This window comes from Aeromonas sp. DNP9 (assembly GCF_001728955.1).
GTDB classification, from domain to species: Bacteria; Pseudomonadota; Gammaproteobacteria; order Enterobacterales; family Aeromonadaceae; genus Aeromonas; species Aeromonas veronii.
Genome location: NZ_LYSQ01000026.1, coordinates 1 through 57293, shown reverse-complemented (window position 1 = coordinate 57293; position 57293 = coordinate 1). Strand labels below are relative to the sequence as shown.

At 53.3% G+C, this 57293-nt stretch carries 51 protein-coding genes and 5 pseudogenes (1 of these 56 running past the window's edge); 26 read left to right on the top strand and 30 right to left on the bottom strand.

What is annotated here, in order from left to right:
- On the bottom strand, positions 1-327 hold the 5' end (the start) of the coding sequence (locus A9G06_RS17475) for an anthranilate synthase component 1 (protein ID WP_069556030.1). It extends 1305 nt beyond the left edge of the window; 327 of the gene's 1632 nt are visible here — the first part of the coding sequence; the start codon lies at positions 325-327; its stop codon lies beyond the left edge, outside the window.
- 436 nt (positions 328-763) lie between these two features.
- On the opposite strand from A9G06_RS17475, the gene A9G06_RS17470 reads away from it, so the two are divergent.
- The 5 genes from A9G06_RS17470 (at position 764) to rluB (ending at position 4848) form a co-directional block, all read left to right on the top strand.
- A complete protein-coding gene (locus A9G06_RS17470) occupies positions 764-1645 on the top strand; it encodes a PHP domain-containing protein (protein ID WP_069556029.1) in 882 nt (293 codons plus the stop codon).
- 106 nt (positions 1646-1751) lie between these two features.
- On the top strand, positions 1752-2372 hold the full coding sequence (locus A9G06_RS17465) for an L-threonylcarbamoyladenylate synthase (RefSeq protein WP_069556028.1): 621 nt from the start codon (positions 1752-1754) through the stop codon (positions 2370-2372).
- Positions 2365-3234 carry a ScpA family protein gene (locus A9G06_RS17460; protein WP_069556027.1) on the top strand — a complete coding sequence of 290 codons (870 nt, stop codon included), beginning with the start codon at positions 2365-2367 and terminating at the stop codon, positions 3232-3234. The genes A9G06_RS17465 and A9G06_RS17460 overlap by 8 nt, the downstream gene beginning before the upstream one ends.
- Positions 3218-3790: an SMC-Scp complex subunit ScpB gene (gene scpB, locus A9G06_RS17455; protein WP_069556026.1), complete on the top strand. Its 573-nt coding sequence runs from the start codon at positions 3218-3220 to the stop codon at positions 3788-3790. The genes A9G06_RS17460 and scpB overlap by 17 nt, the downstream gene beginning before the upstream one ends.
- A 134-nt stretch (positions 3791-3924) precedes the next feature.
- On the top strand, positions 3925-4848 hold the full coding sequence (rluB, locus tag A9G06_RS17450; RefSeq protein ID WP_005347347.1) for a 23S rRNA pseudouridine(2605) synthase RluB: 924 nt from the start codon (positions 3925-3927) through the stop codon (positions 4846-4848).
- A 156-nt stretch (positions 4849-5004) separates the two neighbouring features.
- On the opposite strand, the gene A9G06_RS17445 is transcribed toward rluB, so the two are convergent.
- The gene (locus tag A9G06_RS17445) at positions 5005-5733 is read right to left on the bottom strand and encodes a transporter substrate-binding domain-containing protein (RefSeq protein ID WP_069556025.1); all 729 of its coding nucleotides are present in this window, start codon (positions 5731-5733) and stop codon (positions 5005-5007) included.
- Between the two features lie 190 nt (positions 5734-5923).
- Here A9G06_RS17445 and tesB point away from each other — a divergent pair, with 190 nt between their 5' ends.
- Complete coding sequence (tesB, locus tag A9G06_RS17440) at positions 5924-6790, top strand: acyl-CoA thioesterase II (protein ID WP_069556024.1); 867 nt, start codon at positions 5924-5926, stop codon at positions 6788-6790.
- Between the two features lie 79 nt (positions 6791-6869).
- Here tesB and aceK read toward each other — a convergent pair whose 3' ends face one another.
- Positions 6870-8597: a bifunctional isocitrate dehydrogenase kinase/phosphatase gene (gene aceK, locus A9G06_RS17435; RefSeq protein ID WP_069556023.1), complete on the bottom strand. Its 1728-nt coding sequence runs from the start codon at positions 8595-8597 to the stop codon at positions 6870-6872.
- 206 nt (positions 8598-8803) lie between these two features.
- Here aceK and A9G06_RS17430 point away from each other — a divergent pair, with 206 nt between their 5' ends.
- The 4 genes from A9G06_RS17430 (at position 8804) to thrC (ending at position 14490) form a co-directional block, all read left to right on the top strand.
- Positions 8804-9511, top strand: coding sequence for a tRNA/rRNA methyltransferase (locus A9G06_RS17430; RefSeq protein ID WP_021231205.1), 708 nt, complete (start codon positions 8804-8806; stop codon positions 9509-9511).
- A 250-nt stretch (positions 9512-9761) separates the two neighbouring features.
- Entirely contained in the window at positions 9762-12221 is a 2460-nt protein-coding gene (gene thrA, locus A9G06_RS17425; protein ID WP_069556022.1) for a bifunctional aspartate kinase/homoserine dehydrogenase I, read from the top strand.
- Positions 12222-12223: 2 nt separating this feature from the next.
- On the top strand, positions 12224-13219 hold the full coding sequence (gene thrB / locus A9G06_RS17420; RefSeq protein ID WP_069556021.1) for a homoserine kinase: 996 nt from the start codon (positions 12224-12226) through the stop codon (positions 13217-13219).
- Positions 13216-14490 carry a threonine synthase gene (gene thrC / locus A9G06_RS17415; RefSeq protein ID WP_069556020.1) on the top strand — a complete coding sequence of 425 codons (1275 nt, stop codon included), beginning with the start codon at positions 13216-13218 and terminating at the stop codon, positions 14488-14490. The genes thrB and thrC overlap by 4 nt, the downstream gene beginning before the upstream one ends.
- Positions 14491-14628: 138 nt before the next feature.
- On the opposite strand, the gene A9G06_RS17410 is transcribed toward thrC, so the two are convergent.
- Positions 14629-16161: a hypothetical protein gene (locus tag A9G06_RS17410; protein ID WP_139126274.1), complete on the bottom strand. Its 1533-nt coding sequence runs from the start codon at positions 16159-16161 to the stop codon at positions 14629-14631.
- A 591-nt stretch (positions 16162-16752) separates the two neighbouring features.
- Between A9G06_RS17410 and A9G06_RS17400 the strand changes: the two genes are divergently transcribed.
- Positions 16753-17130, top strand: a complete 378-nt coding sequence (locus A9G06_RS17400) for a hypothetical protein (protein ID WP_069556017.1) — start codon at positions 16753-16755, stop codon at positions 17128-17130.
- A gap of 225 nt (positions 17131-17355) precedes the next feature.
- Complete coding sequence (locus A9G06_RS17395) at positions 17356-17937, top strand: DUF1349 domain-containing protein (protein ID WP_069556016.1); 582 nt, start codon at positions 17356-17358, stop codon at positions 17935-17937.
- Positions 17938-18017: 80 nt separating this feature from the next.
- On the opposite strand, the gene rimO is transcribed toward A9G06_RS17395, so the two are convergent.
- Positions 18018-19445: a 30S ribosomal protein S12 methylthiotransferase RimO gene (gene rimO, locus A9G06_RS17390; protein ID WP_253182346.1), complete on the bottom strand. Its 1428-nt coding sequence runs from the start codon at positions 19443-19445 to the stop codon at positions 18018-18020.
- 1473 nt (positions 19446-20918) lie between these two features.
- Between rimO and A9G06_RS21650 the strand changes: the two genes are divergently transcribed.
- The 3 genes from A9G06_RS21650 to A9G06_RS17375 all read left to right on the top strand — a co-directional run bounded on the left by A9G06_RS21650 (position 20919) and on the right by A9G06_RS17375 (position 24993).
- Positions 20919-22739 carry a recombinase family protein gene (locus tag A9G06_RS21650; protein ID WP_083243820.1) on the top strand — a complete coding sequence of 607 codons (1821 nt, stop codon included), beginning with the start codon at positions 20919-20921 and terminating at the stop codon, positions 22737-22739.
- Between the two features lie 462 nt (positions 22740-23201).
- Positions 23202-24341 (top strand): Fic family protein, encoded by a 1140-nt coding sequence (locus A9G06_RS17380; RefSeq protein ID WP_069556045.1) that lies wholly within the window; start codon positions 23202-23204, stop codon positions 24339-24341.
- Positions 24342-24642: 301 nt separating this feature from the next.
- Complete coding sequence (locus A9G06_RS17375; protein ID WP_069556014.1) at positions 24643-24993, top strand: NIPSNAP family protein; 351 nt, start codon at positions 24643-24645, stop codon at positions 24991-24993.
- 105 nt (positions 24994-25098) lie between these two features.
- Here the strand turns inward: A9G06_RS17375 and A9G06_RS21640 are convergent, their stop codons facing one another.
- The 3 genes from A9G06_RS21640 to A9G06_RS17365 form a co-directional block, all read right to left on the bottom strand.
- Positions 25099-25359, bottom strand: a complete 261-nt coding sequence (locus tag A9G06_RS21640; protein WP_083243818.1) for a hypothetical protein — start codon at positions 25357-25359, stop codon at positions 25099-25101.
- A 61-nt stretch (positions 25360-25420) separates the two neighbouring features.
- The gene (locus A9G06_RS17370; RefSeq protein WP_069556013.1) at positions 25421-25828 is read right to left on the bottom strand and encodes an H-NS family nucleoid-associated regulatory protein; all 408 of its coding nucleotides are present in this window, start codon (positions 25826-25828) and stop codon (positions 25421-25423) included.
- A gap of 354 nt (positions 25829-26182) precedes the next feature.
- The gene (locus A9G06_RS17365) at positions 26183-26482 is read right to left on the bottom strand and encodes a hypothetical protein (RefSeq protein ID WP_069556012.1); all 300 of its coding nucleotides are present in this window, start codon (positions 26480-26482) and stop codon (positions 26183-26185) included.
- A 487-nt stretch (positions 26483-26969) separates the two neighbouring features.
- Here A9G06_RS17365 and A9G06_RS17360 point away from each other — a divergent pair, with 487 nt between their 5' ends.
- The gene (locus tag A9G06_RS17360) at positions 26970-27452 is read left to right on the top strand and encodes an antitoxin Xre/MbcA/ParS toxin-binding domain-containing protein (protein WP_322112606.1); all 483 of its coding nucleotides are present in this window, start codon (positions 26970-26972) and stop codon (positions 27450-27452) included.
- A gap of 372 nt (positions 27453-27824) precedes the next feature.
- Here the strand turns inward: A9G06_RS17360 and A9G06_RS17355 are convergent, their stop codons facing one another.
- Entirely contained in the window at positions 27825-29390 is a 1566-nt protein-coding gene (locus tag A9G06_RS17355; protein ID WP_069556011.1) for a sensor domain-containing diguanylate cyclase, read from the bottom strand.
- 224 nt (positions 29391-29614) lie between these two features.
- Complete coding sequence (locus A9G06_RS17350) at positions 29615-30037, bottom strand: hypothetical protein (RefSeq protein WP_069556010.1); 423 nt, start codon at positions 30035-30037, stop codon at positions 29615-29617.
- Between the two features lie 168 nt (positions 30038-30205).
- Between A9G06_RS17350 and A9G06_RS21635 the strand changes: the two are divergent.
- Positions 30206-30376 (top strand): annotated as a pseudogene (locus tag A9G06_RS21635) (GGDEF domain-containing protein); the annotation flags it as partial.
- Positions 30377-30446: 70 nt separating this feature from the next.
- Here A9G06_RS21635 and A9G06_RS17345 read toward each other — a convergent pair.
- On the bottom strand, positions 30447-31427 hold the full coding sequence (locus A9G06_RS17345) for a bile acid:sodium symporter (protein WP_069529893.1): 981 nt from the start codon (positions 31425-31427) through the stop codon (positions 30447-30449).
- 151 nt (positions 31428-31578) lie between these two features.
- Between A9G06_RS17345 and A9G06_RS17340 the strand changes: the two genes are divergently transcribed.
- The 3 genes and pseudogenes from A9G06_RS17340 to A9G06_RS21630 form a co-directional block, all read left to right on the top strand.
- Positions 31579-32136 (top strand): recombinase family protein, encoded by a 558-nt coding sequence (locus tag A9G06_RS17340; RefSeq protein WP_069529895.1) that lies wholly within the window; start codon positions 31579-31581, stop codon positions 32134-32136.
- A gap of 2 nt (positions 32137-32138) precedes the next feature.
- Positions 32139-34046 (top strand): annotated as a pseudogene (locus A9G06_RS17335) (Tn3 family transposase); the annotation flags it as partial.
- Positions 34016-34245 (top strand): annotated as a pseudogene (locus A9G06_RS21630) (transposase); the annotation flags it as partial. The pseudogenes A9G06_RS17335 and A9G06_RS21630, both read left to right, overlap by 31 nt.
- 84 nt (positions 34246-34329) lie before the next feature.
- Here A9G06_RS21630 and A9G06_RS17330 read toward each other — a convergent pair.
- Positions 34330-35247, bottom strand: coding sequence for an IS5 family transposase (locus A9G06_RS17330; RefSeq protein ID WP_069556009.1), 918 nt, complete (start codon positions 35245-35247; stop codon positions 34330-34332).
- An 867-nt stretch (positions 35248-36114) separates the two neighbouring features.
- Here A9G06_RS17330 and A9G06_RS17325 point away from each other — a divergent pair.
- Together A9G06_RS17325 and A9G06_RS17320 are read left to right on the top strand one after the other, a co-directional pair.
- A complete protein-coding gene (locus A9G06_RS17325) occupies positions 36115-37605 on the top strand; it encodes a SulP family inorganic anion transporter (protein ID WP_069556008.1) in 1491 nt (496 codons plus the stop codon).
- Between the two features lie 19 nt (positions 37606-37624).
- A complete protein-coding gene (locus tag A9G06_RS17320) occupies positions 37625-38470 on the top strand; it encodes a universal stress protein (RefSeq protein ID WP_069556007.1) in 846 nt (281 codons plus the stop codon).
- 38 nt (positions 38471-38508) lie between these two features.
- Here A9G06_RS17320 and A9G06_RS17315 read toward each other — a convergent pair whose 3' ends face one another.
- From A9G06_RS17315 to A9G06_RS17305, 3 genes are all read right to left on the bottom strand, one after another.
- A complete protein-coding gene (locus tag A9G06_RS17315; RefSeq protein WP_069530066.1) occupies positions 38509-38739 on the bottom strand; it encodes a thioredoxin family protein in 231 nt (76 codons plus the stop codon).
- 13 nt (positions 38740-38752) lie between these two features.
- Complete coding sequence (locus A9G06_RS17310) at positions 38753-39754, bottom strand: permease (RefSeq protein ID WP_069530065.1); 1002 nt, start codon at positions 39752-39754, stop codon at positions 38753-38755.
- Between the two features lie 122 nt (positions 39755-39876).
- Positions 39877-41313 (bottom strand): glutathione synthase, encoded by a 1437-nt coding sequence (locus tag A9G06_RS17305; protein WP_069556006.1) that lies wholly within the window; start codon positions 41311-41313, stop codon positions 39877-39879.
- 244 nt (positions 41314-41557) lie between these two features.
- Here A9G06_RS17305 and A9G06_RS17300 point away from each other — a divergent pair, with 244 nt between their 5' ends.
- Entirely contained in the window at positions 41558-41836 is a 279-nt protein-coding gene (locus tag A9G06_RS17300; RefSeq protein ID WP_069530063.1) for a DUF4179 domain-containing protein, read from the top strand.
- Between the two features lie 52 nt (positions 41837-41888).
- On the opposite strand, the gene A9G06_RS17295 is transcribed toward A9G06_RS17300, so the two are convergent.
- From A9G06_RS17295 to A9G06_RS17240, 12 genes are all read right to left on the bottom strand, one after another.
- On the bottom strand, positions 41889-42437 hold the full coding sequence (locus A9G06_RS17295) for a sigma-70 family RNA polymerase sigma factor (RefSeq protein WP_253182344.1): 549 nt from the start codon (positions 42435-42437) through the stop codon (positions 41889-41891).
- On the bottom strand, positions 42434-42865 hold the full coding sequence (arsC, locus tag A9G06_RS17290; protein WP_069526793.1) for a glutaredoxin-dependent arsenate reductase: 432 nt from the start codon (positions 42863-42865) through the stop codon (positions 42434-42436). The genes A9G06_RS17295 and arsC overlap by 4 nt, the downstream gene beginning before the upstream one ends.
- Positions 42862-43941 carry an ACR3 family arsenite efflux transporter gene (gene arsB / locus A9G06_RS17285; RefSeq protein WP_069526792.1) on the bottom strand — a complete coding sequence of 360 codons (1080 nt, stop codon included), beginning with the start codon at positions 43939-43941 and terminating at the stop codon, positions 42862-42864. Before arsB ends, arsC begins: the two co-directional genes overlap by 4 nt.
- Entirely contained in the window at positions 43934-45181 is a 1248-nt protein-coding gene (gene arsJ / locus A9G06_RS17280; RefSeq protein WP_069556005.1) for an organoarsenical effux MFS transporter ArsJ, read from the bottom strand. Before arsJ ends, arsB begins: the two co-directional genes overlap by 8 nt.
- Before the next feature lie 7 nt (positions 45182-45188).
- Positions 45189-46205: an ArsJ-associated glyceraldehyde-3-phosphate dehydrogenase gene (locus A9G06_RS17275; RefSeq protein ID WP_069556004.1), complete on the bottom strand. Its 1017-nt coding sequence runs from the start codon at positions 46203-46205 to the stop codon at positions 45189-45191.
- A gap of 10 nt (positions 46206-46215) precedes the next feature.
- Positions 46216-46713 carry a tyrosine-protein phosphatase gene (locus tag A9G06_RS17270; protein WP_253182343.1) on the bottom strand — a complete coding sequence of 166 codons (498 nt, stop codon included), beginning with the start codon at positions 46711-46713 and terminating at the stop codon, positions 46216-46218.
- A 33-nt stretch (positions 46714-46746) separates the two neighbouring features.
- Positions 46747-47247: an arsenate reductase ArsC gene (locus tag A9G06_RS17265; protein WP_069556002.1), complete on the bottom strand. Its 501-nt coding sequence runs from the start codon at positions 47245-47247 to the stop codon at positions 46747-46749.
- Position 47248: 1 nt separating this feature from the next.
- Positions 47249-49036, bottom strand: coding sequence for an arsenical pump-driving ATPase (arsA, locus tag A9G06_RS17260; protein WP_069556001.1), 1788 nt, complete (start codon positions 49034-49036; stop codon positions 47249-47251).
- Between the two features lie 68 nt (positions 49037-49104).
- Positions 49105-49533: an arsenite efflux transporter metallochaperone ArsD gene (arsD, locus tag A9G06_RS17255; RefSeq protein WP_069556000.1), complete on the bottom strand. Its 429-nt coding sequence runs from the start codon at positions 49531-49533 to the stop codon at positions 49105-49107.
- A gap of 10 nt (positions 49534-49543) precedes the next feature.
- A complete protein-coding gene (locus tag A9G06_RS17250) occupies positions 49544-50023 on the bottom strand; it encodes an arsenate reductase ArsC (protein WP_069555999.1) in 480 nt (159 codons plus the stop codon).
- Positions 50020-50403 (bottom strand): helix-turn-helix domain-containing protein, encoded by a 384-nt coding sequence (locus tag A9G06_RS17245; protein WP_069555998.1) that lies wholly within the window; start codon positions 50401-50403, stop codon positions 50020-50022. The genes A9G06_RS17250 and A9G06_RS17245 overlap by 4 nt, the downstream gene beginning before the upstream one ends.
- A gap of 85 nt (positions 50404-50488) precedes the next feature.
- Entirely contained in the window at positions 50489-50785 is a 297-nt protein-coding gene (locus A9G06_RS17240) for a helix-turn-helix transcriptional regulator (protein ID WP_042657746.1), read from the bottom strand.
- Positions 50786-50891: 106 nt separating this feature from the next.
- Between A9G06_RS17240 and A9G06_RS17235 the strand changes: the two genes are divergently transcribed.
- Entirely contained in the window at positions 50892-51968 is a 1077-nt protein-coding gene (locus tag A9G06_RS17235; protein ID WP_069555997.1) for a permease, read from the top strand.
- Between the two features lie 46 nt (positions 51969-52014).
- On the opposite strand, the gene A9G06_RS17230 is transcribed toward A9G06_RS17235, so the two are convergent.
- Entirely contained in the window at positions 52015-52806 is a 792-nt protein-coding gene (locus A9G06_RS17230; RefSeq protein WP_253182341.1) for a hypothetical protein, read from the bottom strand.
- A 76-nt stretch (positions 52807-52882) separates the two neighbouring features.
- Between A9G06_RS17230 and A9G06_RS22065 the strand changes: the two are divergent.
- Positions 52883-53068, top strand: a pseudogene (locus A9G06_RS22065) (IS481 family transposase); the annotation flags it as partial.
- Between the two features lie 447 nt (positions 53069-53515).
- Here A9G06_RS22065 and A9G06_RS17225 read toward each other — a convergent pair.
- Together A9G06_RS17225 and A9G06_RS21625 are read right to left on the bottom strand one after the other, a co-directional pair.
- Positions 53516-54208 carry a hypothetical protein gene (locus A9G06_RS17225; protein WP_069555996.1) on the bottom strand — a complete coding sequence of 231 codons (693 nt, stop codon included), beginning with the start codon at positions 54206-54208 and terminating at the stop codon, positions 53516-53518.
- A gap of 29 nt (positions 54209-54237) precedes the next feature.
- A complete protein-coding gene (locus A9G06_RS21625; RefSeq protein WP_171903401.1) occupies positions 54238-55722 on the bottom strand; it encodes a relaxase/mobilization nuclease domain-containing protein in 1485 nt (494 codons plus the stop codon).
- Positions 55723-56679: 957 nt separating this feature from the next.
- On the opposite strand from A9G06_RS21625, the pseudogene A9G06_RS22445 reads away from it, so the two are divergent.
- A pseudogene (locus A9G06_RS22445) lies at positions 56680-56805 on the top strand (IS30 family transposase); the annotation flags it as partial.
- Positions 56806-57293 lie beyond the last annotated feature (488 nt).

The window sequence follows — 57293 nt, the reverse complement described above, 5'->3', positions numbered from 1 at the left end:
GAAATCGAGCTGCAATTCGCCATCTACCAGCGAACGAGCAACCACCGCAGGCAGCCGCTCGGCCAGCAGGCTCTGCAACTGGGCGCCGTTGTCGTTCAGGCTGCGCACCCGCACGGTGCGACCACGGCACTCGATGCGCAGGCAGGCATCCACCAGCAGCAGGCTCTGTTTGCCTGCCTTGGAGTCGATCTCCACCGATTCCAGCAGCAGGTTGTTGGGGCGGCCCTGACAGAGGCGGGTATAGAGCGCCAGCGGGTCGGCCACATAGGGGGCGTTGAGCTTGAGGGTATCGAATTCACCCAGAGGAAGGCGATGTGTGGCTGTCATAGTGCGTTCCCTTGCGTGTGATGCGTTTTACCGATGTTCATGACGTTGAATTCCTTGAAAATTTAATTGGTCCGGGGTGGCTGGCTCAGGGGCGCCATCGCCAGGTCAGCTTGCTTGTCTGAATTCTCGGTTTCATCACAGGTCCATTTGCCGGATAATAAAAAAGCCCGCTGGGGTCAGCGGGCTTTTTCTTTGGGTTCTTAATTTGCTGTCAGATTACAGGTACAGCAACGACCACACGCCCGCATGTCAGGGAGTGTGCCACCACCAGATGGTCAGGATGGAAGTCGTTTGCATGATAAAGTCCTGTAAAAAGATGTTTGCAATGAAGTGCCTACAGAAAACGATAAAGCCGCGGCCAAGTCAAGTCGCTTTTTAGCCTTCTTTCACCGATTTGCCATGAATGGTGACCTGACCACGAGAGCGGAATAACCTGATGAGATTCGATCTTCACTGCCATACCACTGCCTCCGACGGGGTGCTGAGCCCAGCCGAACTGGTACGCCGCGCTGCCGAAAATCAGGTCGAGGTGTTAGCAGTTACTGACCACGATACCCTTTCCGGGCTTGATGAGGTGCGCCGCACCATCGACGCCGAGCAACTGCCGCTGCGACTGGTGAGCGGGGTCGAGATCTCCACCGGCTGGGAGCATCACGAAATTCATATCGTGGCGCTGGGGGTGGATGAAAAAAATCCGCAGCTGACCGAATTTCTGGCCGGTCAGTTGGCTCGTCGTGAGGCGCGTGCGCTGGAAATCGGGCGTCGTCTGGAGAAGTGCCTCATCCCCGGCACCTATGAAGAGGCCAAGGCGCTGGCCGGTGATGCTGCCGTGACCCGCGCCCACTTTGCCCGGGTGCTGGTGGCGCGAGGGGTGGCCGACAATATGCAGAAGGTATTCAAAAAGTACCTGAGCCGTGGCAATAAAGGCTATGCCCCGGCCGAGTGGCCAGAGATGAGCGAAGCCATCGCGGCCATTCACGCCGCCGGTGGGCTGGCGGTGCTGGCCCACCCCAGCCGTTACGATCTCACCGCCAAGTGGATCAAGCGGCTGCTGGTGGCCTTCAAGGCGGCCGGTGGCGATGCCATGGAAGTCTCATTGCCCCAGCAGAGCCCGCAGGAGCGTGCCAATCTGGGCCAGTGGGCCAAGGATCACGACCTCTATATCTCGGTGGGATCGGATTTTCACTTCCCCTCCAACTGGACCGAGCTGGGCCGCCACCTCTGGCTGCCCAAAGAGGGAATGCCCGTCTGGTTGGCCTATCCCGGTCACTTTGGGCTCACCACCGAACAGCATGCCGAGCTGCTGGCGAGTCGCTAACGGCGCCAGCGAAGCAGCCACAAACAGGTTAAGGTAGTGTCATGGGTCTTTGGCCCGTGACCATACGAGCGGGCAGGTATTGCTGCCCCCATTGCGAGAACAAGCTATGAGTCAGCATTTTTACGTACATCCGGAAAACCCCCAGGCCCGTCTGATCGGTCAGGCGGTACAGATCATCCAGAACGGCGGCGTCATCGTCTATCCGACCGACTCCGGTTATGCGCTGGGTTGCCAGATGGGGGACAAAGGGGCGCTGGAGCGCATCTGCCGCATCCGTCGTCTCGACGCCAGCCACGACTTCACCCTGGTGTGCCGCGATCTCTCCGAGATCTCCACCTACGCCAAGGTCGACAACAGCGCGTTTCGCCTGATCAAGAACAATACCCCGGGCGCCTACACCTTCATCTTCAAGGCGACCAAAGAGGTGCCGCGCCGCCTGATGAACGAGAAGAAGAAGAGCATCGGCATCCGGGTGCCGGACAACAAGATTGCTCAGGCGCTCTTGGAAGCCCTCGGCGAGCCGCTGCTCTCCACCACATTGATCCTGCCGGACTCCGAGATGGCCGAGTTCGATCCGGAAGAGATCTTCGACAAGCTGGGCAAGCAGATCGATCTGGTGGTCAACGGTGGCTATCTGGGCGAGCAGCCCACCACTGTGGTCGATTTCTCTGACGACGAGCCGGTATTGCGTCGTCGCGGCGCCGGGGACCCGACCCCGTTTGAGTGATGTCGCTGAACCGGTGACAGTCCCCGCTGCCGAGATGGGGGCTGGCTCCGCGCTACCCATCGCGAAAGTCCTGGGGCAGCCCTATCACGAGCTGCCTCAGGACCTGTTCATCCCGCCCGATGCGCTGGAGGTGTTCCTCGATACCTTCGAGGGGCCGCTCGATCTGTTGCTCTACCTCATCCGGCGTCAGCAGCTCGATATCCTCAACCTGCCGATCCTGCAGATCACCGCCCAGTACATGGAGTACGTGGAGCTGATGCAGGGGCTCAACCTTGAACTGGCGGCGGAGTATCTGCTGATGGCGGCCTGGCTGGCGGAGATCAAATCCCGTCTGTTGTTGCCCAAGGCGCCGGAGCTGGAGGATGAAGAGGAGGGGGAAGACCCGCGGGTGACGCTTATTCGCCGCCTGCAGGAGTACGAGCGCTACAAGGTAGGAGCAGAGAGGGTCAATGAGCTGCCACGAGTGGAGCGGGAGATTTATATCGCCACTGCCTTGCCCCCCGATTTTGGTGCCCTCAAGCCACTGGCGCCCGATGTTTCGCTGGTTGAGCTCGCCCTTTACATGCAAAGTGTGGTAAAACGCGCGACTCATTTCGAACATCACCAGATCCGCCGCGAACAGATCCCGACCCGGGTGCGCATGGCGGAGATCCTCGCCATGCTCACGCTGGGGCAGACCCTGCGCCTTGAGCAGGTGCTGCGCGCCGAAGAGGGGCGGATGGGGGTACTGGTGACGTTTCTGGCCCTGCTGGAGCTTTGCAAGGAGCAACTGATCTGGATTCTGCAGGCAGAACCACTCGGCCCAATCCATTTCGCATTGGCCGAGCAGAGCGAGGAGGGCAACCGTGGCGCTGCCCACTGACCGACTCAAGACCCTGATCGAAGCTGCGCTGTTTGTGGCCGGTCGTCCGCTCAATGTCAGCGAGCTGAAAAGCAGCGTGCTGGCCGATTATCCGGTGACCAGTCGCTATGTTCAGCTGCTGTTGGCCGAGATCAGGCAAGATTACAGCTCGCGAGGCGTCGAGCTCAAGGAGGTCGCCTCCGGCTGGCGCTTTCAGGCGCGTCAGGAGTATGCCGAGGAGCTCTCGCGGCTCTGGAGCGAGCGGGCGCCGCGCTATTCGCGCGCCGTGATGGAGACGCTGACCCTGATCGCCTATCGCCAACCCATCACCCGGGCCGAGATAGAAGCGATCCGCGGGGTGGCGGTGTCGAGCCAGATAGTGAATACCCTGAAAGAGCGTGGCTGGGTGCGCAGCATCGGCCACAAAGAGGTGGCGGGTCGCCCCGAGCTGCTCGCCACCACCAGAGAGTTTCTGGATTACTTTAATCTGCAGAGTCTGGAGCAGCTTCCCGAGCTGGATCCGGAGCTGCAACCCCTGTTGCCCTCTGCGGTGGACGGGGAGAACGATGCCCGGTGAATGGCGTCCAAGCGTGCCGATGTCACCGAGATATACATTTTTCAACTGTGACGAAGGCTCCAACCGGCGTTTGTTACAGTTAACCCCGTTGCCCCTTTTACCAGTGGGCAGCGATCAACAATCAGGTAACCCCGATGAGTGAAAAACTGCAAAAAGTGTTGGCCCGCGCGGGTCACGGCTCCCGTCGTGAGATGGAGGCCCTGATCACCGCAGGTCGGGTCAGTGTGGATGGCAAGGTCGCCACACTGGGGGATCGCGTCGAAGTGAACGCCGTGATCCGGGTGGATGGTCACCAGGTCAAGACCCGTGCCGCAGAGGAAGTGATCTGCCGCGTACTGGCTTATCACAAGCCGGAAGGGGAGATGTGTACCCGTCACGATCCGGAAGGTCGTCCCACCGTGTTTGATCGTCTGCCCAAGATGGAAGGTGCCCGCTGGATCGCGGTCGGCCGCCTCGACGTCAACACCTCCGGTCTGTTGCTGTTCACCACCGACGGTGAGCTGGCCAACCGTCTGATGCACCCGAGCCACGAAGTGGAGCGGGAATACGCGGTACGTGTCTTTGGCGAGATCACCGAAGCCATGCTGCAGCGTCTGCGCAAGGGCGTGCAGCTGGAAGATGGCACCGCCAAGTTCAACAAGATCAAACCGGCTGGCGGTGAGGGTCTGAACCAGTGGTTCAACGTCACCCTGACCGAAGGTCGCAACCGTGAAGTGCGCCGCCTGTGGGAATCCCAGGAAGTGCAGGTTAGCCGCCTGATGCGGATCCGCTACGGTGACGTCAAGCTGGACCGCGGCATCCCGCGCGGCGGCTGGCAAGAGCTGAAACTGCCGGAAGTGAACTACCTGCGCGGTCTGGTCAACCTGCCGCCGGAGACCGAATCCAAGGTCGATCTGCAGCAAGATGGCAAAACCAGCCGTCACAAGCAGGCCGCCCAGATCCGTCGCGCCGTGCAGCGTCACAAAGAGATGCAGGGCAAAGAGCCGCGCGCTCGCGCCACCACCGCCCGTCGCAAGCCGCAAGCCTCTACCCGCAACTCCGGCACCGGCAGCAAGTAAGCCGACAATCCGCTGCGAACTGCGCGCCGTCAAATAGCGCGCAGTCGGCCAATAGAAAGGCCCGCACCAGATGGTGCGGGCCTTTTTCATCTCTAGCGGGTGACCTCCAGCTGCTGGCTGGCTCTGGTCATGTGGCAATGATTGCTCTCACACTCCTCAGTTGGCCGGTGTCATCCACTCTTTGTTGAAGTCGCGGATAAACATCTCTCCCTCTTTGTTGCGGGCGGTGACCAGATAGAAGGTGACGTTCTGGCGAAACAGCGAGAGGCGGTAGAGGGCGGCGTTGTCCTCCTCCGAGAGGTTCCTTTTCGAGGTGTCGTTGATGGGCACCAGATCGACTTTGCCCTTTTTCAGCAGTTCGACGCACTGGTTGAGGCGGTTGGTGGTTCTGACGATCAGATTCTGCTCGATGGTCACCCGCTCGATGGCATCGGAGAACCAACCCTTGGGCACGCAGGCGGTTTTCTGCTGCCAGGGCGGGGATTCCAGCCCTTTCTTGTCGGGCGTGGTGTACCAGGACTGGATATCGAAGGCGATGGGGGTACTGAACAACAGGGTGTTGCTGCGCTCGTTGGTCCAGGTAAAGGGGAAGGCGGCGATGGCGTTGCCCAGCTCGATGTTTTTAAGCCCCCTCGGCCAGGGCTGGTAGGAGACCTGCAGATCCGGGTGGCCCGCCGCTTTGAGGGTGGTGAGCACCTTGTTCGCCAGCTCGCCGCCATTGGCCAGCGTCGCCGAAGAGTAGGGGGGCAATTCGCCGGTGATAATTACCGCACTCTGCACCGTGGCGGCCGGGAGCAGCGAGAGAGCAAACAGGGTGGCAAGAAGGCGAAGGGACGAGCGGAGGCGATAAGTGGCAGAGGGCGTGACCGGATAACGGATGTGCATGGCGGGTGATCTCACCTCTATCGATTGCTGACAGCGTAGCGGTTCTGGCAGGGAAAAAACAGACTCGATAAATGCTGCTTGTCGCGGTGTATGGCCCTTGGCGTTCCCTTTGGCGGGCGGAAGGGGTTGTGGTGGTTGCTCTGCTCCGGTGAGCTTGTTAGCCTGTGCGGCTCTGACAGAGGAGTGAACGATGAGCAAGGTACTTGATGAGCTGCTGGCGTTGCTGGCGCTGGAAAAAATCGAGGAGGGCCTGTTTCGGGGCCAGAGCCAGGATCTCGGTCTGCGGGCCGTGTTTGGCGGACAGGTAATGGGGCAGGCCTTGTCAGCTGCCAAGCAGACGGTCGAGACCGGCCGTCAGGTTCACAGTTTTCACTCCTACTTCCTGCGTCCGGGGGATGTGACCCGTCCCATCGTCTATGACGTGGAGAATATCCGTGACGGCCAGACCGTCTCCACCCGCAGGGTCAAGGCGATTCAGGGCGGCAAGCCCATCTTCTATCTCAACGCCTCGTTTCAGGTGCCGGCCGACGGCTTCGAGCATCAGGCGCAGATGCCGACCGGCATCACCCCGCCGGAGGAGCTCAAGAGCGAGCTGGAGCTGGTGCGCCCCTACGAGAACCTGATCCCGGTCTCCCTGCGGGACAAGATCCTCTGCGAGCAGCCCATCGAGATGCGTCCGGTGACCTTGGTCGACCCTATTCGGCCGACGGTGCAGGATCCGGTGCGTCACGTCTGGTTCAAGGCCAACGGTCAGATGCCGGACGATCTGCGGGTGCACAAATACCTGCTGGCCTACGCCTCCGACTTCAACTTCCTGCTCACCTCGCTGCAGCCCCACGGGGTGTCGTACTGGGAGCCGGATATGCAGGTGGCCACCATCGATCACTCCATGTGGTTCCACCGGGATTTCCGCTTCGACGACTGGCTGCTCTACGTGGTAGACAGCCCGAGCGCCAGCAGCGGCCGCGGTCTGGTGCGCGGTCAGTTCTTCACCCGCGACGGGGTGCTGGTGGCGAGCACCATGCAGGAGGGGGTGATCCGCCGTCGCGGCAGTTAAGGCCTCAAAGCGGATAGCAAAACGGGGTGGCTTTGGCCACCCCGTTTTCGTTGCTGCGATGTGCGCGGGTGCTGCGGGATCAGCCACCGCGCTGGTACTTGAAGCGCTTCTTGCGCCGGTAGGGATAGACATCCTCGAACACCCCCACCTTGATGTTGCTCTGCAGCATCTTCCAGTAGTTGGCGTCGAACATCTCCTTGTGCAGCTGCAACATGATCTCCCGCACTTGCGGCTTTTGCAGCAGGAAGGTGGCGAACTCCTCGGGGAAGATGTCGTTGGGGGCCACCGAATACCAGGGCTCGGCGCTCCACTCATCCTCGGGGTAGCGGGGCGGCGGGATCTGGCGGAAGTTGCACTCCGTCATGTAGCAGATCTCGTCGTAGTCGTAGAAGACCACCCGGCCGTGGCGGGTGACGCCGAAGTTCTTGAACAGCATGTCCCCCGGGAAGATGTTGGCCGCCGCCAGCTGCTTGATGGCGTTGCCGTACTCCTCCAGCGCGAGCCGGGTCTGCTGCTCGTCCGCCTTGTCCAGATAGAGGTTGAGGGGGATCATCTTGCGCTCGGTATAGAGGTGCTTGATCACCAGCTTGTCGTCGCTGATGGTGAGTGCAGACGGCGCCACCGTCTTGAGTTCGGCAAGGAGCTCCGGCGAGATGCGATCGAGTGGAAACTCGAAGTTGGTGAACTCCTGGGTATCGGCCATCCGGCCAACCCTATCGTGCTGTTTTACCAGCCGGTATTTTGCCTTCACCTGCTCGTGGCTCACATCCTTGGGCGGGGTGAACTCGTCTTTTATCACCTTGAACACCACATCGTAGGAGGGGAGGGTAAACACGCTCATCACCATCCCCTTGATGCCCGGCGCAATGATGAACTGATCCCGACTCTGTGCCAGATGGTGGCGGTAGTGGCGATAGAGCTCGGTCTTGCCATGCTTCTGGCAGCCGATGGCGTTGTAGATCTCGTAATCGGGCTTGTGGGGCATGATCTGGCGCAGGAAGGCGACAAACAGTGCCGGTTCGCGGGCATAAACCATGAAATAGGCGCGGGCGAAGCCAAACACGATGGAGGCGAGATCCGGCTCGAAGATGACGGTATCCACATAGATGCTATGGCCTGTGCTGAGCAGGGGCAGGATAAACGGGAACACCTGATCCCGGGCCCGGATCAGCCCCACCAGATAGGCCCCTTTATTGCGGTAGAACACCTCTTTGAGCAGCTCGATGGCAAAGGGTTCGTCATGGATGATTTGCGGGCCGTTCTCCGCAAGATAGCGGTGGATGTCGACAATATCCCGCTGCTTGTCCTCGTAGGGGAGGGTGAAGCTGTAATCCCCCAAAAGCTGGCTCAGGGTCTGCGGCAGATGGGCCAGATCGGTGCGATAGATGCGCAGCAGGGCGCTCAGGTCCGGTTTTTCGCCACGGCTGACAAAGGGGTGGATATAGAGGTTCTCGTCGCGGATATTGCGATGGCGAAAGATCCGGCGATAGACGGAGTTGAAGAAGGACTCCGCCACCTCGAAGTTGTCACAACGGGGCAGCAGATCGCTGAAGGCGCTTTTGACCCGCTTGAGCAGCTCCTGGGTGGCGTGGTGCTCCCCCATCATCTGGCGAATGGAGCTGGCGGTGGCCCCCACATGGTGGTCATAGAGGCGAATACGCTCGCGCCCGGCGAGCTGCACCCCCAGCCAGTCACTGTTCTCGAAGCGGCTCTTGCTGCCCTGGGTTATCTCGAGAAACCGGCTGTAAAACGACTCGAAGCGTTGCAAGATAGTCTCGGCGACGGCCTGTTCCAATGGCTGCTGCATCTCTCTCTTCCTTGTGATCTGTCGGGCCGATAGCGCTAAGGATTGGGTGTAATTTGTTCACACGTCAGGCCACTATCGCAACATTCAAACGTCTGTTCAAGTGGCAATTTTCGGGGATAAACGGTAGATTGCGCCCCTGTTTTGGTGATGGTTTAGCGACTGTTTACTGTCTGTTTGAGAGGCCGTCCGGCCTGTGAGGAAACCCGATGAAGCTCTATTTTGTCCTGGTGGCACCTGCCCGACCTGCGAACGTGGGGGCGGCTGCCCGCGCCATGAAAACCATGGGATTCGATGCCATGCGACTGGTGGCGAGCCGGGTACACGAAGAGGAGGAGGCGAGCTGGGTGGCCCACGGCGCCCAGGAGATCCTGACTCAGGCCGAGGCGTTCGATACCCTGCCCGAGGCGCTGGCGGACATGGATCTGGTGATCGCCACCACTGCCCGTGAGCGCGGTCGCTACCAGCACTACCTCACCCCGGGGGAGATCCGCGAGCAGATCCGCAGCAAGCCTTCCCTCAACAAGGTGGCCATCGTTTTTGGCTGCGAGGAGTCGGGGCTTTCCAACGAGCAGCTGGCCGAGGTCGACCTCATCAGCTATCTGCCCCTCAAGGTGAGCTACCCCTCCCTCAATCTGGGGCAGGCGATCATGCTCTACGCCTACGAGATGAGTCAGCTGATGGATGAGCTGAACGCCGACGGCGCCGCTGCGGTAGCAGAAAATTTTGATAACGCTGGGCAGGTTCGGGTGCTGAAAAGCAAAACAGCAGAATTGCTGGGTGAACTCGGAGTTTCGCAGGATGAAAAACTGCATCAATGGGTAATGGACCGGGTGCCCATGCTGCCGCAGCGGGATTTGAACATGCTCCACCTGCTCTGCAAAGACCTTGCGCGCAAACTTGGCAAAGAGGTTTAAGTTGACAGCCCATCGCCCGCCGCGGTATTGCTAAAAGCCAGCTTCGTCAACGAGTGTTCGTCATGCAGTTATTCACCAACGTCATCACCACCACCATTATTACCGGTACCACCACAGGTGGCACTGGGGCCGGTTGATGCGCTGACGAACAAGCACAGAAATCAAAAAAGGCCCGTACCCACCCAGTACGGGCCTTTTTGTTGGATTGGTTTTTAGATTGAATTTCATAGATTTACAGGGAGAGAAAGCGATGAGAGTGTTGAAATTTGGCGGGTCTTCACTGGCCGATGCAGAGCGTTTTTTACGGGTGGCCGATATCGCGGTCAACACCCACGGCCAATCTCAGGTAGCCCTGGTGCTGTCTGCACCTGCCAAGGTGACCAATCATCTGGTGGCGCTGGTGGAGCAGACCAGCCGCGGCATGGATGCCAGTTCCACCCTGTTTGAAGTGAATGGCATCTTCTCCCGCCTGCTGGCCGGGTTGAAGGCGGCCTATCCGGCGCTCGATGACAAGGCGCTGCTGGCCCGTCTCACCGCCGAGCTGGATCAGGTGGAGCGGCTGATGCAGGGCATTCGTCTGCTGGGCCTCTGCCCGGACAACGTGCAGGCACGCATTCTGAGCCGTGGCGAGAACCTCTCCATCGCCTTTATGCACGAGCTGCTGCGGGTGCGCGGTCTGGAGCTGGAGCTGATCGTACCGGAAGAGCTGCTGGTCACCGACGGCGGCTATCTGGAAGCCCATGTCGATATCGAAGCCTCCCGCCTGCGTTTTGCCGCCAAGGGGCTGCGTAGCGACTGTCTTTATCTGATGCCGGGCTTTACCGGTGGCAGCGACAAGGGAGAAACCGTGCTGCTGGGCCGCAACGGCTCCGACTACTCCGCAGCCGTATTGGCTGCCTGCGTCGATGCCGAGTGCTGCGAGATCTGGACTGACGTCGAAGGCTGCTACAGCTGTGACCCCCGTCTGGTGCCGGATGCCTATCTGCTGAAAACCCTCTCCTACAAGGAGGCGATGGAGCTCTCCTACTTCGGCGCCAAGGTGCTGCACCCGAAAACCATCGCGCCGGTGGCCCAGTTCCATATTCCCTGCCTCATCAAGAACAGCTTCAACCCGCAGGGGCCGGGCACCCTGATCGGCCCCGAGAGCGGCGACGATGACCTGAAAGTGAAGGCCATCTCGGATCTCTCCGGCATGTGCATGTTCAACGTCTCCGGCCCCGGCATGAAGGGGATGGTCGGCATGGCCGGTCGCATCTTCTCCGCCGTCTCCCGCGCCGGGGTCAGTATCGTGCTGATCACCCAGTCATCTTCCGAGTACAGCGTCAGCTTCTGTATCCACAGCTACGACAGCGACAAAACCCGCAAGGTGCTGGAGCGCGAGTTCGAGCTCGAATTCAAAAACCAGCTGCTGGAGCCGCTGGATATCATCAGCGATCTGGCGATCATCTCCCTGATCGGTGACGGCATGCGCACCAGCAAGGGGATGGCGGCCCGCTTCTTCACCTCGCTGGCGCAAGCCTCCATCAATATCGTCGCCATTGCGCAGGGCTCCAGCGAGCGCTCCATCTCGGCGGTGGTGCGGGATCGCAAGGTGGCGGAAGCCATCAAGGCGTGTCACCAGAACTTCTTTGGCAGTCAGCAGTTTATCGATCTGTTTGTGGTCGGTGTCGGTGGCGTCGGTGCCGCGCTGGTGGATCAGATCGCCCGCCAGCAACCGGTACTGGCCGAGCAGGGCACTGGCCTTCGCGTGGTCGGCATCGCCAACAGCCGCCAGATGGCGGTCAACAAGGATGGCCTGAACCTCGCCAACTGGCGTGAACAGCTGGTGGAAGCCCGCGATAGCTTCTCGCTGGAAGGGGTGAAAAAGCTGGTGGAAGATAGCCACATCATCAACCCGGTGATCGTTGACTGCACCTCCTCCGAGGCGGTGGCCGTCCAGTATGCCGACTTCCTCGCCGCCGGTTTCCATGTGGTCACTCCGAACAAGAAGGCCAACACCGGCTCGCTCGATTACTACAAGGCGCTGCGCCGCACCGCCCGCCAGACTCGCCGCAAGTTCCTCTATGAAACCAACGTCGGCGCCGGTCTGCCGGTTATCGAGAACCTGCAGAACCTTATCAAGGCCGGTGACAAGCTGCGAGCCTTCGATGGCATTCTGTCCGGCTCCCTCTCCTTTATCTTTGGCAAGCTGGATGAGGGGATGGCCTTCTCCGAGGCGACTCAAATCGCTCGCAGCAACGGCTTTACCGAGCCGGATCCCCGCGACGACCTCAACGGCATGGATGTGGCGCGCAAGCTGCTCATTCTGGCTCGCGAAGCCGGTATGGCGCTGGAGCTCTCCGATGTCGAGGTGGAGCAGGCGCTGCCACCCGGCTTTGACGTCAGTGGCGACGTGGAAGCCTTTATGGCCCGCCTGCCCGAAGCTGACGGCTGGTTCCGCGACCAGTTCGCCGCGGCCCAGCGTGAAGGCAAGGTGCTGCGCTATGTGGGCTCCATCGAGGGGGGCAAGTGCAAGGTCGCCATCAAGGCGGTCGGTGGCGACGAGCCGCTGTTCAAGGTCAAAGACGGGGAGAACGCGCTCGCCTTCTTCTCCACCTACTACCAGCCGATCCCGCTGGTGCTGCGCGGCTATGGCGCCGGTACCGAAGTGACTGCCGCTGGCGTCTTTGCCGACGTGCTGCGCACCCAGAACTGGAAGCAGGAGCTATAAGCATGAGTTCAGACATGTACCCCTCTTATATGACTGAAGGTGGCAGCGTCGTCGCCTATGCGCCCGCCTCCAGCGCCAACCTGAGCGTGGGATTCGATGTACTGGGGGCGGCGCTCGCCCCCGTGGATGGCTCTCTGCTCGGCGATCGGGTGCAGGTAAAATCGGCTGACGTGCCTTTTGCCCTCTCATCCGTGGGCCGCTACGCCCACAAGCTGCCGGACGATCCGAAAAAGAATATCCTCCATGACTGCTGGGTCGCCTATGGCGAGGCGCTGGAGAAGCGCGGCCTTAAACTCAAGCCGCTCGAAATGGTGCTGGAGAAGAACTTGCCGGTGGGCTCGGGGCTGGGTTCCAGCGCCTGCAGCGTGGTGGCGGCCCTTGAGGGGCTCAACGCCTTTCACGGTGCGCCGCTCGACGAGCACGACATGCTGCTGCTGATGGGGGAGATGGAAGGCAAGATCTCCGGCTCCGTCCACTACGACAACGTGGCCCCCTGTTATCTGGGCGGCATGCAGCTGGTGCTGGAAGAGCACGGCGTTATCAGTCAGGGTATTCCGGTGTTCGATCAGTGGTACTGGGTGGTCTGCTATCCGGGCACAGTGGTCTCTACCGCCGCGGCCCGCGCCATTCTGCCGGCCCAATATCGCCGTCAGGATTGCCTCACCTATGGCCGCCGCCTGGCTGCCTTTGTCCACGCCAGCTACACCGGGCAGGAGGGGCTGGCGGCGAGCGTCTTGAAAGACGTGATTGCCGAGCCCTACCGCGCGGCGCTGATCGAAGGCTTTGCCGAGGTGCGGGCGCAGGCGGCCCAGAACGGGGCGCTGGCCACCGGCATCTCCGGCTCCGGCCCCACCGTGTTTGTGGTGATGAAGGAGCTGGCGCAGGCCGAGCGGATGAAGGATTGGATGGAAGCACATTTCGTGCAGAACGAAGATGGATTTGCCCGGGTCTGCAAATTGGACATGGCCGGGGCACGGGTAACAGGAAGCGAGCTATGAATCTCTACAACATCAAGGACAACAGCGAACAGGTGAGCTTTGCGCAGGCGGTGCGTCAGGGCTTGGGTCGCGAACAGGGGCTCTTCTTCCCCGAACAACTCGAACCGCTCGCCGATGTGGATGCCCTGCTGGATCTGCCGCTGGCCGAACGTTCCGCCCGCATCCTGAGCCACCTGCTGGGGGACGAAGTGCCCGCCGCCAAGGTCAGCGAGCTTATCAACGCCGCCTTCACCTTCCCGGCGCCGCTGGTGAAGCTCAAAGATGGCACTTATGCCCTTGAGCTGTTCCACGGCCCGACCCTGGCGTTCAAGGATTTCGGCGGCCGCTTTATGGCCCAGTGTCTCGCGGCCTTTAGAACCAACGACAAGATCACTATCCTCACCGCCACTTCCGGCGACACCGGCGCCGCCGTGGCCCACGCCTTCTACGGTCTGGAGGGGATCGAGGTAGTGATCCTCTATCCCAAGGGCAAGATCAGCCCCTTGCAGGAGAAGCTCTTCTGCACCCTCGGCGGCAATATTCGCACCATCGCCATCGACGGCGACTTCGATGCCTGTCAGGCGCTGGTAAAACAGGCTTTTGACGACGAAGCGCTGAAAAAGGCCATTGGCCTCAACTCCGCCAACTCCATCAATATCAGCCGCTTGCTGGCGCAGGTTTGCTACTACTTCGAAGCGGTAGCCCAGCTGCCCAAAGCCGATCGCGCCAAGGCGGTGATCAGCGTGCCGTCCGGCAACTTTGGCAACCTCACTGCGGGTCTCATCGCCAAGGCGTTGGGGCTGCCGGTGAAGCGCTTTATCGCCGCCACCAACGCCAACGACACCGTGCCGCGCTACCTGAAAACCGGTCAGTGGGAGCCGCACCAGACAGTGGCCACCCTGTCGAACGCCATGGATGTCAGCCGCCCCAACAACTGGCCACGAGTGGAAGAGCTCTGCCGTCGCAAAGGCTGGGCGCTGGAGACCCTGGGTTCTGGCATGCGTGACGATGCCCAGACTCGCGATGCCCTGAAACGGCTGCACCAGCTGGATTACCTCTGCGAGCCCCACGGCGCCATTGCCTGGGATCTGCTGGGGGAACAGCTGGCCGAGGACGAAGTGGGGGTGTTCCTCTGCACCGCCCATCCCGCCAAGTTCAAGGAGTCGGTGGACGAGATCCTGCATCTCGATGTGCCGCTGCCCGGCCCGCTCGCCAAGCACGCCGAGCTGCCGCTGCTCTCCGTTAATTTGCCTGCGGAGTTTGCACGGTTAAGGGCGTTTTTGGTGGGTTAAGCCGCTTAGCTGAGATAACCGATAGAAATAAAAATCCCCCGTTAGCGGGGGATTTGTATTTTCTAGATTGGAAATAGTGAATAAAGCCAGAGCAGCTGGTGGTGTTAGCGCTATAACGCGACCGACGGCATAACAAGCCTATCTATTTTGAAGGTGCACCTTTAGCCCAGAATGAACTATTAGATAAGAGTCTTTATTAAACACATATTCATTAAAGTCTTTTTTAGACATTCTATGTTTGAATCGCACGTAATGACTTTCTTTATCAATTAATCCTATGTAAGAACGAGTAAATAAATCCTCTAATACATTATCTGCACTTACATCTTTGCAGTGGGCGTTTAAAGTGAATTTTGCGAAACCGTAAGTACAGTCATGTTTATTACTGATGGATTTTAATGCATCAAAAATACTTTGAATTTGTGAGTGGCTATAAAATGACGAAAGTTCATTACTTAACTCCTTTGCGAGCTCAGATGAATATATGCCAAGCAGACTGTTAATATAATATTTGCTCAATGGTAGTTCATATCCTCCACTCTCAAGAGGTTTGAAAAATAATATCAAGTCACGAGGCCTTAAAAATGTATGGTCACATATATATTTGAATGTTGACTTTTTATTAAAATCCTCTGCGACCAAGCTTGACCATGCAGTACTTTTTGTTAGTGCTATTCCTGCATTAGTAAAGGCATTTTGCGCACGTTTCTCAATAAGCTTTTTAAGGCCCAACTCATCTTCCCGCTCTTGTCTGATGTATCCTTCTTGGTACCAGTCTAAGCTCGTAGAATAAGAGGAGAAGATTTTTGCCACATCGGATTCACGTGGTGAAAGTAATCTTTCTACATCATCTCTTATAAGTATAATTGCTTTTGCTGAAATGTTGTTCTTTGCAAAAACGTTATTATTTATATATTTAGCGGTGCGAATTAAATTTATTATTGTGTCAACTGAGTCTGAATCGTCAGCATTAAAATCAATATCTAGGTCATCAAAAAATATAACATATGAGTTTTCATTTTCTATATTGCTAGAAGATGATAATACATTTGATATAACGTGCTCTAAATGTGGTAATAATTTATAATATGGTGCTTTAGTTTCTTTTATTTGTATTTCTTTGCCGAATTTACCTTTAAAGAATTGTTTGAATTGCTCAATGCTTATTTCAAATTTATATTTTTTAACAAGTTCTACAATTTCACCTTTGTCTATGTCAATATATCCTGAGTTATTTTTCAAAAAATCGTTTAACAGTGACAGATTCTTATCATGCTGTATGGCTTCATTGTTAAAAAATAATTTTAAAACGTGAGTGTATATTAGCCATTTAAATAAGTGGGATTTACTATCTGGCATGTTATCTTCAGTTTTGCTTAATTGAACCAGCGTTTCCATGTTTACGGTATCTTGGCGTACAAATGAACAAAACAAGTTTGCATTATTTTTAGATAAGCTATAGGTATATTCAGCGAATGCACTTTTGCCACATCCTTTTCTACCGACCAGAATAAACTTTTCATTTGATAGCTCATGGAAGAGATTGTGATGGTCTTCATATACATCAAAAAGTGATACTTTTGATGTTGGTAATGACTCAGCTTCTGCTTCTGGTGCACCAAAATATAAAGTGTTTAAACTTTTCTCTTTGGTTATAGTTTGAAAAACCATATTATCTCCCTAAGAAATAAATAAGTTGTCGAGTTAATTAACTTACTGGAAATTGGTAAAATGTTTTTTGATATTATCTTCACGTGAAGTTAAATATTTAAATAATACATCTCGGAAATTAAAATCTATGCTCCCTCCAGTGGATTACAGCTTCCGAATTTCTCCATGAACCAGTGAGGGCGGCAACCCATCGTAGTAATAGGCACCAGATGGCTATGTTAAGCCAATCTAATCTGCTCTCACCAGTCAAAAAATGACGTAACTATCAGGAATATCTGCGTTTTATGCGCTGGCTCAAGAAATTGCTGTGGCCGGAGGCAGGATTCCCATGGCCCTTGATTTTATTGGGGTTGGCGGGCGTGGCGAGGACGTTGGGGGCCGGTTTGCAGCTGGAGAAGGCTTTACGGGGACAATCCCGCTCAGCCAATCGGCGCTATAGTGCGGGCGATGGTTGCCCTCTGCTCCGCTCCCAAGCTGGCGAGGCGGGGGATCTGCGGCAACAATCAGCTGTTGCAATCACAGCCATTTGCAACACATCGTTATACAAATATGACCATGCAAACACATCACCAGATAGAGAGGAGATCACCCATGAAGCGTACCATCCTGTTCGGCCTGCTCTGCGGCAGCGTGCTGCTGGCCAATCCGGTCTTTGCCAACGATGCAGCCCAGTTGCAGTGCGAGGCGCAAGCCGCGGCCAAAAAGCTTAACGGCGCCGCCAAGACCAGCTTTGTCGGCAAGTGTGTGAAAGATGCCGCTGGCGCCGCGGCCGGCGAGTGCGAGAAGGCGGCCACCGACAAGAAGCTGGCCGGTGCGGCCAAGAACAGCTTTATTCAGAAGTGCGTGAAGACAGGCGCGGCGGTGGATCCGGCGGCCAAGTGTGAGAAGGCGGCGGCCGACAAGAAGCTGGCTGGCGCGGCCAAGAACAGCTTTGTCCAGAAGTGCGTGAAGGATAGCGCCGCCAAGTAAGGCATTTTCTCATCCGGTGTGTTTGCGGGGGGCCATCAGGCCCCCCGCGCTTTTTGGGGCGCAGTGATGGCGCAACGCACAAGCCTTGTATCGGGGCGGCAATAGCGACACTATTGACTCCTTTTATGGGTTCCGCAGAGGCGCAGCCATGACCAGTCGTGACCGGACGAGGCGTTGGCGAGCCCTGTTTGTGCGAGATTACGCGGGATAAGGGAGCAAAGCAGGATGATGGAAGGGATAGAATGGCGCTGGCTCAATGAACCGGCCGAGTGGCACCAGACAGACGATGGTTTGCAGGTAGTCACAGACCAGCAGACCGATTTTTGGCGCAGCACCTGGTATGGCTTCGAGCGCCACAGCGGGCATCTCTATGGCTGCGAGGTGGCGGGTGAGTTTACCTTTCAGGTCTGCGTCGAGGGGGAGTTCACCACCCTCTACGATCAGGCGGGGCTGATGCTGTTGCAAGACGAGGCGCACTGGCTGAAAGCGGGCATCGAGTACAACGATGCCCAGCCGATGATCGGCAGCGTGCTGACCAATCCGCGCTCTGACTGGGCCACCGGCATTTTCCCCGGCAATCCGCGCCGCTTCTGGCTGCGGCTGACCCGGCTGGCCGATTGCCTGCGTTTGCAATACTCCACCGATGGCAAGGTGTGGCCGTTGCTGCGCCTCGCCCCGTTCCCGCCAAGCGAGCGCTGTTTTATCGGGGTGATGTGCTGCACGCCGGAGCGGCAGGGGCTGGCGGTGCGCTTCTCTGACCTGCGCCTCACGCCGCCCCTTGGCAAGGCGCTCCATGATTTGAGCTAGTCCAGCGGTTTTGCCTGCGACATTCTGCCAATAAAAAAGCGCCCGCAGGCGCTTTTTTCATTTGGCAGGTAGTGCCTCAATTAGCTGATCAGGCTGGCCCACAGGTCATATTCGTCGGATTCGTCGATCCGTACCTTGACCATGTCCCCCGGCTTGAGGCCGGTTTCGCCGTTGAGGTAGACCAGACCATCGATCTCCGGTGCATCGGCGAAGGAGCGGCCAGTGGCACCCTCTTCGTCCACTTCGTCGATGATGACGGTCATCTCCTGACCCACTTTGCGGGCCAGCTGGCGGATGGAGACCTGCTGTTGCAGCTCCATAAAGCGCTGGAAGCGCTCTTCCTGAATCTCTTCCGGTACCGGATCCGGCAGCTCGTTGGCCAGCGCCCCTTCGACCGGGCTGTATTTGAAGCAGCCGACCCGATCCAGCTCCGCCTTGTCGATAAAGTCCAGCAGCATCTGGAAGTCTTCCTCGGTCTCGCCCGGGAAGCCGACGATAAAGGTGGAGCGCAGGGTGATCTGCGGGCAGATCTCGCGCCACTTCTGGATCCGCTCCAGGGTGCGCTCGACGGTACCCGGGCGCTTCATCAGTTTGAGGATGCGCGGGCTGGCGTGCTGCAGCGGGATGTCGAGGTAGGGCAGGATCTTGCCATCGCGCATCAGCGGGATGACGTCATCCACGTGCGGGTAGGGGTAGACGTAGTGCAGACGTACCCAGATATCGAGCTTGGCCAGCTCTTCGCACAGGGCGACCATGCTGGTCTTGACCGGCATGCCGTCGTAGAAACCAGTGCGGTGCTTCACATCGACGCCGTAGGCGGAGGTGTCCTGGGAGATCACCAGCAGCTCCTTCACGCCGGCCTCTTTCAGGCGCTTGGCTTCCGCCAGCACGTCGCCGATGGGGCGGCTCACCAGATCCCCGCGCATGGAGGGGATGATGCAGAAGGTGCAGCGGTGGTTGCACCCTTCGGAAATCTTCAGATAGGCGTAGTGGCGCGGGGTCAGCTTGACGCCGTGGGCCGGAACCAGACTGGTGAAGGGATTGTGCTGCGGCTTCTCCACATATTTGTGGACGTGACCCAGCACCTCTTCGTAGGCGTGGGGGCCGGTGATCTCGAGCACCTTGGGGTGGATCTCGCGGATCTGATTCTCTTTGGCGCCAAGGCAGCCGGTGACGATCACCTTACCGTTCTCGGCCAGCGCTTCGCCGATCGCTTCCAGCGACTCTTGCACCGCGCTGTCGATAAAGCCGCAGGTGTTGACGACGACCAGCTCGGCATCGTCATAGCTGGGCACCACATCGTACCCTTCGGTACGCAGCTGGGTCAGGATGCGTTCTGAATCGACCAGGTTTTTGGGGCATCCCAAGCTCACAAAACCAATCCTTGGGTGATGAGACCTAATAATGCTGGAAGTCGCTTGTTGGACAGGTTGGTTGTCCAATGGCTGAGCCTGCGTGGTTGCAGGCGTCAGGCTGTCTGAGCTGGGGTCAAAACGGTTGACAGTCATAGGGGGGTCGCTGGTCACTGATGCAAAAAAAGATGGCGGATTATACCTGATGAGCAGGAAAGAGGAAGAAGTGATGTGTGCATTTTTTAACCTTCGATATTAGATTTCAATGCGCGATATTTTGTGTATTTTCTTGAGAGGTGATGACGATGCGATCATCAACAACAGTGCCCTCGGTCACGAGTTCTGACTCGAATTCCTCATGCCAGTGTCTACAGCCGACAGCATGAGGGGGAGACCTACACTAAACAGTTAGGCTGTGCCGATTTGATTGCAACCTGCGTCATGGATCATCATCCTGCTGGTTGCCGCGAACTTCGCTGCCAGTACCAGGAGTTGCTCGTAAGCAGAGTAACTCTTGACTACACCGATAGGGGCACAGGTAATTGTCGATCTGATAGTCTGTATTGAGCATGGGGTTTGTCAATAAGTAATAAGTCGACGGGGGGATAGGTAAAAACCAGCATTGTTGGTTGTAATTTAGTCAAGGGAGGTGATTTTTAACTTTTTTTCACATCCCCCCACTTGAAAAATTCTAAAAATTGTCCATTTACTAATAATAAGAGAGGTAATAAAATTTTAGCGTTTCAACATTCCGCTGCTATGCAGCGAAGAGAAACCAGTTTTACTACCCCTCGCAGGATTTTTATTGAAGAGAAAATATGAAAGTCTCTCTTGTAAATTAAAGTTTATTATGCATGGGGCATGCAATAAGTACGCTTATCACTGACTTATCACTGACTTATCACTGACTTATCACTGACTTATCACTGACTTATCACTGACTTATCACTGACTTATCACTGACTTATCACTGATAAGCAGAAAGCAGAAATGTGCCGATCTTCCTTACTTGCCAGTTGGTCAAAGAAGTGACATTCAATATAATTAACTAATATGTTTACGTGGTCACGTTCTTCCTGCTTATTTTGACCAAACTCATCGGCTGACCATCATGTTCTCGGTGCCACACCATCACGGACTTTGGTCAAGTATCTTTTTATCATTGGAGTCTATCGTCATCTTCACCGAATATGCGCGACCTTCATTTCGCGCTTGAGCAGGCGTATCTTGAGAAAGAGCAAGACATCGCCCTGGTGGTGGTATTATTACGGCAGTATGACTGCGAGTCCTCGTTTCTCCTTGCTACTTCCTAGCCTGAAATATATAAGTGGAAATTAATAATAGAGAGTATGGATAGTTTATTTCTGATGAGGTGATTATTTTTTTGATGGGGGTTGATATCTAGTGTTTTTGGATATAACCTTCCATTTAAATGTTTGCTAGTGGTTATATACCGTGTATCGGCAATAGTGTTTATGTTCAGAAAATGAACGGCGCCAAGTGATTGTGTCGTAACTGGGCGTCTGGTCTAGACATGTCTACTTTAATTCAACTGTAGCGGTAGCGTACACGTATAGTTGTGTATCTAGCATATATAGCCTCGTCATAGAATAAATTTTTGGAGATGTTATGGATTTAAGGTCGTCTGCACCAACTCTATATCTGTATAGTCGTGTAAGTACGGATAAGCAGGCCGCCGGTAATAAAACTGGCGTGCAACGCCAGACTGAGGGGCAGTTGGTTGAGGCAACAAGGGCAAAATATAGTGGCATGCCTGTTGTTCATATGTCAGATAACGGAATGTCAGCCAGTAAAGGTGAAAATATCGAGCATGGATGTCTAGGTGATTTTATTGAACTATGCCGTTCAGGTCAAATTGCATCCGGTTCTGTATTGGCCATGGAGAATATAGACCGTTTCTCTCGCCTAGCGTTAACAAAAGCTAGTGAATATTTAACCAGTGTTCTTGCAGCTAATATTCTTGTTTATACATGGATTGATGGGGCGGTGTATCAAAGAGACAATCTTGTATCCGCGATTTTTTCACTAGTTAAACTTGAAAGCAGCAACGATTATACAAATAGACTTTCTGCCCGAGTTACTGGTGCTGCGCGTGTTGCTTTAAAACGCCATCAAAATGGTGAGCGCGATGCAGATGGTTATCCAGCTGCAATTAATGGTTTCGGTAAAAATAAATTTTGGGTTGATACGACAACTGGGTTTGTACGCCCTCATCCATATTATTTTCCTATAGTTAAAGAAATTATTATGATGATTCGAGAAGGGCGGGGACATATAACAATTAAGAAGCATTTAGATGAAAGCTATACCCCCCCTACAATAGCTCAAAATTCTAACAAAGAGGGGTGGGGAATAAATCTTATTAAAAAAATTATCAGTGATCGTGCAGTTTTAGGCGAGAAAATAATTCATATTGATGGACGCGAGCATCTGTTGGTAAATTATTATCCTGCTGCTTGCACTGAGGCTGAATTTGCACAAGCTAAGCGAGTGCGTAGTGAAAAAAAACAGTTTACTAGTAAGATGAAAAACGCTGCGGGTATTGTTACTGGAATGCGTATAGCCACTTGTGGGGACTGTGGCAGTTCACTACAGGTCTACCGTAGTAAGGCGGGAAAAAAAGATGAAAAGCTCCGTTATAAATGCAGCGGAAGGTCAGACACTTCGGTGAAAAGCTGCACAGCTGCAACATTTGATAATAGATATTTTGAGTATGCACTAATGTTGCTGATTGGCAGCGTGATACTTCAGCCTAAGAAAAACACAAATGAGAATAAAGTTGCTTCGATTAAAAATAAAATTGATTCGATAAGTTCAAAAATAGAAATCATGATTCAATCTGTGGGGACGACCACAGAGGGAGATATACATATTCTGTTGACTGAGCGACTAGACAAATTATCTAGGGAACGTAGAAAGTTAAATGAGGAATTGATCGTTGAGATTAATCATGCAGAAGATTCCATTAACCCAAATATATATATGCAGATACCATCCAACTTCATTGACTATAATCGGGCTGATATAAGAAACGAGGTCAGGGATATTATCTTTCAGACAGTAAAGTCCATAAAGGTGCATTCTGTTACCAGTTGTTTTTATATTCAGGTTGAGTTGTTTGGTGGAATTAATACTGATGGTATTGTTATTGACAATAAGTATATCGCCGATTTCGGTTTTGACATGCACCATCAGCAGGAGAGCGAAGAGGCATTCTTAGCTTACAACAAATTTGTCAACAATTTTGAGTGTATAGATAAAGATGGGAAGTTGATTAAAATGCTAGACTTAGTTAATGGTACTGATCTAAGGATTGCTGATGAACAATATCTCAATAAAAGGATAAATGTTTTAAAGGGAAAATCTTTAACTGAGGAAATGTGTGCAGCTATTGAAAAGTTTGAATATTGGGTTCCAAAAATCCAGTAATTAATGTGTCAGTTGGTTGAAAGAATTTTGACCATTGTCAATAGTTGATATGTCAACTTACTAAGTTATCCTGCTAAGACAAGCAATACCATATATTGACAACATGATGCGAGCCATCTGATATATGAATGAGCAGGTAAGATTACATTTTCTTGTGGCTAGCTCCATGCAGCGTAAGCTGCAAACTCATCAAAGCCCTCAGAAATGAATATGAGTACCCACCTGAGCGCTCATCACGAAACCTATTTTGATACCAACCGCCTACTGGTTGCTGTAGCGCCACACAGCAGCAATAAATCCAGTTTTTCGTCAGCTCCTGTCTGAGATTTTCAGCCTGTATCTCCATCCTCATTACCAGCTCTGCTGGTCTGCTGCATGTGTTATATTCGGCTCAAACATTGAGCCGAATGATGGGCTGGGTCGGCTCATTATTGAGACCCTAGCATGTTGGATGAGGAAATAATGGAACCATTGTGGATTTGGCAACAAGCAGATTGGCCCCATTTTCGTTGGCAGGATAGCGAGATATTGCCCAGATTACGGCTGGTGCAACGCAGGCAGGGCATTCTAATCGGTAGTCATTCCAGGTTGGGGAACCCAGACCAAACGTTGGACACGTTATTGGCTAACATCATCGCCTCGTCCGCTATCGAAGGCGAACGCCTCAATGCACAATCCGTGCGTTCCTCTCTGGATAGGCGGTTAGGAGGTTCACAAACTCAGTCCTATCCAGTATCGGAGCGCTCAGAGGGGCTCGCGGCCATGATGCTGGATGCCATCGACAATCATGAACAACCACTGAGTATAGAACGCCTTTACCAATGGCATCGTTGGCTGTTCCCCGTCAACGAATGGTCGGTGCAGCCAGTGAATGTAGGACAGTTGCGAGGAGATGAGCCGATGCAGGTTGTCTCTGGGCGTGTTGATCGCCCCATCGTGCATTTTGAGGCACCGCCCAGAGCAGCTCTGGACGATCAACTGGCTGCGTTCACCCTCTGGTTTAACCAGACTCGGCATGATCCCACGATAGATCCCCTTCTTCGTGCGGCGATTTGCCATCTCTGGTTTCTGACCCTGCACCCCGTTGATGATGGCAATGGGCGGCTCACGCGGGCATTGACCGATCTCGCGCTGTCACAGGCTGACTGCCACAGCATCCGGCTGTATGCCATGTCAGTTGCCATTCTAGAGCTGCGGGGTGACTACTATCGAGCGCTTGAGTCAGCGCAGAGGGGCTCGCTAGATATTACCTCCTGGATCTGTTGGTTCCTCGACACACTGGATTACTCCATAGAGCTGGCATTACATGTTATTGATCGTTCTCTCGCCAAGACATTTTTCTGGTTGCGGCACTGTAATGACGATCTGAGTCCAGAGCAAACCAAAGTGCTGAATCGTTTACTGGATGGCGGCGAACAGGGTTTTGAAAATGGCATCAGTGCCAGTCAATATCAAAAAGTCGCCAGAGTTAGTAAGCCCACGGCTACACGCCATCTTGCGCAACTGGTAAATAGGGGGTGCATTGAGAAATTACCTGGTGGCGGACGCAATACACGCTATCAGATCCGCTGGGGAGATATTGGCTTCACGATGGGAGTCTGAAAAGACTCTATCTGTTAAATTGTTTGGACTCTCCCTGCGGGAGTTGTTTTAATTTGGTGGATTAGAGCCTCTATTGACGAACTAATAAAGCGCATAAATTAAATTTTGATGCCATGATGAGTGCCGTCAGGCATATGAATGAGCAGATAAGATGGCATTCTCTTGGGTGTGGCCCCATGCAGCGCAAGCTGCGGTAATCCCCGCGATAAATCTAGTTACGGGCATCTCACCTTTTAATGTATTTTTGAGAAGCCTCATGTACAGTATCCGTATCTATTTAAGTTGATATGAAGGATCTTTAATGAGAACGGTCGAGTTTCTCCAGTACACTTTACAGCCAAGTACAGGTAATGAATTTCATCAGATCATGCGAAGTGTCAGCGTTCCTTTGCATCAGGCCGCAGGAATTGATGTAGTCACTTATGGTCAGTCGCAACATGATCCAGACAGCTATGTTTTGATTCGAGCCTTTGATAACCCTGAGCATAGGGAAAAATCTCTTGATGCCTTTTACCAAAGCGATATTTGGCGCAATGGCCCAAGAGAGGAAATTATTAGCAGCATTGCTGTTAGTGTTATGTCTGTTGTGTCGATGGAGTCAGCGACTATTGATGCTCTTCGTCAGACCAGCTACACCTCTATGTCTGTCTAGGAATAATGACACATTCTGTTAGATAGGTTCAGAAGCAATAGCTCGGATTGCTTCGTAAGATGCTGTCTGTATGAAACCATTTAATCCATGTTGGATTATGAAAAATTAAATATTTACGCCATGATGCGTACCATCTGGCATATGAACAAATAAACTCAACCGACAGTCATGGCTCTCAACTAATCTTTTGAGTGATAACAAACTATCGAGAACATCGGGATCTATTGCAGGAACATCACCCGCCCCGATATTTGAAAGCAGTTTGGTCACAGCGATACAAACTCGCAGCTCTTCGGCATGCTCCTTGGCTCTCTGGACAACCTCGGGTGATTCGGATGAAATCATATCCTCCAATGTACTCCCCATACGGTGCTCCTACTACAGATAGAATTAAAGGCCCACGCCGAGCAGGCATGGGCTCTGCGCATTAGATCAAGAAGTCATCCAGTGCTTTTCCAGCCGCAACGGCTGCCGCGATAGCCTTGGGCATGCGACCTTGGCCAGTCCAGGTCTTCTCCTGACCATCCTCGGTGTAGCGATACTTTGCAGGACGAGGAGCTCGTTTTGCTTTGGCTGAACCGTCAGCTTTTGCCGGAGCCGCAGTACCAACCAGTTCGCTCGGATCGATGCCTGCCTGTTTCAACATTTCGGTAAACTCAGCCAGCTTTTGCAGGCGTTCAGCGGACTCGGCCTTGATTTTGTTTTCTTGTTGCTCACGCTCAGCAAAAACCTCATCAAATTTTTCTTTAACTTCGACCAGTTGCTCAAATGACAACTCACGCAATGCAGCTCGCAGACTACGGATATTCAACAAAATTTTCAAAAAATCGTTCATTTTTATCCTCATGTATCACATTTTTATATCAGTGAAATTATCTCTCAACCCCAGCATTAGCACCACTGTTTTCGGCACCAAGATGATTCGATAAAATAGCATAATTTAAAAATCGTGAGCTAAATTGCGTTTGGGGCTGCTTAGTGGTCTAGCTCCAATCTTCTACGAAACTGTGTAGCTAAAAAATTAATATAGGTGGTAGTGAGCGTTGAGACCACCTCACCAGATGAGCCGATGAACGATCTTGATCGGCTCACGAAATGAGCCGATTGGAGAATATCATTGGCTCACAGAATGAGTCGATGATAGGAAATAATTTCTCTCCACACAAACTAGGGTATGGGAGCATATCATTCATATTATTTCCCTATTAGAATAATCACGCCCAAATGTGTCTGGGTTTGCAGCCTCATAGTCATCGTCAAACATATGTTCCCCGCGATGCATCTCCCTCATTGTTGCGAGTATACCGAAAAAACACATTTCACACAGATGCACCAGATAACGCTCACCATCGTTACGGGAACCATAGCCAAAATTCGCCGATAACGAGCCGTATTGGTTGGTTCCAAAATTCGTTTTTGTACTACGACCACAGACATCACAGAGAATGTCAACGACCTGTTCTGTTGGCACAATTTCTTTTACGAGCATGCTACGCTCCTAATCTGATGAGAATAGGAGTTATCATACGCGCACTGACTATATATGGTGCAACCTGTTTTTGGTTACTTTTTGGTATCCATGCGAATAAGGGTTTTCACCTCAACAACAGTGGCTCCGATAGGAACACCCATCGAACTCAATAACTCGCCATTTTCAGTTCTGGTAACCTCGGGATCTCCCTTGTACCAACACCATTCTCGGCCAGTTTTTGTGTCGGCGGCCTCTAAGATGCCACAACGATAATCAAAATTGATGGTCACTGAATGTTCTCTCGGTTAGCTCGCTTGGTTATATCATAGTAAATATATGAGAATTCAGGTCTCATAAAGACCCCAGATAGAATTATGCCCCGAGATTCACAATAAATTTGATGCTGCCCGTGTGGGGCGCTTCAACCTCTGTCTCCAGTGCCTCATCCAACAAAGTCCTCAGACACATCGCCACCGCCGCACGGAACAGATAGGATGTGGTAATCATGTATTGCAAATTCAGGGGAGATACCACTATGTCCTATGCCAGCTATCATCCAGGTAAGGCTGAAGTCTCTGCTATGACGCTCTCTAGCTCTCTTGGCATACCGAGTGACCCGTTGGGGACACATTTATGGCTCGTGGCCGGAGTCGCACCGACCATGATTCATCAGTTGGCAGGAACGGTGAAGACAGACGTGGGTTCTATATGCCGCTTAGCAGGCATTAGCCGCCGCACTGTTGCTCGCAAGCTGAGGATTGGGGCTACCCTATCAATCTCTCAGGGGACTAGGGTATACGGCGTTGTGCAGGCTCTCGAAGCGGCACTATCCCTCAACAAGAAGGATACTGCCAAGGCGTTGTCATGGCTAAACAGACCAGCCTGGGGCCTCGGTGGCGTGGCTCCAGCCACATTGCTGAATACACCGATGGGGGTTCAGGCTGTTGTGAATTTGGTGGGACGGATTCAGCATGGGGTGTGCAACTAAATCGAGGTTTCTGATAGGCGAATCCCTACTGAATGCTTCAAAAACAACCAATCTCATCATTTTTTGAAATTTATTTCATTTACCCCACTTGAAAAATTCGGAAAACTGTCCATTTACTAATTATGAGAGCTTCAATCAAATTTAAGCAGCTCACCATTATTCCGCTGCTACGCAGCGAAGATAAACCAGTTTTGTACACCCACGGCTATTATTTCATCAACAAACACTCATAATTGAAGGTCATAACAATCTAATAACGAATTCTATCGAAGGAGATACCCTTACAATAACTGGTTAAATTAGTGCCTAAGGCACTGAATAGTAAAACTTAAATTTAATTTTTGCACATATATCAATCATACGGGATTCACGCTACATGGTGTCATGAACAGTGGTTATTGATATGCACTCGTAAATTCGATTCTTACCATCGCGTTTAGCATTGTAAACCTGAATGTCAGCTGCATTTATAAGCTCTTTTGCACTAATACCTTTTTTACTAACAGCAACCCCGCCACTGAGTGTTACTCGTAGGGCATCTTCACGCCAGTCCAGATGTTCAACTCCATGCCTTAGCGCCTCCAGCAAAGATATCGCTAAGTTACCTGAACCGACTTCAAATAATACTGCTAATTCTTCTCCACCATATCGACAGAACCAGCCATGTTCATAAAAAATTGAATTTCCAAGTTTCGCAACTCTTTTTAATACAGAGTCACCAGTTTGGTGTCCGAACGTATCGTTCACTTTTTTAAAGTCATCTAAATCCAACAGCGCTAAATAAAACGGCTCTTGCTTTTTTAACAGCTGAGCAAGCTTTATGTCAAAAAATCTACGATTGTATAAACCTGTCAGTTGGTCAACATTAGCCTGTAAGCGAGCTTCTGATAATTCATGTGTCGATTTTGCCACTTCATCATACACATGTGATAACTCAACCATTCTATTTTTGGGTGTTTTCAATGAGCTATTACGACTTGACCTAATAACACCATAAAGCTCATTGAGCATACGTTGAAAATAACGAGACCATGATAGCGCGAGCAATAGATAAAGGATGCAGGTTAGTGCGATGATCCCTTGAACATTAAGTGACACACTTTCAATTACACCTTGTAAGGTAGATTCTGGAACAACACTAACCAAGATCCAGTCTTGACCATCGACTTTGTTATATGCCACAAACATCCCAGATTCTTTATCATGGAATACGCCTTTGTCTTTTGTGAACTTCGAAAGCCAAGTCATATCTTTCATGGGCGTAAACATTAGCTCTTTATCAGGATGAACGAGCATCTTACCAGCCCCATTCACCAACATCTGATAACCAGCATCTTGCTTATAATTAAGCCACTTTGATATGGGTTGAAGTAATGTATCAATTGAAAAGACACCAACTAACTTCCCTGTCGGATCTTCAATTGTTTTAGCTAATGAGAGGGATAGCGTTCCGTAAATGTAGTCGTAATATGGTTCAGTCCAAACCATCTTGCCTTTATTATTAACGGCAAGTTGATACCATGGCCTTATGCGTGGGTTAAATTTTGAGTCAGGTTGCCATTCAGGATGAACAAGCAATTGTCGATGCTCTGTGCCAACATAGATGTATTGTAGCCCAGCAGTTTCCTGATAACGCCGCCAGTCCTTTAAGTATTCAGACTGATGTTTGATCTTGTTATCTATAAAGTCTTTATAATCAACATTGCGATAGATAAGCTCAAACTGTGTTGTGAGGGTATCAAGATATGGCTTAATCAAAACATTATGAAGTTGATCATTCTTGGATACTAACTGTTGCTGTAAATCACGTTGCAGAGTGACGGTCATATGATAGTAATAAATGGCCCCGAGAATTAATATGGGGACGAAAAGCAGAACTAACCCAAGACGCATGCGGGAAATCAATGACCATGTTTTCCACTGGGTTTTATCACTCATTACACCGACATCCTGTCTGAAAAGGTCTGAGGGGCTAACTATACTAGAAAGATTTGAATGAGCCCATGATTGTGATCACTCCCTTCAACCTGAACGCCCACCATTTAGGGCACACTCCTCGATGACGGCTTGCAACCTTGCATGCAATCAGAACGTTAAGGTTTGTCTACGATGAAGGCAATGACCGAAGAACGACAACCATAAGTGTATGAATCTGCTATTTTTTAATGGGATTGGTCGCACAACATCAAATCTATAGTCACAATAGCCAAAGCCCCGAACTCATCTACAGAAACACCTTCAGGTGCTGCGCTCAGGTCTAATCGCCTAGCATCACCAAACAACCTATTGGTGTGCGCTTCCAGAATCTCGTCCAGCTCTAAAGATGAGATCAGTTTTCTCCAGCTTGTGTGAGCCTTGAAATCCTCCACGACACAGTGTTGTAAACATAAACGCGGGATTTCGACCCACCTGCCGGAGTCAACGGTGGTGTGGATTTTGGCTTGAAAAATGACCCTGACCATTTCTGAGAAATCCTGATGCAGAAACTGGGAGTCTTCATGATATGAGGGAAGCAATTTAATGACAAATATGTTAACTGATGAGTGGCATGTTGCTAGGATGTCCAAATAAATGCCATGAGCCATTCGAACCCCTTTCTGTCGGGCGAGCAACTAAGACTGCTTCTGTCATCAAAGATGAGTTAGCTCGCAATCATGGGTCTATCTACTGTAATAGACTGTCAGTACATCAGGTCTAAAGACATGCTGTATTATGTTGGCAGCAGACCATGCCCATACAACAAGGAGATGTTGATGCAAAGCCCCGTAGTACCGGATAACGAACAGCTTCGCTTAGACGCATTGCGCCGTTTAGCGATACTTGATAGCCTCGCAGAGGAGCGTTTCGACCGGATTACCAGGATGGCTCGAAATATGTTTGATGTGCCCATTGCATTGGTTTCATTGGTGGATGAAAACAGACAGTGATTCAAGTTGGGGTCGTCTCAGAAAACGGAAAATAAAGCACATTAAGTCGGTTGCAGCGAGTGCATCTCTATCGGAAAAGATGGCGCGGCACCCACCACAGGTAGAACACCATGCCGAAGAGTTCGACCAGCGACTGTACCACGATGACAACCGCTGCGACCTCCCAACCAGCAGGCAAGGACAGGGCGAAGGGCAGCACGATGAAAGAGTTGCGGGTGCCCAGGCTGAAGGCCAACGTGCGTCCATGATCGTTCGGCAGTGCCATCCAACGGGCCAGCCCCTTGGCGATCAGTGCGGCCAGCAACAAGAAAACAACAAACAGCGGAACGACGACTGGCAACAGGCCCAGCGCATCCCACACCGCATTGACCTGCGCCCCGGCGATCATGAACACGACCAGAGCCAGCAAAGGCACAGGCCACCAGGCCAGCCGTTCACGTACATGGGCCCGTTCTGGTCGCGCTTCGATCCAGCGCTCTGACACCGCTGCTGCAATCAGCGGCAGGATCACCACCAGGAGCGCTGGCCAGACTTCGGCCAGGCCAATATCAGCGACCGCCCCGCTTCCCAACATGAGCCACAGGTAGAGCGGAAGCAGCAGGAGCTGCAACAGCAGGTTGATGGGCGTCACGGCGATGGCTCGGGGCACATTGCCGCCGCCGAGTTGGCTAAAGGTAATGAACCAGTCGGTGCAGGGCACCAACAAGACCAGCAGCACGCCAAGGCGTACAGCCTGATCAGGGGGTAAGCATTGAATCAGCGCCCAGGCCAGTGCGGGCAGCACGATGAAATTGCCGATCAGCATCGCGGCGACAAATCGATGGTCACGAAAGGCCTTGCGCAAATGCAGCAGCGGCACCTGCACAAAAGTGGCATACAGCAGTAGGACCAGCGCAGGCCATAGCAGCGCCTCGAAGGTCGGGGCGATACTGGGCCATGCGCTGCCGGCCAGCAAGCCGCCAAGGATGGCCGACAGGTAAATCCAGACCTGTCGGCGTTCAAGAACAAGACGATCCAAAGAAACGCTCCCTGTGGGTTTATTGAGCATGCTCGCACGCCATGTCAGTCTGAGGCATACCCTAACGCAACGTCAGGGAAGAGCCTGCAATCGCGTCAGAATAGAGTCGAATATTAAATTTATTGACACAATCAGTCAAGAGTAATAGATTTCATCCTGACACATACCCCTTGGAGGCACTTTGTACGGTCAACGCATCGGCTACGTTCGCGTCAGCAGCTTCGACCAGAACCCGGAACGGCAATTGGAGGGTGTTCAAGTGGCGCGGGTGTTCATCGACAAAGCATCCGGCAAGGACACCCAGCGCCCCGAGCTGGAAAGTCTTCTCGCCTTCGTGCGCGAAAGCGACACCGTGGTGGTGCACAGCATGGATCGGCTGGCACGCAACCTGGACGACTTGCGCCGCATCGTGCAAGGTCTGACCAAACGCGGCGTGCGCATCGAATTCGTCAAGGAGAGCCTGGCCTTCACCGGCGAGGACTCGCCGATGGCGAATTTGATGCTGTCGGTGATGGGCGCGTTTGCTGAGTTCGAGCGGGCCTTGATCCGCGAGCGACAGCGTGAAGGGATAGCGCTCGCACGGCAGCGGGGGGCGTACCGGGGCCGCAAGAAGTCATTGAACGATGAGCAGATTGCCGAACTGAAGCGGCGTGTCGCGGCGGGTGAGCAAAAGGCCCGGATCGCCCGAGACTTCGGCATCAGCCGCGAAACCTTGTACCAGTACCTCCGCGAGTCCTGAGCATGCCGCGTCGTTCCATTCTGTCCGCCACCGAGCGCGAAAGCCTGCTTGCATTGCCCGATGCTAAAGACGATCTGATCCGGTACTACACGTTCAGCGGCACCGATCTGTCGGTGATCCGTCAGCGGCGTGGGCCTGCGAATCGGCTGGGCTTCGCCGTTCAGCTCTGCTACCTGCGGTTCCCCGGCGTCATCCTGGGCGCTGATGAGCCGCCGTTTCCGCCTTTGCTGCGCATCGTGGCATCGCAGATTAAAGTGCCGGTAGAAAGCTCTGGGACGACTACGGGTAATGGGAGCAGACCCGGCGCGAACACCTACTCGAACTGCAAACGGTGTTTGGCTTCCAGCCGTTCACCATCAGCCATTATCGGCAGGCCGTGCACACGCTTACCGAGCTGGCCATGCAAAAGACAAGGGCATCGTGCTGGCCAGCGCGTTGATCGAGCATCTACGGCGACAGTCGATCATCCTGCCCGCACTCAACGCCATCGAGCGAGCCAGTGCCGAGGTCATCACCCGCGCCAATCGGCGCATCCACGAAGCCCTGTCCGAGCCGTTTTCGAGCGGGCACCGCCATCGTCTGGATGAACTGTTGAAGCGCCGCGACAATGGCAAGACCACGTGGCTGGCCTGGCTGCGGCAATCACCGGCCAAGCCGAACTCCCGCCACATGCTCGAACGCCTCAAAGCGTGGCAGGCGCTCGACCTGCCTTCTGGCATCGAGCGCCTGGTACACCAGAACCGATTGCTGAAATTCGCCCATGAGGGCGACCAGATGACGCCCGCTGACCTAGCGAAGTTCGAGCCGCAACGACGCTACGCCACCCTCGTGGCGCTGGCCATTGAGGGCATGGCCACCGTCACCGATGAAATCATCGACCTGCACGACCTCATCTTGGGCAAGCGGTTTAACGCCGCCAAAAACAAGCGTCAGCAGCAGTTTCAGGCGTCCGGCAAGGCCATCAATGCCAAGGTGCGTTTGTACGGGGCATCGGCCAGGCGCTGATCGACGCCAAGCAACCGGGCCGCGACCTGTTCGCCGCTATCGAAGCTGTCATGTTCTGGGACGCCTTCGCCGAGAGCGTCACCGAGGCGCAGAAGCTCGCTCAGCCAGATGACTTCGACTTCCTGCACCGCATCGGCGAAAACTACGCCACCTTGCGCCGCTATGCGCCGGAATTCCTCGACGTGCTCAAGCTTCGGGCTGCGCCTGCTACCAAGGACGTGTTCGACGCCATTAAGGTGCTGCGCGGCATGAACACCGACAACGCCCGCGAGGTGCCTACCGACGCGCCGACCGGCTTCATCAAGAAGCGATGGGAAAAGCTGGTGATGACCGACGCCGGCATCGGCCGGAGCTACTACGAGCTGTGCGCGCTGTCGGAACTCAAGAACGCGTTGCGCTCGGGTGACATCTGGGGGCAGGGTTAACGCCAGTTCAAGGACTTCAAGGACTACCTGGTGCCGCCCGAGAAGTTTGCTAGCCACAAGCAGTTCAGCGCATTGCCGCTGGCCTTTGCCACCGACTGCGACCAGTCCCTGAGCGAGCGCTTGGTGCTGCTCGAAGCGCAACTCGCCATGGTCAACCGGATGGCGGCGGTCAACGACCTGCCGGATGCCATCATCACCGAGTCGGGTCTGAAAATCATGCCACTGAATGCGGCGGTGCCCGACACCGCGTAGGTGTTGATCGACCAGACGGCCATGATCCTGCCGCACGTCAAGATCACCGAACTGCTGCTTGAAGTCGATGAGTGGACGGGCTTCACTCACCACTTCACGCACCTGAAATCGGGCGATCTGGCCAAGGACAAAAATCTGCTGTTGACCACCATCTTGGCCGACGCGATCAACCTGGGCCTGACCAAGATGGCCGAGTCCTGCCCCGGCACGACCGATGTGAAGCTCGCCTAGCTATCACCGAGCGCGGACGGCCGGTGGCTGATGTTTCACGAGCCCTTGGGGTATCTAGACATTCAGTCTGTATACTTGGCTCAGGCAGTACGGTAAGCCTGCTGACCAGCAGCTCGAAGAGTCTGCCTTGCAAGTCGAGCTCCGCCGCCTGAAAGTCGAACTGTGCCAAGTTACCGAGGCGCGCAATATCCTAAAGGAGGCCGCTGTAGATTCAACTTGTCAACGGCGTTGTTGCCCAAATCAACGAGCAAGTCATGACTTCCCCAGCTCCTGGTTACCTCTACACTCGGGGCTTTCTGACAGGTAAACCAAGGGTATTCAGCTTGTTTATGGCGCTAACGTACGCCATGACTTCTCCCACTTGGCCGTTGTAGCTACGCATTCTGATTTTTCCCGCCAGCAACTGTTTGAACCGATACATCGCTGTCTCTGCCAGCGAGCGACGATGATACCCCGACATCTTCTTCCAGTGCGCCAGCCCTTCCTTGCGCATCACCAGCACGGCCTCATTTCTTGGATGCCCCTTTTCCCATAACCCCGCGCTCTTGCGAGGCGGGATACAGGCAGTCGCCCCTTTGCGCGAGATAAGCTGATGGCTGGCTTTGCTGTCATAGGCGCCATCCGCATAAACACGTCCCAGCTTACGCCGTAGTGGCTTGAGCAAGGTGGGCAACACCTCGGCATCATGGACATTTTCCAATGACACTTCTGTTGCCACGACATCGTGGGTTGCCGGGTCTACCGCCAGATGCGACTTGCGCCAGACTCGCCGCTTCTCGGCGTCGTGTTTTTTGACCTTCCACTCATTTTCACCAAACACCTTCAGGCCAGTCGAATCGATAACCAAGTCGGTAACGCGTTCCTTCGCGGGCTGTCGATAAACCACCGTCACCAAGCGTGCTCGCTTGCTGACACAGCTGTAGTCCGGTGCGCAAAGCGGTACGTTCATCAACTCGAACAGGGAGTCGAGTTGTCCTTGGGTGGCCCGCAGAGTGAGACTGAAAATCCCCTTGAGCATCACGAAGGTACAGATGGTCTGGTCGGTGTAGAGTTGGCTGCGGCCCCGCCGCCCATGATGGTCGTGGTGAAACCAGTTGCCCATGGCCTCAGCATCAACCCAGAAGGTGAGTGAACCACGGTTAATCAAAGACTTGTTGTATGTAGGCCAGTTGGTGATGGGGTGAAGCGACGTGCCCATGATGCAGACTTGAAGAGGATGGTGGTGATCAGATCACCAAGCCCTCAGTTAGTTCCCTTCAAACAGCATCAATTTGGGAAACAACGCCCTTGTCAACTACAGTTGTCGAGCTTGTGGGGCGGATTGAACATTGGGTTTGCCAATAACTAATCAGTCGGGGGCTAAGAGGATAAAACCAGCTCAATTGGTTAACATTCATCCAAATAGAATGATTTTCAAAATTTTTTCGCATCCCCCCACTTGAAAAATTCGGAAAACTGTCCATTTACTAATTATGAGAGCTTGAATTAAATTTCAGCGTTTGAACATTCCGCTGCTACGCAGCGAAGAGAGCCCAGTTTTACAACCTCTCACACGATTTTATTGAAAATAACAAATGAAAATCGCTTTTATAAACTAAGATTAATTGGATTGACATAATAAGTTAATGTTCTGTCACTTGGTAATGGATTGAAAGTTCATAAACTGATAGAAAATAGAAAATAGAAAATAGAAAATAGAAAATAGAAAATAGAAAATAGAAAATAGAAAATAGAAGTATTGCCTCGGTCAAATGTGGTTATATTCGGCCTCTAGGGCGGAAAATTAAAAAAGTGTTTTTTGCAAAAATAAGAGCTCTATCTATACAGGCTCCTCTCTGCTATCATCCGCAGCCCATGAACAAATCGCATACTGGCGTGACTGTAACGCCGCCCTAACCCCTCCCTCTGCGGCTCCTGCCGCCTGACTCTGGTTGTCACAACCGGAGAGCTCTTTTACACCCATTAGATCCCAATACAACAATCTGATCCTGCCCGAACTCCATCTGACCTCCAGGTCGATGGATGCGTTGTGCTATGGATCCTAAACAAGCGAGAAAATCCCCACATGCTAGAACGAGCAAGACACGAGTGGTTCTCCAATATCCGTGGTGACCTGCTAGCCGGAATCGTGGTCGCCCTGGCGCTGATCCCAGAAGCCATCGCCTTCTCCATCATCGCTGGAGTAGACCCCAAGATCGGCCTCTATGCCTCCTTCTGTATCGCCGTAGTTATCGCCTTTGTCGGAGGTCGCCCAGGCATGATCTCGGCAGCCACAGGCGCCATGGCGCTGTTGATGGTGACCCTGGTCAAAGAGCACGGCCTGCAATATCTGCTTGCAGCGACTCTGCTCACAGGGGGACTCCAGATCGCGGCGGGTTACCTTAAACTGGGCAGTCTGATGCGGTTTGTCTCTCGCTCGGTGGTGACCGGCTTCGTCAATGCGTTGGCGATCCTCATCTTTATGGCCCAGTTGCCTGAGCTCACCAACGTCACCTGGCAGGTCTACGCCATGACGGCGGCGGGCCTTGGCATCATCTATCTTTTCCCGCTTATTCCGGTTGTAGGCAAGTTAGTGCCTTCTCCGCTGCTCTGCATCGTGCTCCTGACGGCAGTGGCCATCACCATGGGTATCGATATCCGCACCGTGGGCGACATGGGCGAGCTGCCCGATACCCTGCCTATCTTCCTGTGGCCGGAAGTGCCGCTCAATCTGGAAACACTGGCCATCATCTTCCCATATTCCGCAGGTCTGGCCGTGGTCGGTCTGCTCGAATCCATGATGACGGCGGCCATTGTCGATGACCTGACCGATACCAGCAGCGACCGCAATCGCGAGTGCAAGGGCCAGGGGATCGCCAATATCGGCGCGGGCCTGATGGGTGGCATGGCGGGCTGCGCCATGATTGGTCAGTCCATCATCAACATCAAATCCGGTGGCCGTGGCCGCCTCTCCACCTTTGTTGCAGGCACCCTGCTCATCCTGATGGTGGTCTTCATGGATGAGTGGATCCGCCAAATCCCCATGGCGGCCCTGGTAGCCGTGATGATCATGGTTTCTATCGGGACGTTCTCCTGGGATTCACTTCGCAATCTAAAAAAGCACCCTCTCTCTACCAATATCGTGATGGTTGCAACGGTGGCGGTAGTGGTCGCTACCCATAACCTGGCACTTGGGGTATTTGTCGGGGTGCTGCTCGCCTCCTTGTTCTTTGCCAACAAGGTTGCCCGCTTCATGCTGGTCAAGAGCGACAGCGAACGCCATGGAGAAGTGCGCACCTATCTGGTTCGCGGACAGGTGTTCTTCGCCAGTGCCGAGCAGTTCTTTGCCGGATTTGATTTCAAGGAGGTGGTTGAGAAAGTGGTGATCGACCTCACCCACGCCCATTTCTGGGACATCACCGCCGTCACCGCACTGGACAAGGTGGTCATCAAGTTCCGCCGCGAGGGAACCGAGGTGGAGATCATCGGTCTCAACGAGGCCAGTGCCACCATAGTCGACCGCTTCGGGGTACACGACAAACCGGAAGAAGTTGAAAAGCTGCTGGCTGGCCACTGATCACAAGAAGGAACTTATCATGACAAACATTTTTGCCTGTATTGATGGCTCCCCAGCCATGACAGCCGTGTGTGATGCAGCGGCATGGGCCGCTACCAACACTGGGCTACCTATCACTCTGCTGCACGTACTGGAAAAGAACGAGTTTGAAGGGCAGGCCGATCTCTCCGGCAACATCGGACTTGGCAGTCGCGAGCATCTGCTCAAGGAGCTCGCCGAGTTGGATCACCAACGCAGCCGTCTCGCCCATGAACGGGGACGGGTGTTACTCAACAGCGGCAAGGTGTATCTAGCTGACTTGGGCATGACAGCGATCGAGACCCTGCAACGCCACGGCCAACTGGTAGAGACGACCCAGGAACTCTCATCCGATATGCGGATATTGATCATGGGTAAGCAGGGCACGGCCCATGCCCACGAACTGATTGGTAGCAATATCGAGAGCGCCATCCGTACCCTGGCTAATCCCATCATGGTTGTGCAGCCAGGCTTTCAGGCCCCAAGTCGCTTCCTGTTTGCCTATGACGCCAGCCCGACCGCCAAGAAGGTACTGGAGTTGATCGCAAGCAGTCCACTGCTCAAGGGGCTGGAGTGTGAGCTGGTTATGGTTGCCGAACCGAGTGACGAGTATGAACGCCAGCTGGCTCAAGCCAAACAGGTGTTGAAAAGTGCAGGTATCAGAGTTGAAGCAATGCTGCTGCAAGGAGAGGTGGTGCCAGTTGTTTGCCAGCATGCAGAAGAGGTAGGTTGCGACCTTATTGTGATGGGGGCTTACGGTCACTCACGGATCAGGCAGTTCATCGTGGGGAGCACCACCACAGGCATACTGAAAACGGCCAAAACCTCTCTGTTATTGCTGAGGTAATCAAGCAGCAGGGGCGGGTCATCCCGCCCCTGCGCGTATCAGAACCAGCGTTGCACTGCCTCTCTGGCCGGGATCCCACCTGCATGTACCACCTTGTCATCGATGACGACGGCTGGCGTAGACATCACCTTGTACTTCATGATCTCGGGCAAGGACTCGACTTTCTCAAGCTGGATCTCGACCCCCAGCTCATCCACCACCTGCTGGATCAGTTGAACGGTGTTCTTGCAGTTGGCGCAGCCCATGCCCAGCACTTTTACATGTTTCATCTCATACTCCTCATCAAGAAATTAACGGCGATACGAAGTTAAATACCCACCCAACCAGCGTGAAGGAGACCAGCAGCACCAGCAGCAAGGTGCCCAGTAACTGCCACTTCATCACTTGTTTGAGCAGAATAAATTCAGGAAAACTGGCCGCCACCGTGCTCATGCAAAACGCCAGTGTGGTGCCGATGGGTAGCCCGTTGACGATCAGGCTTTCCATCACCGGGATCACACCAGTCGCATTGGAGTAGAGGGGAATGCCGATCAGCACGGCAGCCGGAACTGACCACCATTGGCCTGCCCCCAGGTGAGCCGCAAGCCAGCCATCAGGGACAAAGCCATGGAGTGCGGCGCCGAGCCCGACCCCGACGATGACCCAGAGCCACACCCGTTTGAAGATGGTGAGGGTTTCCTCTTTGGCAAAGGCATGACGCTTGGCCAGCGAGAGGCGCGGGGCATCGGCATGCGGCTGGACGATATCACCTTGCTGATGCTGCCCTTGCTTGAGGGCCTCGGCGGCAAAATCGGCCAGCCAGCGCTCGGCCTTGATCTTGTCCAGAAAGGCCCCACCCAGCATGCCAACCGCCATGCCGACCACCACGTAAATCAGGGTGAACTTCCAGCCCAGCAGACTGACCAGCAACAGAACGGCCACTTCGTTGATAAGCGGTGAGGTGATGAGAAAGGCCATGGTGATCCCGAGCGGGATACCGGCTGAGGTAAAGCCGAGGAATACCGGGATACTCGAACAGGAGCAGAAGGGGGTGATGGCACCAAAGCCGGAGCCCAGGAGATAGCCCAACCCTCTATGCTTGCCCGCCAGATAGTCCCTCACCCGTTCGACATTCAGGGAGGCCCGCAGCATGGCCACGATATAGATCATGACCAGCAGTAGGGCAAAAATCTTGCTCACATCCTCCACGAAGAAATGCAGCGCATCCCCCAGCTTGGTTTGTGGGTTCAGGCCCAACTGCTCGTAGACCAGCCAACTGGCGAGGTCGGTGAAAATCTGCAACATAATGGCTCCATCAACATCGGTGTTATCCAGAAGACGTTGCATGTCAGCAAAGGATGCGCATATTTTCCGTCTTTTTTTGCTAGCGCAGTGATCTCATGGTTTGAGCCCAGCACTCTGCTCCATCAATCACTGAATACCAGCGAGTCAAGGACACCTTGCCCGCTATGAACACCGCCTTCTGTCGATTCGGCCGATTTGCTACGAATGAGATATCCCGCAAAGCTCTGCTCCGCGCAGGCAGGATGGCCATCGCTCTGAACAGTGAAGATCCCCAGCTCACTGATCAAATCCGTCACCCGATATAACTCTCCTCTACGCACTATCCAGGCTGGCATCGGTCTGGGAACGGGATGCAATCGGCTCATCAATGCCCAGGCCTGATATTGCCGAGGCTCCAGTGTCTCCAATTTTGCCAGGATGTCTGCCCCAAACAGACAATGCCCACCGCCTTCCCCTTGGTTTTTAAGTACCCAGCTATCGGAGGGGGCCGTTTTGATAAAGCATGCGCTATCAGGGGTAACAGGATGCATCTCACCCAGAACACCTCTCACGGTATCGGCGTCTTGCGGGGTCAAGCCAAATGCAGCGAATCCCTCTTCTCCCAAACACGACAGCAGCATTTGTACTCGCTTGCTGGTCGCCAATTGCTGGGCGACCGTGGCATTGACGGCGACTCTGTGTTGCTCAATCAATACACGGGTCGCCATCAGCGCCTGACAGCATCTCTGCTCGTTGAGATCGGCTGCCTCATAATCCGAATATTGGTATCCGGCCCGCAGGTAGACGGTATCGAGGGGGCCGACACCATCGAGGGTCAATCTGTTGTTGGAGCCCGTGCTCAGTCGATTATGCAGTTCACGAAAGGTTCTGCGCTGGGTCTCAATTCCTTTGCGCTGGAGTGCCAGCTCAAGCAGGTGTTGATCAAACACATTGTTTTCATGCTCCTGCACAATCATCAGAAACCTGGCAGGGCCAGTGACGCCAAACTCACGCTTAATCTTGAAGGTGGCCTCGGCAATGCCAGCTGATAATCCTTCAATGGCGTCATTGCCAACAAGCTCACCCATTGCCTCGGGTGACAACTGCGCATATTCAGCAGGCCATTGCCGTTGCAGATAGTGGTGCAGTTCATGTATTCGCTGACCAAATGGCACCATACCAGCGGCGATGCCATTGAACTCGACCAGTTTGTGGCCATCTCGCTTGTCGTCCATAAAGTCGCTGCGCATGATAAGCAGTGGCAGCCGGGGTGCCTTGGTGGCTGATGAGTGTATCTGTTGATGCATGCTGAGCAGGGCTGAGAAGAAGGGATCGCCTGCCGTGATGGGGTGAATGGCATCGTATAAAAAACCATGATCCTCAGAGACGGCATAGATCAGCTTGCTCAAGGCCTGAGCCGCACGTTTCAAATGCTGGTAGTCTCCCCGGCTAATCGGTGTAGGCGTCAGGGTAAACGGGGTATGCACGGCAGAATAGAGCGACGCTTTAAAGGCGACACCGTGGGTTAATGCCCACTCGACTGAATCATCCCTGATTTTCTGAATGCCAAGAGAACTCATCACTTACTCCTGAATATTGACTTACAAACCTCAAGTTTTGGTTACCCAAACCTCATATCGCACAGCGATTTTCATATCCTCATCAGACTATGCGCAGCGCATTACGAGGAGGACGTGCAAGCCGCGAAAAGGATGCTCTTTAATTTTCTGACCTACGCCAACCTGACCTGGGTACTGTCATATTCTCGTCATACTCCCCGGCGATGATTAATAAAAATTAATCAACCAACATGGATAAATGAGCATGAAGAAAATCGTCGCTTCCGCCGCCCTGCTGGGCTTTAGTCTGCTTGGCACCGCCGCCTTTGCGAGCGAATTCAACCTGCCCGGTTTTGTCACCGAAGTGGAAGATGGGCGGTTGTGGGTCTTTAAAGAAGGCTCGCCAGAGCTGGAAGAGTTCAAGCAACATGGCGAACCGGCAAAACAGTTCAGCAATATCGGGGCAGGCCCCAATGGCATGACGGTCAAGGCTGCAAGCCAGGAAACTCTGGATGAGTACCTGGCCGAAGCCAAGAAAAAATAAAGAAAAGGCCAAGGAGAACACCTTGGCCTTTTTGCTGAGCATCGTTCATGGCTTACTTCACCGCAGGGGTGAAACAGCAGACTCGTCCCAAGCTATCCAACCTGACCTGACAGTCCAGAGAGAGCTGCTGACGCAAGCGCTCCCTGGCTCGCAACAGACGCGACTTGGCGGCGGCAAGGGTCAAACCGTATCGGGCGGCATAGTCCGCCTGCTTCATGCCCTCCAAATCACAGTGCCTGAGAATATCCCGGTCAGACTGGGCAAGCTTCTCCAGCACTCTGGGCAAACAGCCCGCCAAGGAATCGACCGCATCGAGCTCACTGTGCTGCATGGCTAACTCGTCAGAGAGTGGCAGCAACGGGCGTTGCCTGCGGCTTTTATCAATCACCAGATGTCTGGCGACTTCAAACAGCCAGGCCCTGGCATTCTCGATGGCGCAGAACTTGCCCTGCTGGCGGATTGCCCGCAAGAAGGTCTCTTGCAACAGGTCATCGGCATCCATCGGGCTGCCCGATTGCTTGAGCAACCACCCATAGAGCTCATGTTCATGCTGCTGCCATGCCGTCATCAGGCAAGGTGGCGCACCGGTTGGTTGGGTCACTTGATGCGTTTTCCTTGTGCATCTACAACCTGCTCTCCATCCTCCTTGGTGAAGGCCCCTTGTTGAGGGCTCGGCAGGATATCCAGCACAACCTCTGACGGGCGACACAACTTGGTGCCAAGCGGCGTCACCACGATGGGACGGTTGATCAGGATGGGATGGGCCAGCATGGCGTCAATCAATTCGTCATCGCTAAACCTTTCCTCAGCCAGCCCTAACGCTTCAAAAGGCGGCACGTTTTTGCGCAGCAAATCGCGCACCGGCATGCCCATGGCGGCAATCAATGTAACCAGGGCCTCACGGTTCGGCGGTGTCTCCAGATAGTGGATAACGGTCGGCTCAACGCCTGAGTTACGGATAAGTTCCAGCGTATTGCGGGAAGTGCCACACGCTGGGTTGTGGTAAATGGTGATAGCAGTGTCACTCATGCTTGCGCCTCCGCTTTGCCATAGTTGCGCTTCATGCGCAGGGCCACATTGACCAGACCGATCAGCACGGGCACCTCAACCAGCGGGCCAATGACGCCTGCGAAGGCCTGATCCGAACTCAAGCCAAACACGGCGATGGAGACCGCGATGGCCAGCTCAAAGTTGTTGCCGGTGGCGGTAAAGGCGATGGAAGCGTTCTTGTCATAGGGAATACCCAGCTTCTTGCCCACCAGGAAGCTGGTGAAAAACATCAGCACGAAATAGACCACCAGAGGCACAGCAACCCGCAATACATCCATCGGCAGCTCAACGATCATCTCGCCCTTGAGACTGAACATCAGCACGATTGTGGCCAGCAAGGCGATCAGCGTGATGGGAGAAATAGCCGGAATAAAACGCTCGGTGTACCACTTCTCCCCTTTCGCCTTGACCAGATAGTGACGGCTCAGGAAACCTGCCAGGAAGGGAATGCCCAGATAGATCAGCACGCTTTCGGCGATATCCAGCATGGTGATATCCACTGCGAAGCCCTGCAACCCAAACAAAGGTGGCAGTACGGTAATAAACAACCAGGCCATGAAGCTGTAGGTGAGGATCTGAAAACCGCTGTTGAGCGCCACCAGGCCAGCACCATACTCCTTGTTACCACCACCGAGATCGTTCCACACCAGCACCATGGCGATGCAGCGTGCCAGACCGATCAGGATCAGGCCCACCATGTAGTCCGGGTAGTCATGCAAGAATGTCAGGGCTATCACGAACATCAGAATAGGGCCGACCAACCAGTTCATGACCAGTGAGAGGGTGATGGCCTGACGGTCGCGGGTCATGGCGCCCATGGTGGCGTAGTTCACCTTGGCGAGCGGCGGATACATCATCAGGATGAGACCGATGGCGAGCGGGATATTGGTGGTGCCAACCGACATCGCCTCATTCCACTGCGCCACCTGAGGGAACAGATAACCAATGCCTACCCCGATGGCCATGGCGACAAAGATCCAGAGGGTAAGATTGCGGTCGAGAAAACTCATTTTTTTGCTGACGGGCAGATCATCGCAGCAGGCTGTATTACTCATCACGAGACTCCATGGAGTTGAATGAAGTGGAAGGCTGATGGCGCGGCAAACCGATAGAGATAAGCGCTGCCAACAGAATAAAGAGAGTGGAGATCCAGAGGCAGGCCTCAAGACCGTAGAGCTGGAATACCAGCCCGGATAGCAGGGTGCCGAGCAGGCGGCCCAGGGCATTGGCCATGTAGTAGAAGCCCACATCCAGCGATACGCCATCGGCTCCTGCATAACTGACGATGAGGTAGCTGTGCAGGGAGGAGTTGATGGCAAACAGGGCGCCAAACACCATCAAGCCACCCACCAGGCTAATGGCCGGATGCAGATCGAAATGCAGCGCCAGAGCAATCAGGGCCGGGGTCAGTGCCAGCACTAGCGCCCAACGCATCGCAGCCTTGCCATCGGGTACACGTCCCTCTCGCTTGCCGGTAAAGCGGGGAGCCTGGGTCTGCACCACGCCATAGGCAATGATCCAGAGTGCCAGGAATCCCCCCACATACCAATGATCCCAGCCAAAGCTGGAGGCGAGGTAGACAGGCAGTGCCACCACAAACCAGACATCGCGGGCACCAAACAGGAACAGACGAGCCGCTGACAGGTAATTAATGGCACGGCTCTTGGAGAAGATCTCGCTGAACTTGGGCTTGTTCTTGGCTTTGCCGAGATCCCGTTTCAGGGTCAGCATGCTAATGCACCACACCAGCGCCAACGCCAGTGCCATGACCAGCACGGCCCCCTGAAACCCGAGCAGGGTCAACAGGGCGCCACCAAGGAAAAAGCCCATCCCTTTCAAGGCATTCTTCGAGCCGGTCAGGAGTGCTACCCACTTGTAGAGCTGACCCTGCGCCTCTCCCGGCACCAGCAACTTGATGGAGCTCTTGGCGCTCATCTTGTTGAGGTCTTTTGCTATCCCCGAGAGCGCCTGCGCTGCCATCACCCAGGGCACCGTCAGCCAGAGTGGCGGCACCAGCAGCATACCGAGCGCCAGCACCTGGAGGGCGAGGCCGATGTTCATAGTGCGGTTGAGCCCGAGGCGAGCACCGAGCCAGCCCCCCACCAGATTGGTCACCACCCCGAAGATCTCGTAGAAGAGAAACAGGGAGGCGATGGCCAGCGGGCTGTAACCGAGCCCATGGAAGTAGAGCACCACCAACATGCGCAGAGCGCCATCGGTCAGGGTAAAAGCCCAGTAGTTGCCGGTCACCAGCAGATACTGGCGGATCTCGGGGGAGAGTCGGGTCAGTGACATGGTCAGGTTATCCTTGCGCCTTGTCCATTTGACCGACCATGCGCATCAGCTCGGCGGTGCGGTTGGCATAGCCCCACTCGTTGTCATACCAGGCGTAAATCTTCACCTGGGTGTCGTTGACCACCATGGTGGAGAGCGCATCTATGGTGCAGGAGCGCGGATCCGTCTTGTAATCCACCGACACCAGCGGGCGCTCTTCATAGCCCATGATCCCCTTGAGCTCACTCATGGCAGCGGCCTTGAGCAAGCCATTGACCTCGGCTTCGGTGGTGGGACGGTTCACCTCGAACACGCAGTCGGTGAGGGAGGCGTTGGCCAGCGGCACCCGCACCGCATGACCGTTCAGCTTGCCCTTGAGCTCCGGGAAGATGTGGGTGATGGCGGTGGCAGACCCCGTGGTAGTGGGGATCAAGCTCAGGCCGCAAGCGCGGGCACGGCGCAGATCCGCATGGGGGGCATCCAGAATGGTCTGGGTGTTGGTGATGTCATGAATGGTGGTCATGGAACCGTGCTTGATGCCCAGTTGTTCGTGGATCACCTTCACCACTGGCGCCAGACAGTTGGTGGTACAGGAGGCAGCCGTTACGATAGGGTGCTGCGCCTTGTCATAGAGATGGTGGTTGACCCCCATGACGACGTTCAGAACCCCCTCCTCCTTGACTGGCGCGGTGACCACAACACGCTTCACCCCTTGCTCCAGATAGGCACCCAGCAGGGCCTTGGTTTTCATCTTGCCAGAGGCCTCGATCACCACATCACAACCAGACCAGTCTGTCTGACCGATCTCTTTGTTGCGAGTGCAGAGGATGCGATGGTTACCGATCACCATCTCGTCTCCCTCGGCACTGGCTTCATGATGCCAGCGGCCATGGACAGAATCGAAGGTGATGAGGTGTGCCAGTGAAGCGGCATCGCCAGCCGGGTCATTGATGCGTACAAACTCCACATCCGCCCAGTCAAAGGCGGCGCGAAATGAGAGACGGCCCATGCGGCCAAACCCGTTGATACCAACTTTAATCGTCATGCTGTTTTCCTTAACCGGCGAATGAGTAGTGGTTGTTGAGGTAGTGAACGTGGGACACCAGGGTCAGTGCCTTGGGGCGCAGCCCTTGTACCAGCGACTTGACCTGTGTCGGGGCGTAGCCTGCCTCCAGCAGCAGGATGGCTGCCATCAGTCCGGTACGACCCGAGCCGCCACGGCAATGAATTGCCAGGGTCTGACCTGCCGCCAGACGCGCCAGCAGATCCGCCTTGTGGTTGGCAAAGGCTTCGGCAAACGGTGTTTCGGGGGCGCAATCGTCCTCTACCGGTAGCTGGAACCAGGCCAAATCTAACGCCTCGCACTCGGCGGGCAAGCTATCTGCCTTGAATTCGCTAAGCTCGGCATCGGGCATCATGGTGACCACAGCCTCTGCCCCTGCTTCTTTCAGGGTCTTGAGGGACGCTTGCAAGGAAGCCTCCTTGGTGCCGGGACAGGGGGTGAAGATAAGGCGGGCGCCATTATCCAGATTCAGGATGTCAAACGGGTGCATGATAAACAGCGACTCCATGTCTCATTGAGAACGTCAGGTGGGTGAAGATAGATTGATGGTACGCATCGCTTGTTGCAGTGAGATGCGATCCAGTTTGTTCAGTGGCAGGCTGAGGAAGATCCGCAGCCGGTTACCAATTTCGTGATAAACCTTGTTAAACGCCGCCCATTGCGCCGCATCGCTCTCTGTCACTGCGGCTGGGTCGCTAAAGCCCCAGTGGCCGGTGATGGGCTGACCCGGCCATGCCGGGCACTGCTCGCCTGCTGCCTGGTCACAGACCGTCAGGATAAAATCCATCTTGGGGGCATCAGGATGAGCAAACTCTTGCCAGCTTTTGCTGCGCAGATTGCTGGTATCCAGATTGTGTTGCGCCAGCAACTCCAGGGTCAGCGGGTGTATCTCCCCTTTCGGGGAGACGCCTGCACTAAAGGCCTTGAAGTTGCCCTGACCGAGCCGGTTGAGCAGCGCCTCAGCCATGATGCTGCGGGCCGAATTGCCGGTGCACAGAAAAAGCACATTGAACGGACGTTGCATCTCACATCTCCTTGTGGACGGGGTGACATAAATCTTGCAGCGCTTTCACGCCCACCGGTTCGACCGCTTGCAAGGGCACCACGGCATAACGCTTCGCATGCTCCTGCTTGACCGCGTCGATATGGGGCTGCTGACGATACGCTCGCTGGGCCAGCAGTGGTGAGGTGACGCTGGCTGGGACCAGCATGTGATTGACCACCCAGGCCCATGGCTCGATACCGGCGCGGCGCAGGTCGGCTTGCAAGTTGGCCGCCTCCTGTACCGGAGTAGGTTCGGGCAGGGTGACGATCATCACCTTGGTCTGTTTCGGGTCTTGCAACTGCATCATGGGGGTGGTGAAGTGCATCCCCTTGCCCCCCATCTGACGGGCAATCTCCCGGTGATAGGCACCGGTCGCATCGAGCAGCAGCAGGGTATGGCCGGTGGGGGCGGTATCCATCACCACGAAGCGCTTGCCCGCCTCACGAATGATCCGCGAGAAGGCCTGAAACACGGCAATCTCTTCGGTGCAGGGGGAGCGCAAATCTTCTTCCAACAGGGCGCGGCCCTGGGCATCCAGACTCGCCCCCTTGGTGGCCAGCACCTGAGCGCGATAACGCTCGGTCTCGGCGTGGGGATCGATGCGGCTGACCTCCAGGCTGGGCAAGGCTCCAGCCAGGGTCTCTCCCAGATGGGCTGCGGGATCTGAGGTGGTCAGATGAACCGGCAGCCCCCGGCTGGCGAGCTCAACGGCCACTGCTGCTGCCAGGGTCGTTTTACCCACACCGCCCTTGCCCATCAGCATGATGAGCCCGTGGCCATCGCTGGCCAACTCATCGACAAGTTGCTTCAAGCCAGGATGTGGTTCAGTGGTTGCGCTCTCAACCTCATCAGTCCCAGTGACCGGCTCTGCACCCAGTAACTGGCGCAGGCTCTCCACGCCAACAAGATTGGTCGCCAACAGCGGCACTCTGTCTTGTGGCAAACTTGCCAGCAGCGTTGGCATATCAGCCATCGCCTGCTGCTCACGTTGCCATACGGCTGTCGCCAGGGGGTCATCCGTCAGCTCGCTTTGCGGGAAGATGCCATTGATGACCAGTTGCTGATTGGCAAGGCCGATGGCGGCCAGTTCGTCATGGGTACGCGCCACTTCCCGCAGGGTCGAGGCTTGCGCCCGGGCTACCAGGATCAGCCGGGTTTTCCCCGCATCGGAAAGGGCTGCAACAGCCTCTGCGTATTGGCTACGCTGTTTTTCCAGTCCCGCCAATGGCCCCAGACAGGAAGCATCGCCCTTGCCTTGCTCCAGAAACTCGCTCCATGCCCCCGGCAGTTGCAACAGACGTATAGTGTGACCTGTGGGCGCCGTGTCGAACACGATGTGGTCGTATTCGCCCACCAGGCTGCTGTCGGTCAAGAGCGCGGTGAATTCGTCAAAGGCGGCGATCTCTGTGGTGCAGGCACCGGAGAGCTGCTCTTCAATGCTGCGCACCACGCTCTCTGGCAACTTACCGCGCACCGGGCCAACGATACGTTCGCGATAGGCTTGTGCGGCGGCTTGCGGGTCAATCTCCAGTGCTGATAACCCACTGACTGCCGCGATGGCGGTAATGCTGTTACCTATCTGGGTGTCGAACACCTGGCCTACGTTTGACGCCGGATCCGTGCTGACCAGCAGTACCCGCTTGCCACTGTCACACAAGGCAACCGCACTGGCACAGGCCAGCGAGGTTTTACCCACCCCACCTTTACCGGTGAAAAAGAGAAAGGGGGGGGCATCATTGAGAAACGAGTAGTTCAGAAACGGGGACATGAGAGACTCCTATCAGGAAGAACGAGGCAATTGACCGAACAGAGAACTTGCCAGCCAGGCGATGACGCTTAGCAGCAACCACTGCTGCCGGAGCAGCATCCACTCTTGACGATCCCTTTGATGGCACCGGCTTTATTGGGCTCGGCGTCTGGCTGTTCACCTTCTTCGCCATCGACGTCAGCCGCTTTCGGTGACTCAAGTCCGGCATAACGGATCAGTTCAGCGCGGCTGGGATAGCGACCGGTGAGCACCACCTGGCCATCAACCAGGGTCACCGGCAATCCTTCTTCCCCGGACAGTTCCAGGAAGGAAGCCACTGCCGGGGTCTCGGCGAATACCAGAGGTTGCTGAGCCAGATTGAACCGAAACAGTGAAGCCCCTTGTTGCTTGATCCATTCGGCGTCACCGGCAAAGGTCACCAGTGCCTGGTCAACCTCTGCGCCACATACGCCGCTGGAACAGCACAGGGCTGGGTCAAATACTTGTATCAATCTCATGATCTCTTCCTCACTTAATCTCGGTGGCAATCGCATCCAGAGCGGCTTTTAGCCCCTCGCGATCATTGGAAAAACGGGATACATCCTGCGACAAGAGGGCTTCGATACGCTTTCTCAGCGTCGAGTATGCAGAGTGAAAGGCGAGCGCTATCTGCTCCTCGGTGCCGGTCACATGGGCAGGATCATCTACGCCCCAGTGGGCTCGTAATGCAGGCCCCAAATAGACAGGACAGGTTTCATTGGCCGCGTTACCACACACGCTGATCACAACATCGGGCGTCACCGGCAACTCATGCCAGGATTTGCTGTGCAATCCGCTGATGTCGATACCCTCGCGGGTCAATAACGCCAGTGAACGGGGATGCACCTCACCGGTTGGTTGACTACCGGCACTCATGGCATGCCAACCGGCTGGCGCCAGCTGGTTAAAGGTCGCCTCTGCCAAAATGGAACGGCACGAGTTGCCTGTGCATAGAAACAGGATATTCATGATGAGCAACCTTCCTTGTTAGTGCAGGTATGAACAGGCGGGAGCACCTCAGAAGCACAATTGGCCGCGCTGCGCATATCCGAGCACTGATCTGGATTGCCATAGCAGCACTCTTCGGTGAGATAACCGATCAAGTCGAGCATCAGGGGAATGTTGGCGCGGTAACGCGAAAAACGGCCCTCTTGTTCCACCGAGACAAGACCAGCATGCAGCATGGCTTTCAGATGGAATGAAAGAGAGTTCGGGGCGATATCCAGTTCACTGGCAAGCTGGCCAGCGACCATACCCTCCAGTCCCGCCTTGACCAGCAGACGCCATACATCGAGGCGGATACCGGATGCGAGAGACTCGAAGACTTTTGTGGCTGTATCTTTGTTCATTTGAACCTCTTCACTCACTTCATGAATACAACTATACAAGAATGATTGAAATGATCAACCCACCTAAACCTTGCTATTGATTTATTTAGGTACAGTTACTGTTTACACAGCACTCTTCACGGAAAAACGCGATGATCTCTTCCAGCACCTCGTATTGAGAGACGCACAGCAGGGTGCGGCTCTCCCGGTTCTGTTTGACCAGACCAACCGAGACCAGCGCGGCAATATGATGGCTCAGCGTCGATGCGGGAATGGCGAGCTGCTTTTGCAACTCTCCAACAGGCAAACCTTGCTCACCCGCTTTGACCAAATGCTTGAAAATGAATAAACGAGTCGGATGACCCAGCTCTTTCAATGCCTTGGCAACCTCTTCCAACTCCATAGCTCACTCTCCTTGATGGAACATATTTCGATAATACCAGAAATATCTTGACCACCCCAATGATTCGACTATTTTAGAAATATAGTAAATCAAAGAGGATATGAAAATGAATGACTGGTTAACCATGCTGACAAATGCATCTCAGATGTTTTTGTTCCTGGCCTTCGAGCTCTCTGTGCTGTTTCTGGTGATCAGTGCAGGGGTCAGCTTGATCCGCCAGAAGATCCCCGATGCCAAAATCCAGGCCATGCTGGGGGCTCGCAAAGGCAGAGGCTATTTGATTGCTGCGGTATTGGGGGCATTGACGCCCTTTTGTAGTTGCTCAACCATTCCGATGCTGCGCGGACTCTTGTCTGCCAAAGCCGGTTTTGGGCCAACCCTGACCTTCCTGTTTGTCTCGCCGTTGCTCAACCCGATCATCGTCGGCCTGATGTGGGCCACCTTTGGCTGGAAAGTGACGGTACTGTATGCCGTGATTGCAGCAGGCGTGTCTGTACTGGCGAGTATGCTGCTGGACATGCTGGGGTTTGAGCGTCATGTGATTGACCCCAAAGAGGGCAAGCAAAGTAGCTGTAGCACCGGTTGTGGCACCACGACAAGTGAACCTGCCAGTGTGAGTGCAACCACCTGCTGCGCAAGCAATGCTATCAAGTCCGTCAAACCGCTAAAGGCTCAGGCATCCTGCTGTACTGCGCAGCCTGATGAGACCGCACCCACTATCTCTTGTTGCGGAGATGGCACTGCGGCACTGACCCAGGCCCCTGTCATTCCCGCGGCCTTCGCTAAGGCACGCATCGATGCCTGGCAACAATTCAAAGAAGTGCTCCCTTACTTGTTGCTGGGGGTGCTGATAGGGTCATTTATCTACGGTTTCATCCCCGCCGAATGGATAGCGGCCCACGCCGGGGCAGATAATCCGCTGGCGATCCCGTTCAGCGCAGTTGTGGGTATTCCGCTCTATATCCGAGCAGAAGCCGTTATCCCGCTTGCATCGGTATTGTTGGGCAAAGGGATGGGCATGGGGGCCGTGATGGCACTGATTATCGGTAGTGCAGGAGCCAGCCTGACCGAGGTGATCCTGCTCAAGTCGATGTTTAGAACACCCATGATTGTGGCCTTCCTGACCGTCATACTGGGGATGGCCGTCATGATGGGCTACCTGACCCAACTGCTGTTTGCATAAATGACAAAGGGCCTTCTGAAACAGAAGGCCCTTTTACACGGAGCAATTACTTGGCTGTAGAGGAACGAGTGTTGATAAACAACCCCATCAGCTGGAACAGCAAGGCCGCCATTGAAATGCCCAAGACCAGAATTCCGATCTCGGCCAGATTCGGCACATAGTGCTGCACCGCACCAAACCAGGTCGCTTTTGGCCCAAGAGATGCCAGCTGTCCACTAGTCACAAAGGCAACCTCAGCCAGGAAGCAGCAAAGCAAGCTGACCAGCATCGCGACTTTCATGTTCATGAATGACAGCGCCAAGGTGATAAGAAACCCGAGCGGCAGCCAACCTTGTACCCACATACCGTTACCCACCCCGCTGTTTCTGATGCTGTAAACCCATAGCACGGAGAGCAGGATAATCTGGGCTATCACTGCCAGTCGCCAAATCCCCCATAAGCGTGGATTGAAGGCTTGGGTCACTTGCAGCAAGCCGATGATGGAGACACCGCTGACCATGGCACAAATAAGGGTAAACAGCGCTGATTGTGCCCCTGAAAATGCAGCTCTGGCCACAACAGTGCCAAAGACCGACCCCAATGTCAGGGAGGCCAGACAGGCAATGACCAGGGTACTCCAGGCCAGCACACGGCCTGGTGCAAGGTGTATCCCTTTCAATTCGGCCAGGAACTTGAACAACAACAGCACCAGTTCAATGGAGTAGAGCGTTCCCATCCACCAGATCGGTGACATCACGTTCGGTGACAAGACCAACCAGATGATGCTGAAGGGTGACCCCATCTCCGTCGCCAAGGCGGTGAACGCCCCCAGCAACGGGTGTATGGAGATGGTATTCACCTGACAGTTGCCCACAAAAGGGAGTGGTCATACGGCTTCAAACCGGTACCCCTACCGTGTCATCTGGAGTCACCGTATGACCACCAACGAGAAAGTAGCATGTCGCAAACTCAGCCTGCTAGAGCTCTCCAAAGAGCTCAATAACGTCAGCAAAGCCTGCAAGTTCCTCAGCTATAGCTGACAGCAGTTCTACGAAATCAGCTGCAACTATCAGACCTATGCAACCAAGGGCTGTCTCGACAGGTCGCTTGGTTGCAAAGGGGTAGCGATTAGTCCCTCCCAGGAGAGCTCATTGGGCCTTAGAGGATGGGCAGTGGCAGGCAGACCAACACAGGGAGGGACATGCAAGCAGAACCCCCTACAGCACGTTGCATATGCTCTGGAATTGATACCAAAGGAAGGGCGCACGAAAGTCTCGTAAACAAGACACCGGTTTGAGGTCGGTGTCAGGTAATAACTAGATCTGTACAGTCAGAGGGGCGCGATCAGTGCCCCTCTGATGAATGAGGGTAGCTAACAATCGCCGTCTGTCAGCTGAATAGTGGGCAAGTTTTGACGACATGTCCACCGTGTAGAATTTTTTAAATTGCCGTTAGTCAACGGCAGGATGCCAGTATAATAAAATACTTTTATTTTAATATTCCTGCGTACATACAATCCGTTGTTCATCATTTTTTTAGTTATTAGACCGAACTGTGTTCGGTATTTACTATCCAAACTTACCGTTAGTTTTATTTTTTAACAATGATACAGTTTTTGCTCTGTACCTAGGAGGTAGTTTTTTTTCTAGGTCGGATTGTTTAAATCCAATAACCTCAGTTATCAGGTAGGTAATGGGTTTCAATCCCTGGAAAATATTCTTAGCTTCCTCAATGTTTAATTTTGTTTTTTTGTGAGATCTGATAATTTCATCACACAACGGACTTAGCATGTCGACCAGTGTCCCATCCTTACGTATAAGGTGGAAATTTAATGCGTTACCTTTGTCTGATGTCGAGGGGAGATGGTTTATTTTTATCGGATCAGCGATAACGCCTATGAACTCACCTATACGTCTATTTTTAATAAACCCAAATTCATCGCGATATTTTTCATCATCGGAAACTGATCTTTTTATAACGGGGTAACCACCCCAAAACCCTCTGGCATGATTCGCGAGATAGGAATTTTTAACGTCATTTTGTTGCTGTTTAGCCCATTCGGTAAATTTTATCACTTCATCCTGTGTTAGACTTGAAATGAGTGAGTAATCAGAATCTATATCAACAGTGCCAAGGTGCTCATGTTTGGATTTATATATTGACCTAATGGTTCCGTCCTTGAGTTCTAAATTTTCTTGAATACTGATTGTTGTACTGAATGTGATTGTTTTTAAATTTGAATTCAATCTTGCTATTGCCATATAACTAACCTCATAATTTATTGTTTTAATTATTTTATCTTTAATAACTCAATGCCATTTGGGATGGTTCTTCCAGTCCAATCATCAATCCATTTGTTAGCGTTGTGAATTGACGTGACTAACTCCTCCTGATTGGATGATGTAATCACAACGATGTTTGGCGCCTGTGCCTCTGCATCCATAACGTACCCATCGGGTAGGTTTGGTTCCAATCCGTGATTAACTGACTCAAAACCATTCTTGAATATACGTTTTAATGCAGCCGTTATCGCGGCTAAGAACTCCTCAATCACTGAATCGGAAGGTTTTTCTTGCCATTCACATGAAAAATTCAGTTGTAGCAGGTTATGAGCGTTAAATCGTTTATCCCTGTATATGTATGACTTAACCCTACCTATAACTTTCTTATATTGCTTTTGAGTACAGCGAACCAATGCTATGAAATTATCTGTATATGTGTCACATTTAGATGTTGGTGATTTTTGGTTATGTTTTCTTTCATTTAAACTAACCTTTGATGCTATAGGGATGGTTTGTTTTAAATGTAAGTTTGGCTCTGGTGAAATTTTATTGTATTTTTGAAGTTCAGTTTTTATTTTTTGTTCCTCTAAATTGTGAGTACGTAACTCTAAAATTTTATCATCTCTAGTTGGTGAGTATGTAATACCCTGTTCTAGTAGCCTTCCCCAGGTCGCACGGCGGCGTTTAACATGCGTTCCTGAAATCCATATCATTCCATCAACACTGTACATAATGCCTGTTGGGACACCGTTTTTTCTACGCACGGCAACCATCACATTATAGCCCCGCAACTTTTTTACGAGTCCAGAGATGGTGCTCGGTCTACATTCAAACACTCTATCTAAAACAGATCTTATAAGATTTTTTGGATCTTGCTGAGCTGACAACGTTCCTCTACCAATGCCGGTTTTCATATCTGTGATAGAATATTCAGTTCCCCAGTTTTCATCAGGATTTTTTTGTTTAACGAGGCCAAGAATTTTTTCTATATCGCGCACCGCCTGTATGCAACGGTCATAATCGTTGTAGGTATTGACTAGAGTGCGATCTAGTTTTACGCGACATGCAACGATATGGATATGTTGGCAATGAGCGTCATTGTGTATTACAGAGGTCCATTTCGTGTCATTTCCATATCCCATCCGATCCATGAAAATTCGAGCTGACACGAACCAGTGATATGGGCTGAGGTTATCACCAGCAGGTAACGAAATTGAATAATGCGCACATTTCATTTCTCCAGAACCCAAATACAAATTCGCCTGCTGCTCTAGTTCTGTGAGCAGCCCACTGACATTATAATTTTTACCGCTTTCAGTGAGCGCCAACTCTGGGTAGCTGAATACATTTCCGCCAAGATAATTTATCTGTGTTGTGGCCTTTTTTTTATGGTCTTTCTTTTTGTTGTTAGGATTTTTGAATGGAGAATTCCTGAATATATAATCTAGTCTCCCAGAAAAACCTGGCGTCAGATCAAAAACCTCACCGATCATGTTTGCCCTCCGCATGTGCTACGCCTGAAATATTTATCAGTAATTTATAGACGGATTGGATTTTCTGGAGGATCAAAACATTTTTGGAGTGATTATTTTTGACTTCATCAGAATGTAAATGGAGTCTACACTCCAAAATGAATTCGTTGATATCTGCCGCCAGCCTATTTAGCTGAGCTAACCAATGGATCAATTCTACATGACGGATAGCTGGTTCCGAGTCTATGTGTTTCTCGTTGAGTGCAATTGCGCGAACGAGTTCGCTAATTTTAGCTACCCCGGATGCATGGCATCGTGCCTGTAATTTCTGATATTCGTCCGCTGTAAACGAAACTCGAACTCGCAGGGTGCGTTTGTCCGAGTCTATTTTGGGGGGTCTACCCCATTTTTGCCTTTTTATCATAAACACCTTCTTATAGTTGTTATTAGTGTTTTTGTGCCTATCTGTGTTCAATAAGACCAGATAAGTGGCCACCTAAATATAGCTGGTAAGGAAAATTATCAAGAACATAATAATTTAAATGTAATTTGTCATAAATATTGATGTTAAGCTACAAGGGAAAGTCTAAATCAATAATCTTGTTTTAATTATTGCAAATTATAAAAATGATATCAACCCATTCCAATGAAATGATTATTGATTTTTAAAAAATTATTTTTGAGTAAATTTCTAGGTTCGTAATTTTAGTTTTGATGATAGCTATGTCAGTGGCGTGATCACTCATTTTTTGAACGTAATAAATGGTCATATTTAAATTGATTTTACCGGTACGGATGGCGAAAAAAGTTACAGAGAAAATTTGATCTGATAGTGGGTATTTCTACCACCCTCAGGCATTTTTTCAAGGCAGCCCGGGAATTCAGATAATAAGTGCGACACTCATGGTTAAGCGGTGAGAGGTAGTCAACTGCTGACGGTGGTACGCTTCAGCTCGCCAAAGTAGAAGCAGTATCACCATGAGTTATCAGCAGGTGACTGAAGGGCAACGATACCAGATATCGGCAAAGGATATCCGTTGCCGCTATGGCTCACTCCATTGGTATTATCGTTCCACTGTCTATCGGGAACTGCGGCGTAACGCCTGCTAGGATAGCTATCAGCCTGGCTGCTGGCCGATCTTCGGCTCGGTGCTTTCTGGCAGATGGATTATCGGTAGCGTGAAATGGAACTCGGCCTGTCCAGCGATGGCGATTGTCAGCTGACAACGGAGTGATCAGTACATCAGTGCCCGCAGTCATCTGCATTATAAGTATCGTGAAATGGAAACCAAGCTGCTGGCTGGCAGCGATTGTCAGCTGACAACGGAGTGATCAGTACATCAACGCCCGCAAGCATTTGCATCATAAGTATCGTGAAATGCTTACATTACATCAATCTCGGTATCAGCGATTTTTGAATCGCCCCTAGGCACAGGGTTGTTGTTTTCAACGGTTTTGTTGTAGTCACAACGAGAGGATTGAGATACCTGCCGGCTTCCTAATCGGCCGTCTGGCCGATGCGTTTGTAAGTTGTGACACCGACGATTTCCTAAACAAGATCTCCTTTCCCTACAGGCCTCATGAGAGGACGG

Bases quoted from the DNA above. Each gene is read 5' to 3' on its own strand.
- A9G06_RS17470 (WP_069556029.1), top strand. From the start codon at position 764: ATGAGATTCGATCTTCACTGCCATACCACTGCCTCCGACGGGGTGCTG.
- A9G06_RS17465 (WP_069556028.1), top strand. From the start codon at position 1,752: ATGAGTCAGCATTTTTACGTACATCCGGAAAACCCCCAGGCCCGTCTG.
- rluB (WP_005347347.1), top strand. From the start codon at position 3,925: ATGAGTGAAAAACTGCAAAAAGTGTTGGCCCGCGCGGGTCACGGCTCC.
- A9G06_RS17445 (WP_069556025.1), bottom strand. From the start codon at position 5,733: ATGCACATCCGTTATCCGGTCACGCCCTCTGCCACTTATCGCCTCCGC.
- tesB (WP_069556024.1), top strand. From the start codon at position 5,924: ATGAGCAAGGTACTTGATGAGCTGCTGGCGTTGCTGGCGCTGGAAAAA.
- aceK (WP_069556023.1), bottom strand. From the start codon at position 8,597: ATGCAGCAGCCATTGGAACAGGCCGTCGCCGAGACTATCTTGCAACGC.
- A9G06_RS17430 (WP_021231205.1), top strand. From the start codon at position 8,804: ATGAAGCTCTATTTTGTCCTGGTGGCACCTGCCCGACCTGCGAACGTG.
- thrA (WP_069556022.1), top strand. From the start codon at position 9,762: ATGAGAGTGTTGAAATTTGGCGGGTCTTCACTGGCCGATGCAGAGCGT.
- thrB (WP_069556021.1), top strand. From the start codon at position 12,224: ATGAGTTCAGACATGTACCCCTCTTATATGACTGAAGGTGGCAGCGTC.
- thrC (WP_069556020.1), top strand. From the start codon at position 13,216: ATGAATCTCTACAACATCAAGGACAACAGCGAACAGGTGAGCTTTGCG.
- A9G06_RS17410 (WP_139126274.1), bottom strand. From the start codon at position 16,161: ATGGTTTTTCAAACTATAACCAAAGAGAAAAGTTTAAACACTTTATAT.
- A9G06_RS17400 (WP_069556017.1), top strand. From the start codon at position 16,753: ATGAAGCGTACCATCCTGTTCGGCCTGCTCTGCGGCAGCGTGCTGCTG.
- A9G06_RS17395 (WP_069556016.1), top strand. From the start codon at position 17,356: ATGATGGAAGGGATAGAATGGCGCTGGCTCAATGAACCGGCCGAGTGG.
- rimO (WP_253182346.1), bottom strand. From the start codon at position 19,445: ATGACTGTCAACCGTTTTGACCCCAGCTCAGACAGCCTGACGCCTGCA.
- A9G06_RS21650 (WP_083243820.1), top strand. From the start codon at position 20,919: ATGGATTTAAGGTCGTCTGCACCAACTCTATATCTGTATAGTCGTGTA.
- A9G06_RS17380 (WP_069556045.1), top strand. From the start codon at position 23,202: ATGGAACCATTGTGGATTTGGCAACAAGCAGATTGGCCCCATTTTCGT.
- A9G06_RS17375 (WP_069556014.1), top strand. From the start codon at position 24,643: ATGAGAACGGTCGAGTTTCTCCAGTACACTTTACAGCCAAGTACAGGT.
- A9G06_RS21640 (WP_083243818.1), bottom strand. From the start codon at position 25,359: ATGGGGAGTACATTGGAGGATATGATTTCATCCGAATCACCCGAGGTT.
- A9G06_RS17370 (WP_069556013.1), bottom strand. From the start codon at position 25,828: ATGAACGATTTTTTGAAAATTTTGTTGAATATCCGTAGTCTGCGAGCT.
- A9G06_RS17365 (WP_069556012.1), bottom strand. From the start codon at position 26,482: ATGCTCGTAAAAGAAATTGTGCCAACAGAACAGGTCGTTGACATTCTC.
- A9G06_RS17360 (WP_322112606.1), top strand. From the start codon at position 26,970: ATGTATTGCAAATTCAGGGGAGATACCACTATGTCCTATGCCAGCTAT.
- A9G06_RS17355 (WP_069556011.1), bottom strand. From the start codon at position 29,390: ATGAGTGATAAAACCCAGTGGAAAACATGGTCATTGATTTCCCGCATG.
- A9G06_RS17350 (WP_069556010.1), bottom strand. From the start codon at position 30,037: ATGGCTCATGGCATTTATTTGGACATCCTAGCAACATGCCACTCATCA.
- A9G06_RS17345 (WP_069529893.1), bottom strand. From the start codon at position 31,427: ATGCTCAATAAACCCACAGGGAGCGTTTCTTTGGATCGTCTTGTTCTT.
- A9G06_RS17330 (WP_069556009.1), bottom strand. From the start codon at position 35,247: ATGGGCACGTCGCTTCACCCCATCACCAACTGGCCTACATACAACAAG.
- A9G06_RS17325 (WP_069556008.1), top strand. From the start codon at position 36,115: ATGCTAGAACGAGCAAGACACGAGTGGTTCTCCAATATCCGTGGTGAC.
- A9G06_RS17320 (WP_069556007.1), top strand. From the start codon at position 37,625: ATGACAAACATTTTTGCCTGTATTGATGGCTCCCCAGCCATGACAGCC.
- A9G06_RS17315 (WP_069530066.1), bottom strand. From the start codon at position 38,739: ATGAAACATGTAAAAGTGCTGGGCATGGGCTGCGCCAACTGCAAGAAC.
- A9G06_RS17310 (WP_069530065.1), bottom strand. From the start codon at position 39,754: ATGTTGCAGATTTTCACCGACCTCGCCAGTTGGCTGGTCTACGAGCAG.
- A9G06_RS17305 (WP_069556006.1), bottom strand. From the start codon at position 41,313: ATGAGTTCTCTTGGCATTCAGAAAATCAGGGATGATTCAGTCGAGTGG.
- A9G06_RS17300 (WP_069530063.1), top strand. From the start codon at position 41,558: ATGAAGAAAATCGTCGCTTCCGCCGCCCTGCTGGGCTTTAGTCTGCTT.
- arsC (WP_069526793.1), bottom strand. From the start codon at position 42,865: ATGAGTGACACTGCTATCACCATTTACCACAACCCAGCGTGTGGCACT.
- arsB (WP_069526792.1), bottom strand. From the start codon at position 43,941: ATGAGTAATACAGCCTGCTGCGATGATCTGCCCGTCAGCAAAAAAATG.
- arsJ (WP_069556005.1), bottom strand. From the start codon at position 45,181: ATGTCACTGACCCGACTCTCCCCCGAGATCCGCCAGTATCTGCTGGTG.
- A9G06_RS17275 (WP_069556004.1), bottom strand. From the start codon at position 46,205: ATGACGATTAAAGTTGGTATCAACGGGTTTGGCCGCATGGGCCGTCTC.
- A9G06_RS17270 (WP_253182343.1), bottom strand. From the start codon at position 46,713: ATGCACCCGTTTGACATCCTGAATCTGGATAATGGCGCCCGCCTTATC.
- A9G06_RS17265 (WP_069556002.1), bottom strand. From the start codon at position 47,247: ATGCAACGTCCGTTCAATGTGCTTTTTCTGTGCACCGGCAATTCGGCC.
- arsA (WP_069556001.1), bottom strand. From the start codon at position 49,036: ATGTCCCCGTTTCTGAACTACTCGTTTCTCAATGATGCCCCCCCCTTT.
- arsD (WP_069556000.1), bottom strand. From the start codon at position 49,533: ATGAGATTGATACAAGTATTTGACCCAGCCCTGTGCTGTTCCAGCGGC.
- A9G06_RS17250 (WP_069555999.1), bottom strand. From the start codon at position 50,023: ATGAATATCCTGTTTCTATGCACAGGCAACTCGTGCCGTTCCATTTTG.
- A9G06_RS17245 (WP_069555998.1), bottom strand. From the start codon at position 50,403: ATGAACAAAGATACAGCCACAAAAGTCTTCGAGTCTCTCGCATCCGGT.
- A9G06_RS17240 (WP_042657746.1), bottom strand. From the start codon at position 50,785: ATGGAGTTGGAAGAGGTTGCCAAGGCATTGAAAGAGCTGGGTCATCCG.
- A9G06_RS17235 (WP_069555997.1), top strand. From the start codon at position 50,892: ATGAATGACTGGTTAACCATGCTGACAAATGCATCTCAGATGTTTTTG.
- A9G06_RS17225 (WP_069555996.1), bottom strand. From the start codon at position 54,208: ATGGCAATAGCAAGATTGAATTCAAATTTAAAAACAATCACATTCAGT.
- A9G06_RS21625 (WP_171903401.1), bottom strand. From the start codon at position 55,722: ATGATCGGTGAGGTTTTTGATCTGACGCCAGGTTTTTCTGGGAGACTA.